Consider the following 44,504-nt stretch of genomic DNA (forward strand, 5'->3'; position numbering starts at 1 on the left):
TGCGATCCCGATATCCGCTTGTTTCAAGGCGGGTGCATCATTGACTCCATCTCCGGTCATGGCAGAGATCTTGCCTTTGTCTTGCCAAGCCCGCACGATACGGATTTTGTTTTCCGGCGAAACACGAGCATAAACCGTGATTTTGTCTAATTGATCCGCTAGTTCGGTTTCAGAAAGAGCATCCAATTCCGTACCAGTCAAGGCTAAGTCGCCCTCAGCTGAAATACCGATCTCTTGTGCGATCGCCACGGCTGTCGTTTTGTGGTCCCCTGTGATCATCACTGTTTTGATACCGGCAGATTTGGCATCTGCTACGGCTTGTTTGACTTCTTTACGAGGAGGATCGATCATTGCCATCAAACCAACCAAAATCAGCTCGTTTTCATCCTCAAGTGTCAATTCTCGTGATTGGGCATCGGTCAATGGACGGTAAGCAAACGCCAAGACCCGTAATGCCCGTTTTGAGAATTCTTCGTTTTGATGCTGCAATTTATTTCTGATTTCATCTGTTAAAGGAACGACTTGATCATCGATCAAGACTTTGGTACTGCGGCCAAAGACGATGTCTGGACCACCTTTGGTCAACAACAAATGTTCGCCATCGATCTCATGTAAGGTGGACATCAATTTACGATCAGAATCGAAAGGCAATTCTTGCAAACGAGGAAACTGTTGACGAATCGCCCGATATGGCTGATTTAGTTTCTCACTGTAATCCAGAAAAGCAATTTCAGTAGGGTCTCCTAGCTTCGCCCCATCTTCACTGATGGCAGCATCATTGGCCAAGACACTGATCTCTACTAAGCGTTTTTCAGGCAATGTCCAGGTAGTTGGCTCATCGGGGAACGTGCCCGTTTGCCCATTTGGTAAATAGTAGTCAACAACGGTCATTTTGTTTTGGGTCAAGGTCCCTGTCTTATCTGTACAAACGATACTCGTTGAACCCAATGTTTCAACCGCCGGTAGTTTTCGAATGATGGCATGACGCTTCGCCATTTGTTTTGTTCCGATCGAAAGGACGATCGTCACGATCGATTGCAATGCTTCTGGAATCGCTGCTACGGCTACGGCTACCGCAAACATAAAGGCGTTGACTAAGTCTTCCGTCATATCACCTGTTCCGTCACCTAAGAACAACCGTGCTACTTGAACCCCTAAAATAATCAATGAAAGGACCAAGATCGCCAAGCTCAGTTTTTTACTGAAGCTGTCCAATCCTCGTTGCAATGGCGTTTTGTGTTCAACCGTACTTTCCAATAAGCCAGCCACTTGACCGATTTCCGTCACATTACCAGTCGCGGTTACGATAAACCGACCACGCCCATAAGTGACGATCGTTCCACTGAAGACCATGTTGTCACGGTCGCCGATCGGTGCGGTACGATCGATCACACCTAATTCTTTTTCCGCTGGCGTTGATTCCCCAGTCAGCATTCCTTCATCGACCTTCAAAGAACCCTCTTCGATCAATCGACCATCTGCTGGTACATAGTCCCCAGCTTCTAAAATAACGATATCGCCGACAACCAATTCTTTCGCCAGCACACTTTGTTCTTTGCCATCCCGAATGACGTTAGCATCTGGTGCTGACAAGCTTTTCAAAGCGTCTAACGATCCTTCGGCTTTTTTCGTTTGTATCACACTGACGACGGAATTCAACAAGAGTACTGCGAAGATAACGATGGACTCAACGTGCGCACCCATAACCATTTGGATGATTGCCACGATCAACAAGACGATCACCATCGCATCTTTGAAGGTATCTAAGAATAAGGCAAAGCTTGATTTCTTAGGTGCTTCCTTCAGCTGGTTCAGGCCATTTTCTAACCGCTTGGCTGCCTCTTGCTGCGTCAACCCCTCTGGACTGCTCTGGACCTCTGCCATAATTTCCGAGATTTCTTTTTGATACATTTCTTTCGCCAATTTTTTTGCCCCTTTTAATTTTATTTTCCTTAGGCACTCTGCTAGAAAAAAAGAGACCTAAGACAAGTATACGCTTGTCTTAGGTCTCACCATTTCAAATAATACCAGAAAGCTGTCGCCAGCTTACTTACTGTTGATATTATCGCAGCTTGCGCCACCGGTTACTCCCCTAAGGAATAATAATAAGAATGTATCATTATCATAACGGAAACTGTTGTGCTTGGCAACTATAAAACATCAATTTGAAAATTTTTTGAAAACATTCTTTTTGTTCCCATTCCTTTTTTTCTGTTACACTAAAGAAGAAAGAAATTTGTACGTTACAGGAGGAAAAACGATGGATCTTTTTGATACTTTTACCCGCCACAGCTCTGTCAGAGATTTTCAACCCCGGCCACTATCAAAGGAACTCAAGCAAAAATTAGTGACGGTTGCCCAAAGTGGTTCCAGTTCGAACTTTGTTCAAGCTTATTCGATCATTGAGGTCAGTGATCCTGAAAAACTGGCTGCCATCGAAAAAATTGCCGGTGCCCCAAATTACATCACTCGAACGGGGGTCTTCTATCTTTTTGTCGCCGACTTACATAAGCATCAGCAGCTGCTGACTCAAGCAGGGGTGCCGGATACCCACTTAACCACGATGGAACCGTTTATTGTGTCTGTCGTTGATACGACGATCGCTGCCCAAAATATGGTAGCATATGCTGAAGCACAAGACTTAGGAATTTGCTACATCGGCGGCATCCGCAATGATTTGCCTCGTATCGCAGAACTTGTCGGCTTACCAAAATTGACGTTTCCGTTATTCGGCTTGACGATCGGTTATCCGCAACATAGAAATGAGCCGAAAGTCCGCTTGCCTCAAGAAGCGATCGTAAGTGTCGATCAGTATCAACCGCTGACGCAGGAGCAAACAGCCCAGTACAACCAAACGACGGAAGCCTATTATGCACAGCGCAGCAGCAATCAACAGCAAACCAATTGGCAAACGAAAATGACGGAATTTTTCCGTGAACCGCGACGTCCAGATGTCGCTGCCTTTATGAAGCAACAAGGCTTCTCAGACCACTTCGGCGAATGAGGACACTAATCACCACGGGAAAATAAAAAACGATCTTTGGCAAGGAATCTTGTCAGGATCGTTTTTTTGCTTGGTGTAAAAAATCAGGTTCAGGCGGCTCTTGTATCTTTGTCGCGCTAATTAACGTGCGGCTTCTTGTGCGGTTTCGTTGACGGCAACTGCCTGCTCACATTTTTCCATTAATTCTACGAATGCTTTATCTAACACGGCTGCATTTTCGGAGGCTCGCTGACTGATTTGCGTCATAGGTTGCGCCGCAAGATCCAGCAAATAGGTAGGGATTGCTTCTTTTTCAGAAAAAGTGCCCTTGATCAGCGGCTGGTAGACAGACTCGCCACAAGGTCCAGTTTTGATAAAGGCTAGTTCGAACTGCGCCTTCCCTGACAAGCGCAACCGATAGAACCCTTCATTGGTCAGCAGTTTTTCATCGGTAAAGCGTGCCTGTAATCGTGCAAAGCGTTCATAATCCATGGTATCTGCTCCTTTTTGATTCCTTCTTTCCTCTAGTGTAGCAAATTTCTTGTTAGCAAAACATCTTTTTCATAGAGAACGCACCCCCTTTTTCCTCGTCTGGCGATTTTCCACTTTACAAACGGAACAAACGTTCGTATAATTCAAGTGAGGTGAATGCGTATGCCAGCTGCAAAAATCGCTTATGCAAAACAAGAAACCTATGCATTTGAAAAACACTATTATGAATTGGTAAACTTTCCCACACCAGTGGCGCTTTTGTTTGATGAATTCGCATTGACGATGGAGCGCAATCAAAAATCATATATTGCGATCCCCGCGCGCTATTCCGTCTTAAAGGTTCCGCTCGTCTTTGTTTTTCGACTAGAGACTAAGGATGCGCCTGTTTATTATTATGAGCACGTACTTGCTGAAAATAAGATCATTCGCCGCTACAACCCCGAGCGTAACTATTTGCCCGGCGGAAGATAGACCAATGGTCCCCCCCCCCCCGATTACTGTACCAAGCGGCTGCTCTCTCCTCATGAAAATCACTGAGCAGCAGTTCGAATGTTTGTCATCAAAACAAAACCCCTCTATACTAAAAAGAAAGGGGTTTTTCACAATGACGAAAAAACCGCCGCAAACGTCTGAAGAAAAAGAAGCCGCTTCTAACAATATGGGATTGGGGATCGGTGTCGGAATGGCCTTAGGTGCTGCATTTGGGATGCTGTTTTTTGACAACCTGGCTTTAGGCATGGGTTTAGGCATCGCACTAGGTGTAGCGATCGGTGCCGGTATGGATCAAAAAAGCAACAAAGACAAGAAATAGCTGAAGCAAAGAGCTGTGTTTATCTGTCACAGCTTGCTGCCCAGTAAATACCCAAAAAGCCTAGGTTCTGCACTTGTTGTACAGGACCTAGGCTTTTTTGCTACTTCGAGCAATATTCTCGAAAACAGTTGCTTCACAGTTGGTTACAGCAGATTTCTTTTCGCCATTTCCGCGCGATACAGTTCATAGACCGCATCACTTTGCTTTGCATGGCTGCGGTAAAAGAGCCCATAAGAGAAAATCGCTTGGAAATTGCTTCCTTGATTTGCTCGTGCTACAGCGTGGTACAAATTCGCCAATTGCTGATCAGACATCTTCCCGCTTTTGATTCGTTTGGCAACTGCTTTTTGGGAAAGGGTAAATAAAACCGTCGTAAATATTTGATAAACCACCCAAATCGCCAGAATAACCAAAATAAATTTCACCAAATCAGGCATCACTTTTCAACTCCTTACAAAAAGTAAATCATTCGGATGATTTGATGTCAATAATAAAATAACCCAACGAAAATAAAATATTTATTTTCTAAAGTAATAAAATAACAGTACGACAATGATTAAAACAATCAGTCGTACTGCTATTCCTTTATTGCCTCTATTCATCTAAGTATCAATAAATCGACTCCGCTAAAAAAAGAATAGACGGTATCAATGTCTCTTTATTTCGCCAAACGGTAGATAGCATCTGCATAGATCACCGCTGCGTTGAATAGGTCATCCAAGCTCATGAATTCATTGGCTTGGTGCATGGTATCAACATAGCCTGGGAACATTGCGCCATAGGCAACGCCGCGTTTCAATAGACGGCCGTATGTGCCGCCGCCGATGATTTGTTCAAAGCCTTTTTCGCCGGTATGTTCTTCATAAACCGCCAATAAAGTTTCTACCAATGGATCATCTGCTGGCACGTAGTGAGGTTCCATGTTGCGGTCATTGCGAGTAACGGTGGCCCCTTCCATACCGACGGTGCGTTCCACACCGATTTCAAGTCCTTCCGCAGTTACCCCTTTAGGATAACGGAAGTTCAATGCGATAAAGTTGTCTGCTTGCGTTCCTGCTTGGTTCGCTTTAAAAGCAAACAAGCCAGCATTCATAGTCAATTTACCCATTTTTTCGTCTTCGTACGCCACACCTAATTTTTCACCGTAGAAATCTTCATGGACATAGGCTGCTGCTGCATGGATGAATTGTTTTGCGCCGCCGCCAAAGGCATAGTTATCTAAGAAGACTGCTAAGAAAGTCCCCGCATTGATTCCTGATTGTGGGCTGGCACCATGAGCACCTTTACCGACTAATTCGATCGTCACTTGTTCATTTTCTGTTTCAATCGTGCCCGTCACTGGATTGGCTTCGACGTAATCGAAAAAGGCTTTTTCGATCGCTAATGCTTCTTCTGTTGATGGAGCAATGAAGCTTGCCGTTGCCGTTCCTGGTACCATATTTTCCCGCAAGCCAGCAGTAAAGCTTTGTAGCGTGAAGTCTCCTTCATTGTTGCCTTGGAAATGGATCCCTAATGTCACATTCCCTTTTTCCCCATTGATGATTGGGAAATTGGCATCTGGCGAGAAGCCAAAATCAGGCTTTTCTTCATGCTCAAAGTAGTAATCCATATCTGCCCAGCCGCTTTCTTCATCAGAACCAACGACAAAACGGATTTTTTTCGATAATGGCAAGCCCAATTCTTTAATGATTTTCATCCCATAATAGGCGGCCATTGAAGGACCTTTATCATCAGAAGAACCACGAGCATAGATTTTGTTGTCATTGATGACTGGATCATAAGGATCGGTTGACCAGCCGTCACCTGCAGGAACAACATCCATGTGACCGAAGATCCCTAATGTTTCGTCTCCTTCACCAAATTCGATGTGACCAGCGTAATTATCGACGTTTTTGACTGTGAAGCCATCACGTTCACCATAAGCTAGCATGTGTAGCAACGCATCACGAGGTCCAGGACCAAATGGCGCGTCCGCAGTCACTTTATCATCTTCTCTTTCACTTTTCACTTTCAATAGATCAATCAAGTCGTTCAGCAAATCGTCTTTGCGGGCTTCGACCTCTTTTTTCCAATCGATTGTCATAGTGTTCCCTCCATTTCTGTTCTCGCTATTTATGATAACACTCTTAAACCAAAAAAGGAAAAAAAATTGCGCCTTTTTCCATGGGTCTTTTCTATGAAATTTCTAGGAAACAGGTATAATAAATATAACTCGATTTTGATTAACGAAAGGAGTCATTGCATGGTGCAACTTGATTCTGCGATTTTATCCAAAGTGATCCAACAGCGCCCGACAAAAAGCCACAAAGGTACCTTTGGCCGGGCCGTTTTAGTAGGGGGCAACCGCCAATTCGGTGGGGCGATCTTAATGGCGGCGCAAGCCTGTGTATATGGGGGAACTGGTTTGACCACTGTGATCTCCGATGGCGTCAACCGAACCGCCCTGCACGCCCGCTTGCCTGAAGCGATGTTTGTCGATTGGCAGCAAACAGAACTGATCGATACGGTCACCGAATCGGCGGACGTCCTACTGATTGGTCCCGGATTAGGAGAAGGAAAAAGCAATTTTGATCTGCTGCAGCGGATCGTTTCTGCCCAAAAAGAACACCAATGGTTGGTGATCGATGGTTCGGCGATCAATTTGGCTGCCAAATATCCGCTGATCATCCCCTTTCCTGAACAAGTCGTCTTCACGCCGCATCAGATGGAATGGCAACGGCTCAGCGGACTGGCAATTGCCGACCAGACCGAAGAAAACAATCAGCAAGCCCAACAAAAACTCGGAAGTCTGGTGGTCTTAAAAAGCCATCGCACGCAAATTTACGGTAGCAGCATCGCCCAAAATCCCCTCGGAACACCCGCAATGGCGACTGGTGGGATGGGTGATACGCTGGCAGGCATGATTACCAGCTTTTTGGCACAGTTTGAAAAAACAGAGGAAACGATCCACGCGGCTGTCTATCTCCATAGCCTGATTGGCGAAGCATTGGCAGAAGAGCACTATGTCGTGTTGCCGACACAAATCAGTGCCGCATTGCCTCAATGGATGAAAAAGCACCAAGCAGCCGATCCAGAATGATTTCTGATAAACCATTCATCAAAAAAACGTCCCTTTCTGCATTTGTCGAAAGGGACGTTTTTTCCAATGGTCAGCTAATTGTTAAAATAAACCACTCGCACTTCATACGGCGCCAAGGTTGCTGTTTGAGGGACTGCTTGATTGGTCTCTAAATCAACGACTTCTTTGATCAAGTGTAGTGTCTGCTCTTTCTCAGAAAAATTCATGATGAAAAAGTACGTTCGTTCTGGACTGATCCTGCCTTGGATCGAGACTGCAGGATTGGCATGCGCGATCCTTTCCTCTGCCAAGGACAGCTCACGGACCAAAGAGGCATAAAACTGTTCGAAAAAGTCATAGTTGGTGCGAGCCGCCAGATAGTAGGCGGTGCCTGCACCAAAGGTATGTTTGGTGATCGCAGGTGTTCCTTGGTAAAAATCCGCTTGATACACCCCTAGTACCTCCGCTGTTTCGGCTTCGATGATTGCAGAATAGTCCCGTGTTTCAAAGGGCTGTCCTTGAAAAACCACTTGATTGTGTTCAGTGTCAAAAAGAGTTTCCAGCTCCAGCACGTTGATGCCTAATAACCCTCGCAACGGCTGTGGCAAGCCCCCCAGATACAACAGGTCGGTTTCATTGACCATGCCGCTAAAGTAACTGGAAATCAAGGTACCACCAGCTTCCGTGTACTGGCAAAGTTTTGCCATCGTCTCCGAGGTCATCAAGTAAAGCATCGGAGCGATCACCAACCGATAGTCAGAAAAATCTTGCTCTGGCGTCAAAATATCGACAGCGATGTCTTGTTCCCAGAAATAACGATAATGCTCCTGCAACGTTTGCGGATACCGTCTGGTTGGTCGACCAAACCCGCCGCCTCGCTTCAATGCCCAGTTGCTTTCCCAGTCAAAAAGGATCGCCACTGCTTTTTTTCTTGTGGTTCCTTGAATCTCTTTGATTTTTTCCAAGCGCTTGCCGTAAGCCGCAACTTCTTTGAAGACCCGATTCTCCGTGGAATCATCATGTCCCACGACTGCCCCATGGAATTTTTCTGAATTGCCGCGGGATTGGCGCCATTGAAAATACAAGGTACTATCTGAGCCGTGAGCGATCTGCTGCATGGCACTCAACTGATGGACACCAGGCTTTTTCGCTTTATTAAAGGAATGCCAGTTAACAAAACTCGGCGTGCATTCCATCACTAAAAAGGGCTGTTTCTTCAAAGACCAGTACTGGTCATGCACATAGGCAGATTTCATTGCTGTCGCTGCCAAAGATTCAAAGTTGTTGTTCCAATCAGGGTAACTATCCCAGCTAACGATGTCCACATGACGAGCAAACTTGCTGTAGTCAATGCCTTCTAAAGGAATAAAATCTTGGGTAGCATGTCCTTCCGCCATAAAATTCGTCGTCACAGGAATGTCCGGTGTCAGTTGGCGAATCGGCGTACATTCATGCAAATAAAAATCGATCGTCCTATCTGTAACAAATCGTTTCCAATCAAGATCCATGCCATGCACTTTGTGTTCTCCTAGAGGCGAAGGCGGTAAAACCTGCGACCAATCGGAGTACGTACCACTCCAAAAAGAAGTCCACCAGGCATGATTCAACGTGGCTAAATCACCATATTTCTTTTGCAGCCAACTGCGCCAGTTTTCTTGACAATAGGAGCAAAAGCATTCCCCAGAGTACTCATTGGAGATATGCCACATGGCTAATGCCGGATGCTTGCCGTAACGTTTTGCCAACTGCTGATTGATTTGCGTCACCTTTTCCCGATAGATCGGTGAAGAGTAACAGTGATTGTGGCGAAACCCATGGGTATGTTTTTGCCCTTGGGCGTTGGTCCGATTGACTTCGGGATACTTTTGGCTCAGCCATTGAGGACGCCCACCGCTAGGAGTGGCCAAAATGACTTTGCCGCCGATGTCATGGATCTGATCAAACACACGATCCAACCAGTCAAACTGATAAACGCCTTCTTGCGGCTCTAAGGCACTCCAAGCAAACACCCCTAATGTGACGGTGTTGACATGGGCTTGCTGCATATAAGCAAGATCCTTTTGCAAGATTTCTGGATAAGCCAGCCATTGATCGGGGTTGTAATCCCCGCCATGCATAAACTGCTGATCAAACAATTGATTGCTCATCATTCTACTCCTTTTTTGGCTTGTAACTGGTAGACAAATGATTGAAAATCGCCAGTGACTTGCGCTGTTCCATGGTTGACGGCATTAAACTGATAAGGTTTACGCAACCCTAATTGCCTTAACAGCTGACCAGAGACAGTTTCGCCATTGACCCGATACACCTGTTGGCCATCGAGAAAGGGTGCGGGCAAAAAGTCTTCCGCCGTCGGATTGGCTTGTGCCAACACGCGAAAGAAAGCAACCAATGCTTCTTCATTTTGCGGATCATACACCGCCCAAGTTTTTTCATTGGCATGGTCCAACTGCTGCAGCTGATAAAAAGTACCAAAGGTCAGCAATTGCCGCTGCTTTTTATAAAAAACGATTTGGGATTTGATCGCCTGCTTTTCAGCTTCAGACAAGTGAAAGAGATCGAGTTCATACCCCAATGGCCCAAACATTGCGATGGTTTGCCGAAAGGCTAAAGAAGTTGCCCGGCCGACTTGGTGGTTTGGTACCGCCGACACGTGATTGCTGAAGGAGGACAACGGATACCCTAACAACGTTCCGCTTTGGATCGCTAAACGTTCCACTGCATCACTATCATCACTAGGCCAAATCTGCGGACTGTAAAACAAGATCCCCAAATCGTATCTGCCCCCGCCGCCAGCACAGCCTTCGATCAAAAGGGTCGGAAACGCCGCTAAGATTTTTTCATATAAGCGATAAAGGCCCAAAATATAACGATGATAAAACTCCGTCTGAGAAATTCCCTGTTCCGCTAAGTAAGGAGAGTAAGCTTCCGTGATATTGCGGTTCATATCCCATTTGATGTAATCCAGCTTGGTTTCAAGGATCACTTTTTGCATCGCTTCGAAAATTGCCTCGACCACTGCTGGATTGGCAAAATCCAACACGTATTGCCCGCGCCCCACAGAGATCCGCTCATAAGGATGCTTGACTACCCACTCAGGATGCTCTTGGTACAACTGACTATCTGGCGAAACCATTTCCGGTTCAAACCAAATCCCCAGCTGCAGCTGCATGGCATGAATTTTCTCAGCAAAAGAGCCGATTCCTTTTGGAAATTTGGCAGGGTCCGCCACCCAATCGCCTAATGAACTGCGGTCGTTATTGCGTTTTCCAAACCAACCATCATCCAGCACAAAGCACTCCATCCCTAACGCCTTGCTTTCTTGGGCTAAAGTCAACAGCTTCTCTTCATTAAAATCAAAATAAGTCGCTTCCCAGTTATTAAAGACGATCGGCCGCTGCCGCTTTTGCCAATAAGGGGCAATCACATGCTTTTCGATAAATTGGGCGGATTCTTGACTCAAACCATTCAGGCCAGCAGCGGTGAAGGTGAAGAGACATTCCGGCGCTTCAAAGGTTTCTCCTTGTGAAAGCTGCCAGCTGAAATGTTCAGGATGTATCCCCAACATCAATCGAACGTTGTCCCATTCATCCATTTCTGCTTGCGCCAAAAAGTTACCAGAATAAATCAGGTTGGCACCGTAGACGTGACCAGTGTCATTGGTGGCTTGCTGTTCTTTTAAGGCAACAAAAGGATTGTGCTGATGACCAGACGCTCCTTTTAACGAGCCGACACTGATCGTCCCTTGGGTCAAAGGAACCGTCTTGATATGTCGTTCTTTCAGCCAGGCGCCTGAAAGATGCAGCAGTTCAAAATCGCGATTTTTCAGCTCCAAGACACCACTCAAAAAGCGCTGGATGGTTCTAGGCTTGCTCCCCGTATTGGTCAGTGTTTGCTGCCGCGTGATGGTACCTGATCCTTTGAAGATCGTATAGGTGATCGCCAGTTCCAGCTGCCGCTCTTGATCTACCAATTCAAAGACGATGCTTTGGCTTTCATCGGCAGCCGCGAAGCTGGCTGGTTGCGCCAGCTTTCGTTCTTTGCCCTCAAAACAGTGAAAAGCCACAAGTTTAAAATCAACATAAAGTGGGGTTTCTTCCTCAAAAACCGACACTGCCCCTTCCCGAAAATCAGAAGTCCCATACGTTGGCAATTCTTGAAAACGGTCCGCCAAGGTAAAAAGATTGTCAGCTTCAAAAAATTTGACGGTTCCTGCCGATTTATTCTCTTTTTTCTCAAGGTACGCTTGATCAAACGGCGCCAGTGTGCCTAGAGATGGTCCAAAATAGACATGACCCAGTTGCTGATTTGGTAACACATTTATGATATAACTGATTTTTTCATTGTATAAGTGAAAGAGTTGTTCGTTCTTTATTTCTATCATTGCTATCCTCAATTTTCCCCATTTTTTTCATTTGTCCCTGCTCGTTGACAAGCTACTTCAAGATAACGCAAGCGTTTTTTGACGCCACGATTGAAAAAGAATTTGTAAAACAGCGCCGCCAACATAAAACTGTAGGTTGTTTTCTGCTGCGCAAAACGGCTTTGTTCCGAATACGTGACTTGCAGCTTCCCTTTTCGTCCTGGAGCAAAACTGTACCGTTGATCGATCACTCCTTCTTCATGGGTCGTACGAAGCCACAGCTCATCAGCGGCAATTTTTTTGACCGTCATAACGGCTGGTACCATCCGCGGAGCGGTTTTGGTTTGAATCATCATTTCAATACGGCAACCTTCCCCGAACGGTTCTTGGGCTTGTTTGGCTCGAAAGAATTTCTCTTGTTCCGCCAATAACACACGGGAAAAATCCGTAGATGTGGTATTCATTTGATAACTACAAGACAATGTATCGGTTCTCATCACAAATTCCTTTCTAAAGGGTGCGCGTATTGCATTTCTTTCCGTTTCTGGGCTTATCTTTCTTCTACCCTTTGATTGATCGTCTCAGATGTCGCTTGTTCATTTAATGCCGCTTCCGCTTTTTCTTCTTTCAAGTAGCCGCGATCCATTACGATCAAGAATGGCACCCAGATCAAGGTCATTACGGCAACCGTCACTAACTGTAAGATTGCGCCGGCAACAGAACCCGTGCCTAACCAACCAGATAAGAAAACAGGGGTCGTCCAAACAACCGTTGCTCCGATTGGTCTTGGCACTAAGCCTGCGGCAATCGCAAAGTAAGAGATCGTTGTACTGGCTAATGGGGCTAAGATCCATGGGACAAAAGCGATCGGGTTCAGGACGATCGGCAAACCAAAGGTCATCGGTTCAGATACGTTGAAAACAGATGGCGCGATCACCGTCTTCATTAATTTTTTCATCCGAATCGAACGAGCGATAAAGAAGGCCATTGTAATCGAGATCCCCAGCTGCATTCCTTGATTGACGAACACGCCCATAAACGTAGTGTTAATGATATGGGGCAGTTGTTCAGCCCCTGCTTTGTAGGCTTCATAGTTTTCAATAGCTAACGCATTCATGATTGGATCGATCACCGCATTGACCACTAGTGTTCCGTGAATCCCAAACCACCAGAAGAATTGGGTGAACAAGACGGCGATCAGTACTGCTGGCAACGTACCGCCTAAGCCCATTAATGGTTTTTGCAGAATCTCATAAACGAAATCAACGGCATTGCCCCATGAAGTAAAGGTGAACAAGTAGCGAATCAAATTGAAAAGGAACAACGGTGCCGCCCCAGGAATGATGGCGACAAATGATTCTGCGATCATTGGCGGAACCGAATCTGGCATTTTGATCGTCAGCCCAGCCGCACTGATTTTGCAATAGATCTGCGTAGCGATAATGGCCGTGATGATCCCGACAAACATTCCCTCAGCCCCTAATTTCGACAAGGGGATCACTGTACCTAACTCTTCGGATGAGCCAAAAGGCAGCAGCATCAAAAACGAAGACAGTGAGATGGCACCCGCAAATAATTTGGCTTGTCCATACTTGCCAGCCAATTGATAGCCGATCCCAAAAACAACGAAAATAGCGGTGATACTCATGGTCGCATTTCCGATAGGACCAAAAAAGTCGTTTAGAAACGTGATGAATCCCTCTGGAAGTTTTTCCGAGAGTCCGAAAGTAGCAGGCAGATTTTGAATAATAATCATAATTGACGCAAACATTGTTGCAGGAAAAGCGACCATAAACCCATCACGCAGACTTAACAAGTATTTGTTGTTGGCAATGATCTGAGCAAAAGGCACCATCTTTTCGGCTAATTTATCAATAAACTTCATTTCGTTTTCTCCTTTATTTTTAACTGTAAACGTTTACTACAATCAGTATAGTTGTTTAGTTAATGTTTACACAACCCCTAAAATAAAAAAGATCAGACGTCACTGATCTTTTTCGGCAATCGATTCTCTAATGATCAATTCACTGCCACAAACGACGCGAACCGGCATCGTCCGCACCCCTAGGATTTTATTTTTCGCTAATTCGACACTCATCTGCCCCATCTCTTCGGCTTTCATCTTGACGGAGGACAGTGCGGGCGTCATAAATTGCGCCATTTCGATATCATCAAAACTAACGACTGACACATCTTTAGGAATCGATAGCCCCGCTTCAGCGAGTGCCTTGTAAACCCCGACTGCCATAGGATCGCTGGCAACGACGATCGCTGTGGGGCGAGGATTCATTTGCGCAATCTGCTGACCAAAATGCAAACCGGTCTCCGGTGACCACTTCCCCTGCAGCACGGTTGTGAACTTTTCCAATTTATTGAGCAGCATCCATTGGCGGTAGTTTTCTGCTCGAATCTCTTGTTCATCGTAAACGACTTCGCCAGAAATCGTCACTCGGCTGGCAACACCACCCACAAAGGCGATATGCTCATGACCCTTCTCTTTTAACATCGTGAGGATCTGGTGGGTCTTTTGGGCAAAATCGGTTTGGATGCAATCGTAGCTGGGTGCTTCACTATAATTATCCACCAGGATAATATTGGCATTTTGCTGACTGATCTCTGCCAAAGCATCGCTGGTCATCTCTCCAATAATAATGACTGCGCCATACTTCGCCAATTGCGCCAAATCTTTTTGAGGCTCCCGCATGGAAAAGGCCCGAATCGTTTTTAAGCGCCACTTCGCCGCTTCTTTTTCGATCCCATTGCGGATCATCATAAAGTACGGATCGTTTCTTTCCGACTCTCGATCGTGGCGGGTAATGATGGCAATCGTGTTTTGGTCGCCGACTTCACGGGAATGGGGTTGATTTTTTTCTTTTGAATAGTTCATTTGGTTGGCGATCTCAATGACTCGTTGCCGCGTGTGTTCATTGATACTGAAGGTTTCATCATTGTTAAGGATTCTAGAAACACTTGCTACCGACACCCCGGCTAATTTCGCGATATCTCTCATACTTGCCATAGCTGCACCTCATCTGTTTACTGTTTACTAAATTCACCTTCAGCATAGGCATAATTTTTGGCCCTGTCAACCTTCTTTTCACAAAAAAACCGAAACTCCTTAGCTTTTCACTAAGGAAGTTTCGGGATACCCGTTTGTTTTCTATTTGAACGCTTTGTCACAGAGCACGACATTGACCAAATACAAGGTGCTGATTCCTAAGACCAATAAGTAGACAGGACCAAACAGCAAAAAGGTCAAGACAAGTGTCACTGTTACTAAAAGATGCGCCAGTACTCTTTTTGGTGAACGCGCAAACTGATAAAAACTATAAAACAATGAGATGGGCTGCTGCGGATAGGTGTGAAGCAGCCTCGTTTGATAAAGTAAGACCAAGCAAAACAAGCCAAAGGTGAGCGCTAACGCGTAACTAGCGATCTGAAACAGCGGGTGCTGCAGACGGCGAAAGACAAAACTGTCCACTAAAAGCAGCAGAAAGAATAGACTGAGCAAACGATCTTGCCCTTTTCTCGTTGCCCACTGTTGATGAAACACCTGCTGAAAACGAGCTTTGCTACTTGCTTCCAAGCCATCGTTCCGCAGTTCCACCAAAGTCCCGATCAATGCTCGACTAGCAGTGGTACTGGTAATCAAAGGCAAGGAATACAACAGCCACATGCCTTGTAAAACCAGCAAATGCGGGAGCCAATTGATGCCAGTCAGCAGCCCTTGGTTCAAGCGTTGCGGCGTGACTTTTGTTCTCATCCTTTGGAACCTCCCGTCAGATCCATTCCTTCAATAAAGTAGCGTTGTGCGAGGAAGAACAGCAAGATCGTCGGCAATAACACAAGCGTTGCTCCTGCCATCAAGTAGTTCCACTGGGTCGTTGATTGGTTTTGGAAGACTTGCAAGCCAATCTGCAGCGTGTACTTTTCTTGGTTTTGAATATACAGTAACGGCCCTAAGAAATCATTCCACGCCCCATTGAAGGAGTTGATGGCGATGGTGATCAGTGCGGGTTTCGTCAATGGGATCATTAGATGGCTCCAAATATAAAGATGATTGGCGCCATCGATCTTAGCGGCTTCGATCAATTCATTGTTGACGGACAAGTAAAACTGCCGCATCAAGAAAATGTTAAAGGCGTTGCCGAAAAACGCTGGAACGATCAGCGGCAGATAGGTGCCGACCCAGCCGATTTTGGAAAACAAAACATACTGCGGGATCATCGTCACAAAGCCAGGAATCATCATGGTAGACAAGACGAGGGCAAAGATCAGATTTTTTCCTGGAAAGGCCAATTTTGCAAACCCATAAGCAATGAAGGAATTTGATAAGACATTCCCGAAGACCACTAAGACAGTAATGAATAACGTATTTTTTGCATACTGCCAAAAAGGAAAGGCGTTGATGGTCTCCAAATAATTGCCAAGATTGATTTCTTCTGGGAAAAAGGTCGGCGGGTAACGCACGATCTCCTCCATCGGTTTCAATGACGTAAAGACCATCCACAGCAACGGAATCAGCAGCACGATCCCGATGATCGACATCACCACATAGCTGATGATTTTCTTGACTCGCTGTTGGCTTGATTTGCTTCGCGTTTTTGTCGTCATTTCCATTAGCTGCCACCTCCGGTATAGTGAACCCAGCGTGGTGCCAGCTTGAGATTGATAAAGGTCAAGACTAGGACGATCAAGAACAAGATCATCGACATTGCCATCGCATAACCCATATCAAAGGCAACAAATGCTTTGTTCCACATATGCAAATTATAGAATAGCAACGAATTCGCCGGACCGCCGGTACCATTTTTGGTCATCACGTATGCTTCTTGGAAAATTTGAAAAGAACCGATCGTTGAAGTAATCACATCATAGAAGATGATCGGCGTGATCAAAGGAATCGTAATATTTTTGAATTTCGCCCAAACCCCCGCTCCATCGATCTCAGCCGATTCGTACAGCGTCGGCGAAATATTTTGCAAGGTAGCTAGATACAAGAGCATCGCGCCCCCTGAACTCCAAATCTTCATCAAAATCAACGCTGGTTTCGTCCATTCTGGATCAAACAGCCATGCCGGACCTTTGATATTGAACCAGCTCAAGAAGGTATTGATCAATCCTGCGGAAGGAGATAATAATTGCATCCATAAGACGTAGACGGCAACCCCTGAAAGGATCGCTGGTAAGTAAAAGGTCGTTCGGAAAAAACTGATTCCGCGGATTTTTTGATTCAGTAAAGTGGCTAGAAAAACACTGAATAACGTGGTTAAGGGAACATTGAAGAGTACAAAATACGCCGTGTTATAAAGAGATTTCCAAAACAGGGTATCTTGCGTGAACATGCGGGTAAAGTTCTTAAAGCCGATAAAATTCATTTTTGAAGTCAGATTGTAATCGGTAAAGCTTCCTACGAAGGAAAACAGCATGGGCCCTAACATAAAGATCACGAACCCAAGCAAAAATGGTGCTACGAAGAAGTAGCCCCAAAGAGCTTCTTGCCGTTTACTTTTTGAACGCTTCTTTGGCATTCCTTCCACTCCATTCTATTTTTACTCATTGTTTATTCAAGAAAACACGTCCGCTTCGCAAAGCAGAAAGCAAAGCCCAGTCCGCTAACCGACTGGACTTTCCTTCTTTTTTAAAAACGCTCGTTTTGAAATTTATTTGTTTTGCTCAACGAGATCTTCGACCGCTTTTTGCGCATCTGCCAACCCTTCAGCCGGTGTTTTGCTGCCCAGCATGATTTGGTCGATCTGTTCATTGACAAGACTGCTGAAATCAGGAGCTGTCAATGGTACAGGTGTGATCACCGTATTGGCAAAGTTTTCATCTGCCATTTGGTAGATCATTTGGCCGTTTTCATCTAGATTGTCGTTGTTGACCAAGTTTTCGTTGGCTGTTCGATTCGCCATGATATCAAAGCTTTTCTCACCAAATTTCTCTTGAACTTCTGGTGTCGACAAGTATTTGATAAACTCATAGGACGCTTCAGGATCTTTGGCTCCGTATGGCACTTCTAAGACGAACCCGCCACCCCATGACCAGTGACCAGAACCACTTTCTTTTTCAGGAATTTGAATGACCCCAAATTCAAAGTCATCCGGTGCATTTTCCGCTAAACTTGAGTAGTAGTTGATGTTTTGCGCACGCATCGCCACTAATCCAGAAATGAATGGATCGGCAACACCTGAACCAAATTCAGCTTCTAACCGATTGATGGTATCTTGACCATAATACTCTTGCCAGTCTAAGATCCATTCCAACGCTTCCACTTTGTTGTCTGTATCGATTTTGACGTTCTCATCCTTGTCAAACCAGCTGACGCCATCGTCGGCATTCAAGGCCCACACATCGGCGCCTAAATTCCACAATGGGTAAAAACCGATCCGCTCAAAGTCATCACCGTTTTTGACATCTAATTTACGAGCAACTGTTTCTAACTCCTCCCACGTTTGGGGCAGTTGCTCTTCACTGATACCTGCCTCTTTAAAGAGTGTCTTGTTGTAGAAAATCACTTGCGTATCTGTATTGAAAGGAACAGCATACGCATCCCCTTCATACTCCACCGTATCCCATAATTGCGGATAAAATTCATCAGAAAAGCCTTCTTCGATATACTCGCTTAAATTTGTTGCTTGCTGCGCTTCTGCCCGCTGAGCAACAGAATTAATATCTTGTACAATAACATCAGGCGGATTACCAGCAGTGATCGACGACAGTGATTTTGTCCAAATATCGCCCCAAGGCTGGTAGCTGTATTTGACCTCGATTTTATCTTGTGACGCATTAAAATCATCAATAATTTCTTCAATTACTTCTTGTCTTGCACCAGACCCCCAGAAGGACCAAAAATCCAACGTCGTTTTGCCATCTGCTGACTCATTCCCCGAGGAATCAGCGGTTTCGCTATTGCCACATCCTGCCGCCAGTACACCAACTGAAAAAAGCAAAGTCCCCATATAAAATAACTTTCTCATTTAACCTAACCTACTTTCATTTATTTTTAATGTACTATTTAAAAGCTATCACTACTTCTTCTTTTCAGCAAACAAAAAGCATCGTTATTCGAATAAAAAAATAACATTTTTACCGTTTCACGATAAGAAGAGCGTTTTCTTTGAAAATTTAAAAAAAGTGGGGCATCATAGAAATAGCACCTATTTTTCAACCTCTCGTTAGATCATTTGAAAAACGATGTTTATAGAAAGGGAGTAACCACATGCTAGTCATTGTCGATATGCAAAACCAAATTCTCGATGAAGCGAACGAAGCGTATGTGCCAGATAGCGCCGCTCTCGTCAAACGAATCGCCAAGCGCCTAGAACAAGCGCGGGTGAATGGGGAGTACATCTTACACACCCGCGACATCCCAATCGAAGTCAAAGGAACGCCTGATGAAGAAGCCGCTGCCCTGCAGCTTATCCCAGAACTTAAGCCTCTCGAAAATGAAAAAGTCGTCAAGAAATACTATTACAGTATTCCACCTGAAGTCTTGATCGACATCAAGAAAAATCTATTTAAGCCTGAAGAAGAAAAGAAAATCGAAATCACCGGTGTTGAAACCAACATCTGCGTCCTTTCCAATACGATCGAGATCCAAAGCGCCTTTCCTGACGCTGATTTCACCATCAATAAAACATTAGTCGCCGGTAAAAATCACGAGTCGCAAGGACTCGACATCTTACGAGACTTCAATGTCCAAATCATTGATGGAACAAAATAAACCAATGACCAATAAATAACGAAAGCTCCCTGTTCAAGGAACAGAGAGCTTTTTCAATTTAATTATTCATTCAATTCATTGAGCCATCTAATAGCTCGGTCGGAATTTCAATCCGAACCTCATTTTCTGTCTGACAGTTTGGACATACGAAGGTTCCTTCGATGGCTTCCTTCACTTCCCCGTAAGTATAATGAATAGCGATTTCATCTTCTGCCAATTCATTCGTTTCCAACGGTGGTACCATGGTTAATTGCCCCTCGCTGTCTTCTTGTAAATGAACGACTAGCTTCCCATCAAAGTTTTCATTGCAATTGGTGCAGGAAGCTTTTCCTCGAATCGTTAGATCCATGATCATCCCTCCTCATTTCTTGTCACTGGTTGATGCAGGTTCCAGTAGATACTCGTAACACATGCATGCTTCACTTTAATAGTGTCACGCTTTCACTTTTTTAGCAAATCATCTGTTTTTCTTTTTTTAAACCATTGATGAAGAAAAATCCTAATCAACCGTTTTGAGCGTTTTCGTTGTCAAATCGTTAAAATCCTTGCAGAATTAACTTATCTGTTACTGAAAAGTAAAAACATGTTGTTGGAAAAATTAGTGATTGTCCGAACTTATCTGAACAAACAAGGAGGAAAAATGATGCAAGCAGTAACCTGGCAAGGAAATCAAAAAATGGACGTTCGCCGTGTAGAAGATCCAACGATTTTAGAACCGACGGATGCGATCATCCGAATCACCGCAACTGCAATCTGCGGCTCTGATCTCCACCTTTACCACCATGGCGGCTCGGTTTTGGAAGAAGGCTATGTCGTTGGTCACGAACCAATGGGTATTGTCGAAGAAGTCGGCAGTCAAATACAGAAACTAAAAAAAGGCGACCGCGTCGTCATCCCTTTCAATATCGGTTGCGGTCACTGCCACTTTTGCCAAAATGAGATGGAAAGTCAATGCGACAATTCTTCAGAAGATACATTGTATGGCGGCTTATTCGGTTTTGGAAAAATGAACGGCAACCACTGGGGCGGTCAAGCCGAATTCTTGCGCGTACCGTTCGCAGATTTCACCTCGTTTATCGTACCTGAATCAACGATCCCTGATGAAAAAGTATTGTTTTTATCTGACATCTTACCTACAGCATATTGGAGCGTCCAAAATGCCGGCGTCAAAAAAGATGATACCGTGATCGTCTTAGGCTCAGGACCAGTTGGCTTGTTTGCGCAAAAATTTGCTGTGATGGCAGGCGCTAAGCGGGTGATTGCCGTGGACCCTGTTGCTCATCGCCTAGAAAAAGCCAGCAGCTACAATCAAGTCGAAACATTCCAATTGGATGATCTGGCTACTAGTGCCGATGAATTGTATGAGCTGACCAAAGGTGGCGCTGATGTGATCATCGACTGTGTTGGGATGGATGGTTTAGAACCCGTCAAAGAAAAAGCCAAAAATCTAGTCAGCTTGCAAAGTGGAACAATCTCACCGATCCAGATGGCCGCCAAGGCAGTCAAAAAATTTGGTACCGTCCAAATCACTGGCGTTTACATGACACCTGCTTCTTCTTATCCATTGCAAGAATTCTTTATGCGCAACATTGATGTCAAACACGGGCAAGCACCTGTGATCCATTTGATGCCAAAAATTTATGATATGATCGCGGACGGTTTGTTTGACCCGTCACAGATCATCACCCACACGATGCCTTTAGCAGATGCTGCCAAAGCGTATGAGATTTTTGACAAAAAAGAAGACAAGAACATCAAAGTTGTCTTGAAACCTTAGCACAAATAAAGGAGCAGTGATGGCACCTATGCCAAAAATCAAACGGAGTGAACATCAATTCGATCCTGGAAAAGAAGAAGATGTGATCATCAAGGCAAGTCGCTTTCGCATCTACTTTCAAAATCGCTACATGTTGATCTCACTTACGAATGATATTTTGACGGGCTTGTTTTATATTTTCGGGAGTATCGTTTCATTAACTAGCTTACCTGCGATTTACGGAACGATCGCCTATTTGATCGGCGGTGTCTTTTTGACCATTCGCCCGCTGATTAAAATCGTTCGCCATGTCTATATCTATAATGATCGCAATCAAGAAGGCGAGAAAGAAAAAGATGTCACCATCACCGACGATGAAAGTTGATGGGGCGACAACTAGAGAGGAGTTTCCTATGTTAAAAAAATTTGATGGGATCGCACTGACACTATTGATCATCGGTGGGATCAATTGGCTGCTGGTCGGCGCCTTCGAGTTTGACCTTGTCGCAGCGATCACCGGCGGCAGCACGTCGATCATTGCCCGCGTCATTTATATTCTAGTTGGGATCAGCGCATTGTATAGCCTAAAATTCTTTCCAGCTATCGCCCGCCAACAAACACTCGACTAAATGAAAATAAAGCCTGCATCTGCGGTGTGCTGACCCCAAAAAAGTTAGATTTTTGGTCTAACTTTTTGAGGTCGCATCTGTGGATGTAGTTTTTTTGTCTACAATCATTGAAAAAAAACACCAGTTGTACTACTCTTGTATTTAACCTACTATTTTCGAAAATATAAAAAGGACGTGACTCATGACCCCACCTACTAGACCCTCGCTGATACGTCGGATACTCGGTCGGATGCTTTTGCTATTGATTTTCTTATTTATTCTAGGTATTATTGGCGGAATTATTGTTTTAAATAACCTCACCATCGCGGAAAATTGGTTTGGTCTGAATGAATACCAAGTCGTTGAAACCAGGCATCAGATCATTCGTTTGTTCCCCTACTTTTGGGTAGCAGGGATCCTGCTGGTCTTTTTGATCGGTCTGATCATCGGCCTCAAAAAACACAAAAAGTCGCCATTTTACTGGTTATTCTCATTGCTCTTGCTGCCAGCGATTCTCTTTTGTATTGGCGTAGTTTCCACCTTTTTACCTGTAGACCGCCAACTCTTTCGAGAAGAAACCAGTGCCAAAGAAATTATGGCGGCGCTGCCAAATCAATCTTCATTCAAGGACAAAGAGCTGCAACTGGTCAGCTATAGTTTTCACATCCGCAATGTCCCGCTAAAAAGCGGCATTTATGCAGTTGCGCGAGTGATCAATCCAAACACAGGCCTACAAGACGAGTATTGGTATTACCCAGAAAATCTGTTGACCAAATGGAAAAAAGACGACGATACGATCGAGCTTTCGATGGAAGATACCATTGCCTTTGATGCCATCGACTGGGGCGTCATTCCCAAGATCATCAAGGATTCTGAGGCGCGAGCAGCTCAGCTAGATCACTATGTTCCTGGCGTCAGCATCGTCATTTTAAACGGCTTCCAAGGTGAATGGACTTGGACCGTTGGTTTAAATGGGATTCGTAATCGAACCGAGATCAATTATGTCTATGATCTCAAAGGAAATTATCAATCCGAATGGCAATAAAACAAGCGGCACCTATCCCCGTGAATAGGTGCCGCTTTTGCTTTTATCAGTTTACTGATCCAAGTCTTTGACACACCGAAACCCTAAATTATTGGCTGCCGACATCCCAGAATTACCATTTCTAGCGGCAATTCGGTATCGTTTGCAATAGGATTCATGGCACAAAAATGAACCGCCGCGAGTCGCATACAGTTGATCATCTTGTGTTTGATTCCTTATCCAAAAGGTTTGTCCCGTCTGTTGTTGAAACTGCGTCAACGGGATGCGGGCAGGATTGACGCACCATTCCCAGACGTTGCCGATCACTTGATAGAGACCAAAGCCATTGGGCTCATACCATTTCGCAGGCGCTGTATTGGCGAAGCCGTCTGCTCGCGTGTTGCTTTTTGGAAACTCGCCTTGCCAAATATTGCAATGATAGGTATTTTCTGCCAAAAATTCCCTTCCCCAAGGATATTTTTCAAAAGTTGTCCCGCCTTTTGCAGCGATCTCCCACTCTGCTTCTGTCGGGAGGCGTTTTTTTGCCCATTGGCAATAGGCGATCGCATCGTTGCGAGACACCTGAACCACTGGGTGATCCATCCGCTGGGCAATCGTTGAATCAGGTCCTTCAGGATGACGCCAATCTGCGCCACTAACTGTGTACCACCAAGCCATATTCGGTATCTTTTGACTGCGGTGTTTCGTTTGCTCACTTAAAAAATAGTGAAAAACGAACGACCAGCCAAAGCGCTCGGCTTCTGTGACATATCCTGTTGCTTCCACAAAAACTTGGAAAGCTTGGTTCGTCACCGTCGTGGCATCAATGGCAAATCCTGGGCTGTCGAGGCTGATTTGCGGTCCCTCAAGATCCTCGGCAAAGCCGTCCATCGTATTCGTGCCGATTCGATAAGTTCCTGCTGGAATCGTGGGCATCTGTTTGCCTCCTTTTTACAATAATTGATAGCCATTGTACAGATTGATCAGTAACACCAGCACGATCACGGTTTGGAATACCAGTGTCACTCGCTGCGGTGACAGGACGTTGCTGGCCTTGGCGCCTAATAGTCCTCCCACGATCGCGGCTGGAATAACAAACCACAAAATTTGCAGATCATACGCACCAAAACCTGTCGAAAAAGCGATCGTCAAAATTTTTGCCAGCTGCGAGAAAAAAATCGTACAAATTGAATAAATCGTCGCCTCTTTGATCGGCATGGCAAACAGCAACATCAATAAAGAAACATTGATGGGTCCGCCGCCGATCCCCAGCAAACTGGCTAGAAAACCGAGAATCAAACCGCAAGCTGCATACCAGCCGACTTTTTCCAACGCAAACCCGCGCCAGTTATATTTTGTATACAAAAAAGCAAACAATAGTGTCAGCACGGTCACAAGGATTTGGATCAGCTGAACCATCTTGTCGTCTCGAAAAACCAGCAATAGCTGTTCAAAGGCAACATTGCCTAAAACACCGCCTAACACAGCACCACCAGAAACCCACAAGGCAATCGACCAATTGATTTTCCGTCCACTGGCTAATTGTCTAGCTGTCGAAACGATAGACATCGTGAAGACAGCTGTCGCCGAGTAAAAAGAGATCGCAGCAACAGAATGGGCGCCGATAAAATCGAAAATCGGTTTGATCAGCACGCCGCCCCCCATGCCGGAAACTGCCCCTACGGCATTTGCTAAGACGATCACGAGAAAATAAATCAGTCCGATCATTGTCTCACCCCTTGCAACAGCCCCAATATCTCATTGATTCTGGGTGTGAAGTCTTTTAACAGCTCCTGATAGCCGCAAAACCCCTCACTATCCACGTACATTGCATCTTTCATTCGTTTACAGCCTCCTCGGCACATTTTTTGGAAAGGACATTGCGTACACTTCGAAGGCATGTCTTTTTTCTGGCACAAAAACTGCTGCGAACAGTCTTGAGAAAACAATTCCCGCAACGTTTGCTCTTGGATATAGCCCATGCGAAACTCATCTAATACATAGAAGTCACAAGGATAGACACTGCCGTCGGCTTCGATCACATACTGCACTTGGCAGTTGCCTAGAATCCCACAGGCAGTTACTTGCTGCCGCACCAATAGATTTAGTAAATCATCGAACAGCTTAATACTTAGGTAGCGCCCTTGTGTCAATTCCTGCAGCCAAAACGCCAACAGCTGCTGATAAAAGTGCGCAAAGCTTCTTGGTGTCAAGGCATAGTCGTTCGTTGACGTGGCATCCAAATCAGCCAAACAAGGAATGAACTGCACAAAGGCAATCTGCTCTTCCTTGAGAAAATCAAACACACGCTGGGCTTCCTTTGCTAATGGATTTGTCAACACGCACAAGACATTGTACTCGATCTGATAGGCGTCCAATAACCGCTTGGTCTGCAAAACCCGCGCAAAGGTCCCCCGCCCTTTGGCGTCTAATCGATGCCGATCGTGCGCAAGCGGATGCCCATCGATCGACAGCCCGACTAAAAAGCGATACTCTTTCAAAAAACGACACCATTTATCATTGATCACCATGCCGTTGGTCTGGATCGCATAGTGTACTGTCACTCGCTTTTTTTGCGCCGCAACATAAGCCGTTAGTTTTCTAAAATAACTCAGCCCTGCCATCGTCGGCTCTCCGCCTTGAAATGCCAACGTCAAATGATCGCCAGCTTCTAAGTCTGCATAGATGTTTGCAATCATCTTTTCCATTACATCCTCTTTCATTTTGCCAAAGGAACGCACTTCGCGCAAGGAACTGACGTTGGCATAAAAGCAATAGGTGCAGCGCAGATTGCAAAGAGAGGATGCTGGCTTGATCAATACGGAGATGTGTTTCATGTGGAGGCCTCGATTCTTTTTTTACTTTTTTAGCGTTTGTCGCGTTTCATCGGAACAAAATCAGTCGTTTCCATATAAAAACGAGTAACGCGTTGTTTCATTTTCTCGACAATTTCGGCGTATGCTTTTTCTAGCGCCAAATTCTTGATTTCCATCGGGTCTTTTTCCAAATCATATAGTTCGTCATGCTCATAAAGACGCATCACATATTTATAGTTTCCCATCTTGCACATAACTGCTTTTGTATGTTCCGGACCTTCGCTATACTGTGTCGCAAGCCGCGGCCAATACGGAGATTTCGGTCCATGCCCCAGCTCCATCGCTTGTGTCTCCCCATGAGTGCGTCCGCCTTCGCAAAAAACAGCATCTTTGTGCTCTTCGGCTCCTTTGATCACAGGAACCAAGGATTTTCCAAATTGTGTATAGGAAAGATCAAACTCAGCCATTTCGGCGATCGTTGCTGGTAAATCTAGCAGTTCCGCTTGTGCTTTGGTGATTCGCGACACACTTTCAATCGTTTTAGCAGGTTTGATGACCAATGGGACATTCGTGATCGGCTCTTCAAAACAGTTTTGGACTTTTTCAGTGATCGTGTAGTCACCAGTATAGTCCCCATGATCACTGAAAACAATGAGGTTTGTCTCATCATAAAAGCCTGTTTCACGCAGCTTCTCTTTGATCATGCCCAGTTGATGATCAAAGCGCGAAACCATTGCTAAATAGGTGGCACGTAATTCATCAAAGCGCTCTTCTGTCCAACCGTTCAAATTCTGTTTCTCATTGATGCCATACAGCATTGAGGCTTTGTTAGGAATATCTTTGATGTTCGGTCGGCGTTTCGGCAGTTTCTGACGATCAATACTCGAATACCATGGATCTTCGCAAGCATAGGGTGGATGTGGGAATGAGATCGTACAATAAACGAAAAATGGTTTGTCTGTCTTTTCCTGACTGCGACGTTCAAGATAGTCCAACGCCTTTTTCACACAATTCCAATCCGTTTTGCCATAACCCTCACTATCTGGTAATTTTCCCATATAAAATGAATAATACGTATCTCCTGAAAGCATCTGGTCGTATAGCTGTTTACTGGCTTCGTTCATATCGGCGGAATGATTGACTTCACTGTTTTGTGCATCCCGAGTGTTTTCGTCTACCACACCGTCATAATATTCATCACAATAGTCTGTTTTTGGTTTATCTCCCGGAACCACATCATTTCTGCCGATCCAGATGACTTCATAGCCTTGATTCTTCATTTCTTTCAAAATATTGGGTTCATCTTCTCTTTGCAAATAGTGCATCGTTCGATGCCCATTGACATGTGGATAAAAACCCGTCAGAAAACTATTTCTAGAAGGCACACAGACGGGGTTTTGGCAGTAGGCATTTTCAAATGAAACCCCTTCTTCTGCCAGTTCATCAAAGTTAGGGGTGATTGATGCGGGATTCCCCATATGTGCGAGTGCGTCATTTCTCATCTGATCTGCTACGAATAAAAAGATATTTTTTTTCAACTTGTCTTTCCTCCTAACCGATGACCGTTAATAAGGTATCTTGTTTTTCAACATCTTGTTTGTCTGTTTCAACAATATCTAGGTAATCCGCCGTGTTTGAAATAATAATCGGTGTCACGATGGAATAGCCTTCTTTTTCCAATGCGTCTTTATCAAAACTCAAAAGTAATTGTCCCTTCGTTACTGAGTCTCCTTGGGCAACTGCTGGCTGGAAATACTGTCCTTTCAAATTCACTGTATCCATCCCTACATGAATCAGAACTTCAACGCCATCTGCGGTCGTGATTCCCACTGCATGATTTGTCGGAAAAAGTGTTGAAACGATCCCATCTGCTGGTGCGTAGACCTTTCCTTCTGACGGAATGACAGCTAATCCTTTCCCTAACAATCCGCTGGAAAACGCTTCGTCTTTTACTTCTTTTAGTGGGATGATCGTTCCTCTAACTGGTGTTGCTAAATCATAGAGAACAGTTTGTCCAAGTTCATGATTCAGTGTCGATGGCTCCACATTTTTTTCCTGGGTGCCTTCACTAGCTGGTTCGTCATCACTTTTAGGATTATAAGCATAAAAGAACGTGATCAAAAATCCTAATCCAAAGGCAACGGCACTAGCTAAGGCAAACCCGATAAAGCTGTTATCAATACCATTTTCTGGGTGAATAAATCGTGGTAAAGCGAAAATACCTGTCCCACCATTGATATAGACTCTCGTTTTGAACAATCCCATGATTCCTCCTGCAACAGCGACTGCGATGGAGGTAGTATAAAATGCTTTTTTCCTTGGTAAGGTTACCCCATACAGTGCCGGCTCCGTGATACCAAAGATTGCCGAAAGAAAAGCAGGGAAGGCAATTTCTTTTAATTTTTTGTTTCTAGTTTTCAAAAAGATTGCGAGGGTGACTCCCGCCATCGCCACGGGAGTTGCCAGACCAGCCATCATCACGACATCGTACCCTAGTGTGGCATAGTTGTTCAAAGCGATCGGCACAAAACCCCAATGCAGGCCAAACATAATGAAGACTTGCCAAAATCCCCCAATAACAATACCAGCGATAATCGGACTAAACTCGTAAGCAGCTGACAATGCTTGCCCTAATAGTAATCCTGCCCAAGTAGTAATCGGTCCAACGATTAGAAAGACTAATGGAACTGTGATGATCAAGGTCAGAAAAGAAACAAAGAAACTCCGCACTGCTCGTGGAATCAATAAAGAAAAGAAAGCTTCTAGTTTTGATGCCAAATAAGTAGCTGCAATAATCGGAATCACACTTGAAGTATAGCTCATCAATATAACAGGGATTCCAAGAAAAGTAATATAGATTGGAGATTCTAAGACAGAACCTGCAAATAAGGTATACATCGCTTCGCTTCCGCCATTTGCTGCTACGATCGTCGGATAAACCAATGCTGCCCCGATCGCCATTCCGATAAAGGGTTTACCCCCAAATTTTTTCGAAGCAGTGTACCCTAGAAAGAGTGGGAAGAAATAAAACAATCCATCCCCTGTCGCATTTAAAATCAAATACGTTCCTGATGCTTTATCCAGCACTTCAAATGTTGTCAATAAAGCAAGTAACCCTTTGATCATCCCTGCTGCCATCAAGACATTGATGATCGGCGTAAAAATACCAGCGACAATATCGATAAACCGATTTAGAATCCCTTTGGGTTCTTCCTCTTGCCCAGAAGTTTCTTCCGTATTCATATCGATCATGTCCGTAAATTCTTTGTAAACTTCTGCTACGTGATTTCCGATAACTACTTGATATTGTCCCCCACTTTGGACGACGGTGACAACCCCCGGCAAGTTTTTGATCGTTTGGGTCTGGGCTTTTGATTCATCTTTAAGTTTAAACCGAAGACGGGTAATACAATGCGTCAATCCAGCAATGTTTTCTTTTCCGCCGATATTCTTTAAAATTTGTTCATTGAATTCTTGGTATTGCATCTCATTCATTCCTTTCTCTACTATACAACCAATAAAAAAGGCAAGACCAAACAACACTACATTTCTTGTAGCCTTGTCAAGTCTTGCCTGCTTTACCAGTAACACCTTGAATTATTGATCGATCAATTTTTGTACATGAAGCGTTAAATACAATTGTTCATCGTCATATAATGTTTTATTTAAATATTCGCCAATCAAACGGGTGGTTTCATAGGCTTTAGGATATTTATCAATCACGTGGACTAACAGAGGATTCCCGACGCCTTCAACGATTTCCTTGTTTTCAATCCGTTTAAAAAAGAATCTCAAATGGGTGACGAAGCGATCGAAAGCTAAACTATTCTCATCAATGTGCACACGATTGTGAATACGAATAAGTGAAATAATGTCTTTGATTTTTTGTGTCAGCAATTCGATATCTTCCATCTTCTCTGAATCGTCATTGATTTGCGCATTAATAAAATGCATGGCGATATTACTGATCTCTGCCTCATTTAGGGAGAATTGCGTTTTGCTTTCAATCAATCGAACCGCATGCTCTCCTACTCCATACTCGTTGGGATAGAAACGCTTGATTTCCCAAGTCAAGCGATTGTTGATGCTGATCCCTTCTTCTTTCAAGCGAATCAAATTATAGATGTGATCCGTCAAAGAGATGTAAATGGAATCACTTAATTGGTAGGAAATGACTTGCTTTCCATAACGGATAATATCATCCGCAAGAGACGCATATTGGATTGGAATGTTCTCTAGCAATTCCATCAAACGATCAGAGGATTTCTTATGAAGCACAAACACTTTTTCAATTTTTGATTCATCGGCGGTTTGTCCTGGTTTCATTTTGAAGCCAAGGCCGGTACCGATCCAGATAAAATCTTTGCCATCTTGTCCGACCAAAACTGCATTGTTGTTTAAGATTTTTTTGATCTTCAAGACGCTTCTCACCTCCTTAAAATGAAAAAAGGCGATACCTTAATACATGTGTAGGATCCATACACACGTAAAAAGGTATAGCCTGCATTATCAGTAACTACCCATTTGATTGCCTTTACTATACTATTTTTCTAGAAACGTTGCAAGCGTTTTATTGATTTTTCTTTTTTTCGCTTCGTTTTGAATAGACGCAGATCAGCCTTTCTCCAAACTGTTCACTGATCCAGCAAACGGCTTTGCCCTTCGATTTTTTGGATCTCCGTAATGTCTTGCGTGACTTCTAGACAACCTAAATAGATGCCTGCTTCGTTTTTTAATGCAAAATAGCGAATATAGATTTTACGGCCTCGCATATCGATCCAAAATTCAGCAGTCTCCCGTGTGCCCGCTCGAAAATCATCCAAAATCTGCTGCACGAGATGCATGCTTTTCGGTGGATGGCAGTTGACGACTTCACGGCCTAAAACCGAATTCGTTCGTGGAAAGACGCGACTCTTGCCTTCTGAATAAAAGCGCACCCGCTCTTCACTATCTACAAAGGTCAAGTCCACTGGCAACGTTTGAAAAATCGCCACCAATTGTTCAAATTGCAGATTACCAGTAGGCAATGAAACGGTCGGCTGTTCAGCAATTTGCGGCGAATTTTCCGTTTCTATGACTTGAAATTCATCGAATCCTAAACCGGCTGCGATGGCGGCGGTTGTTTCTTGGGCTTCTTTGATCGCCGCTTGCCTTGCAGGTTCTGCCGCCTGTTCCTTTTCAAGAGCTTCTTGGCTCGGTTTCCAAGGAAGCGGTTCTGGAATAAAGGCAAAGCCGATGTCAAAACTGTCAGCCGCAATTTGTTCCCAATCTTTAAGACTGAAGACATCCAGCGTCATGGGCACCATGATTTCTTCTTCTTTGAAAATCATCTCTTCGATCTCGTTTTTGACCGCTTCCCATTGGACAGCAATCGGATTATAGGCAGTTTTTTCGGAATCCAAAAGCTCATTGAGCGCTTTGATCATGACCCGAATATTATCATCGACACCCCACATCACTTTTGGCGGTGCAGTGATGCCGTACTTCTCCATGTAAGAAAAAATCAACGTTTCTTTTCGCGCATAATGTTTGTCGATCTGCATTAAATCATTGCAGGCAGCTTTTAGACGCTTTTTAGGCGTCCAATCACCGGTTTTTATTTTAGCTAAGAGGCTATCGATCTCATCGGTCAACAAGGATTGCAGGACTTGGTTCTCCAATTTCAGAGTATGCACAGGATGGCCTGGTTGCCCATATTCTTCATTGGAGTGATGGATCTCATTGATCGATCCTTTAAAAACAGCAGCATGAATATTGCACAAACGCTGAATCTCAGAAGGGTCCAACCCCGTTTGGATCAAAGCTTTTTCAGCAGCAGTGATCTCCGTCACATCCACACCATCAAATTCTTCGTTAAACAAGCGTTTAGCTTCTTCAAAGGAACCGCCTTGGTGAAGCAAACTCAGTATTTCGACGATCCGTTCTTGTCTTTGACTGTTAGTTTTCATTTCGTCGCTCCTTTCACAAGAAACCCTTGTTTTTCGAAAGCGAGACAAACCCTTTCCAAGGGGATCTTCTTCATCTGAGCCCCTTTGGGAATCGTCATGTAACGTCCAGCAGTTTGTAGCATCCCTGGTTGATTGATCGCCGTAAACCCTATTTTACTCATGATTTCTTGTATTTCAGGGTATTGTGCCACAAGTTCATAGAGCGTTTTTGACAGATCGATTTCTTTCATAGTAAGGTCTTCCTTTCAGTGAGAATGATTCTCAATAAGATATCCTTAGTATAAATCATTTTGTTCAAAAATACACGAACTGCCGCAAACATTTATCAATCGATCATTCTTTTCTAAGATTGTCGGTAACGGCACACCACTTTTTCCAACCAATCGATACTGGCAAAAAGCAGATAGCCCATCAAAGCAATCAGGAGGATACCCGAAAGCATTTGTGGGTAGTCCATTTTTGACCACGCACTTAAGATCAGATAGCCGACACCATACGTCGTGTTATAGTTTTCGGCAAAAAAGAGGGAAGCCAACGCGATCCCGATACTGACCCGCACACTGGCAAAAAGTGCTGGCATGAGCGCGGGCAAAATAACGAAGCGCAAGACATGGTGCCATTGGTTGGTATAATTTTTCATGACCTGAAAATACGCTGGTGGGATCTTCGTGACTGCATCACGAATCGAGACGATCACTTGAATGACGATCACCGCAAAAATCAAGAGAATTTTTGAGAGATTGCCTAAGCCAAAGAAAATCATAAAGACAGGTAAAAACGCAACTTTAGGAATCGGATATAAAAAGTAAAGCAGTGGACCAAGCAGCCGATCCACTCTTTGGGATCGCCCAATCAAGATTCCTAACGGCACCCCGACTAGCAACGCCCCACTCAACGCCGCAAATACCCGCAGCAAACTGGCACCTGTGTGGATCAGTAAGACTTCTCGCAGTGCCCAAAAACGTTCGGCCGTTTCTAAAGGATTAGGCAGTGAGCGATTGTTGGTCACCCAGCTTACGCCCCACCAAACCACGACAAACGAACAGAAGCCCCAAGCAAAAGATTTGATGGGTTTCATTGCCTCGCCTCCCTCATTTGTTCTTTCAACTGCAAGACGACTTCATAAAAAGCCAACGAGTCTCGTTCCAGCTGGCTGCCGTAAAATGGATTACTGATCGGCGTAACGTCCTGATCTTTTAGCAACAAAATCGTCTGCCCCAAAAACACTGCCTCTTCTGGATCGTGGGTCACCACAATCAAGCTGTTTTGTCTACGCTGCTGTTGGGCAGCGATCAGGGCTTGTGCGTTTGCTTTGGTTTCTTGGTCTAGTGAAGCAGTCGGCTCATCCAATAATAAAACATCGGGCTGTGTGATCAGTCCCCGGCCCATGGCGGCCCGCTGTTTTTGACCGCCGCTAAGCTGATGCGGATAGCGGTCCTGCACCTGCGTCAATCCCAACTCAGCCAAACAGCTGGCGACCCGTTTTTTACGGCGCTCACTGGGCGTTTGATTGATAATCAGCGGCATTTCCAGGGCTTGGTAGACTGTTTGCCAAGGAAACAAATGCAGTTCTTGGAAAACGACCTCGATGTTATCAGGGGAACAGCCTTGGTAAGTGATCGTGCCCGATTGCGGTCGCTGCAACCCTTTGATCAAGGATAAAAGCGTGCTTTTGCCAATCCCCGATTCTCCCAGCAGCACATAAGTCGCGCCTTGTTCAAAACAAAACGAAAGGTTTTTAAAAATGGCGGTGTCTCCATAGGTAAAGGAAACGGCATCGAATAGAATACTCATCAGAGAATAAACTTCTTTCTTCAAATTATTTGTGTTGGTTTTCACATTTTGTGCTATACTATTTTTTGCGTGATTGACAAGAAAGGATGGTTTATGATGTTTCAGACCCTCGTATTTCATGAAATACGTCCCGAAGCAGAACTTTATGATCAGGTGCGCCCGATCAAAGTCGCAGACGGCTATCAAGATGCCTTGCCTCTGCCCTTATTCAATAGCACTTCTCATTTTAAACAACAAATCGACTTTTTGAAAGCAGAAAATTACCATACGTTGACCCTTGCAGAAGTCAAAGATTTTTATTTCCGGCAGCAGCCGCTACCAGAAAAATCCGTGTTGCTGACCTTTGACGACTGTTATCAATCAATGAAAGAATATGCCTACCCACTGTTGAAGGAAGCTGGTTTCAAGGCCACTGCCTTTGTCGTGACCGGCTGGCTTTTTGATGCCCCTCAGCCTTACGAACCAGAAGTTTCGCGGACATTGAGCAGTGCCGAATTAGCCGAAATGAGCGATGTCTTCGAATATGCCAATCATACCGCTCATTTTCACGAACGCAAGAACCAGCAAGGGCGGTCAATGTGGGAAACACCGGCAGCCTTTGCGCAAGACTTACGAAGCTGCAATCAGCACGTGGCCATCAAGGATGTTTTTGCCTATCCCTTTGGCTTTTATGATCAGCAGACGATCGCAACACTAGAAAAGGAAGGCTTTGTTCTGGCATTTACAACCAAACCAGGCATCAATACGACAAAAACCAAGCCAATGGAACTCCATCGGGCAGTCATCCCGTTCTCACTACCAATGGCTGCTTTTGAACAACGATTTAGAAACGAGGAAATGAACCAATGAAAAAAACGATTTTAGCAAGTATCCTAGCACTATTCGCAGTTGGCGCTGCCGCATGCGGCAACACTGGCGAAACAGCAAGTACCAGCAATTCCAGCACTAGCAGTACAGAAGCTGCGGTAACGGATCAAACATTGACGATCGGGGTGTTACCAGCAGAATCAGCGATTCCGATCATTCTAGCAAAAGAAGAAGGCTTTTTCGAAAAGCAAGGATTGACTGTGGAACTCAAATCCTTCACTTCCCCGAATGACCGCAATGTGGCGGTGCAGGCAGGCGAGCTGGATGGTACCATCAGCGATGTCATGACAGAAGCGACCTTCAAGCAAAACGGCATCGATATGACGATCACTTCTGATATTTTGGAAAACTTCAAGATTCTCGCTTCACCGAATTCAGGGATTACTGAGATGAAAGGGTTAGCGGATAAAAAAATCACCCTTGTACCGAATTTCATTTTAGAATACATCATGGATCAATTTGCACAAGAAAATGATTTTACTTATGACATCGTGGATATCGCTTCTTTTTCTGCCCGTTCCGAAGCATTGCTCAATGACCAAGTCGAAGGCGCTGTTTACACGGAACCACAAGCCAGCATGTTGGCTGCCCAAGGGGCGATTGTTTTAGGCAGCTCTAAAGATGCTGGCATCAAAGGCGGGACGCTGCAATTTATGGACGAAGTCATCCAAAATCGACCGCAAGACCTAAAAGCATTCTACACTGCTTACAACGAAGCCATTGATTACATGAATGCTCATTCAGCAAAAGACTATGCCGACATCTTGGCAGACTATCAATTCCCAGATGCTATGAGTACTTACTTAGACAGCCAGGAAGACTATCCTTATGCCCAAGCTGTACCGCAAGAGCAATACGACGCGATCATTGCTTGGACGAAAGACAAAGGACAAATCGACCAAGCATATTCCTACAACGAGTTGACCAATTTCGATTTTTTACCCGCTGACGAATAAGAAACAACAAAAAAGACGCATTTGCGTCTTTTTTTGTCTTTTCACTTCTTTTTGACACTCTTTTTTGCTCGTGGCAAGAAATTCAGGTATACTTTTGACAAATCAGCTGCCATGAAAGGATTTGATTTAATGCCAACGATCGCTGTTTATGCCGACCAGAAAGAAGATACTTGGGAAGCACACTTGACTCACCAGTTAAAAATAAATGAAGAAAGGACCCAGGCTCATCAAACATTCCATAACGAACCTTTAACGATCGACGAATACTTCTTTACAGAAGATCCTGCCCCTTTTCATACGAATCAAGCCGTCAAGCAGCAATTAGCAAGCAATGGCCGCAGCTGTCTGCCACTCGTTTATGTCGACGATCAGCTATTTTGCCAAGGTCGCTTGCCAACGATCCGTGAATGGGAACAATTGACGAAATCTGGGATCACTGTGCAATTTGATGAGTAGCAGCCACTGTTTTCTTTGCCAGACAAAACAACGCACCACGTGCCAATCATAAGCGTTTAGTTCTCCCCCTTCGCGGCAACTGCGTCGGTAACGCCTTTTTCTTCTTACGTTAAACTTCGTTCGCTGATTTTAAAGAATGGATAGTAGATCGCCACACTAATCAGTAAGGAAGCGATACTCCAAAGAACAGCAGGGATATTGCCGCCGGTTGCAAGGTAAGTATTGATAAAGGGCGGTGTGGTCCACGGTGGATTGAACATGATTCGCCCAATGACATTGGTGACCGACAAGAAATACGTTCCGACACATAATACAAGGGGTGTCAGGATGAAAGGAATCATCATAATAGGGTTCATCACGATCGGAAACCCAAAAATGATTGGCTCATTGATACAAAAAATAGCAGAGGGCAAAGCCATCTTCCCTAGGGAACGATAGGCTTTTTTCTTTGAAACTAACATGTTGATGATCAGCCCCAGTGTTGAACCAGTGCCTCCATAGCACAAAAATATGATATAAAACCCGCCTGCAAAAATGTTCGGTAACGGTTCTCCTGCAGTGTAGGCATCGGTATTGGCTGCTAATAAAGCTAGAAAAATCGGATCGCCGATACTCCCCATCACATTGCTGCCATGAATCCCTAAACACCAAAGCAACAAAATCAAAAAGGTATACAACAGCATCCCAGGCAATGTGTTTAGACCAACTGCCAGCGGTGAAAAGATGGCTTGCACGAATTGATTGACATTAAATTCCAACAAGACCCGAATCACCCAGGCACCAGTGATGATGGCAGCTCCGGGAAGCAAGACCGAAAAACTCTTGGCAACTGCGGGCGGCACTTCTGCTGGCATCCGAATCACTAAGCGGTGCTTGAGAAAAAAGCGATGGATCACTACTGTCGCAATCGCTGTAACGATTCCTGTAAACAGACCAGACGCCCCCAAAGAAGCTGGATCGATCGTCCATTCTTCCCCCGCCTGCAGCAGCAAAAACGCGCAGACTGCCAACACGACAGAACCGATCCGATCGATCTCATACGAAGCCGCCAAATAGTAGGCGATCCCGATACAAGCGGCCAGTCCCAAAATCCCAAATGTAAAATTGCTGGCGGCGCCTAGTTTGACGCCAAACTCCCCGACAAACTCGGTCCAGCCGGGAAAAGGCAGATTGGCTAAAATCAAAAAGAGACTGCCGATAATCGTCAGCGGCATCGTAACGGCGACTCCGTTGCGCACGGCAACTAAAAACCGATTTTCACTGATCCTAACCAATTTTGGTGCAAAATTTTCCTGAAACCCTTCAATCAACCGATTCATCCTGTCTCCTCCTACTAAACATCTCGCTTTTTTAATAAGAGTAGCATAAAAAACGCTTTCTGCATTTTTAAAACACTCGACGCCTTCCCGACTCCAAGAATACTGCTGGCTAACTGTTTCTTTGCCAAATGGGTAAAGCCCCTGCCAAATCACGTTCCTTCGACCAAGCGATGGCACCTGACAGCAAAAAGAAACTAATGACCGTCCCTTCCCTCACCGCTAGCGGTAAGCCCAAACTGATTGCTAGCAAGAGCGCCCCCGAAATACAGACTGCATCAACGCCATAACGGTACTGCTTAAATGTCCAACGACTGCGTTGCGCCAGCAAATGACACCAGTGCTCGATTGGAAATTTCAAGACCTGCAACCGTAGGACTTGTCCCGTCGCCGTTCCAGAAATCAAGATCCCACCGATCAAAGCAGCTAGTTGGCTCCAATAATTCGTCAAGTGCAGCGATGCCAAGAAGTAGTAAACAAAGCCATTGATCAAATAGCCGAAAGCCAGCAAAGCGAAAAACATAATCAAGTACTCACTGCCTTTTTGTTTGAGGGACGTCTGCCGCCGATCCAATAGCCAACAGGCAGCTAAAAAGCCCAAATTGATGGCTGTTGTGATGGTGCCGACTTTGATTCCTGACATCGTTGCCAGCGTAACATTCAAGGCATTAAAACTACTGACCCCAACGCTTGCTTTAATGGTCAAGCTGATCCCGAATGCACTCAGCCCATAAAAAATCCCTGATCCTATCCATTGCTTTTCATTCATTTTTTCTCCCACACTTTCGTTATTGCTTTTCTAAGTATGTGCTATACTGACTAAAAACAAATAGGAGATTTCTCCTAGTTTGGAGGAAAAAAGTGAAAAAAACCGCTTATGCCTTGGCAATAAAGCAGGTACCAATCAAAGAAAGCTGCCCCTTGCCGATTCCTGAGGAGATTTTACAAAAAAGTGCCCTCTGGACCTTTGATCATCGAGAAGCGATCCAAAAAGAAACGGTGCCGATGTCGGTCTTTTTTGTCCTATTGACTGGCAAAGCCAAGATCATTCAAACGCAAGAAAACGGCAAACGTGCCTTGCTGCAGTTTCTCCATCCTGGTGATTGCATTGGCGATCTCACGTTGATTGGCGCCGAAACAGTACCGAAAACCGTGGTTGCGATCGGTGAAACAACATGTCTGGGCATTCCGATGCAAGCAGCAGCTCACGGGCTCATGCAAGACCTGGCTTTCGTACAAACACTAGGCAAAACTATCGGTGAAAAATTGCTGCTGCGTATGGATCATTTTTCCGTCAATCAAACCTATCCCTTAGCTTGGCGCCTTGCTCATCTACTGTTGGAAGCTTCGATCGATGATCTTTTTCAAGAAAAATTGACGGAGACCGCCGAATACTTAGGCGTGAGCTATCGCCATTTGACGTATACCTTAAAAGATTTCAAAACGCAAAAACTAGTCACAAAAACTGAAGACGGCTATCGGATCGATGCGCCTGCGCTGCAGACCTTTATCCAAAACCAACAAAAGCAGTAACAAGCAAATAACGACAGCGAAATAGTTGGTATGATGCCCCCCTAAAAGCCAGAGAAAAAGCTGACTCTTGGGGGTGCAACAAGAAAAACCAACTGTTTGCTGTCGTTTTCGGATCGTTGCTTTATTTTTTCGCCAATGCCCAAGCATTGACAGTAACCGTGCCGGTTCCGCTGAGAGCGATCGCCTCGGTCCGTTTTGGATACACGCGAGAGGTCAAACAATATTGCCCGCCATTTAGGAAGATCTCAATCGAAGACGTATCGACAAAAATCTGCAGCTGCGTCAGTTCATCGACCTTGACACTGCGCTGTTTACGACCGTAGCCAGAAACGCCATGATGGATCGTGAAGACACCAGCTTCATAAGCCAAAGTCGTATCTTGCAAAAGTCCAAGCTGGAACTGCTGCAATGGGGCTTCCGCCGTAACTTGCAACTCATATGCCAATTCATCGAAAGACAAGTGCTGCGGTTTCTCTGAAAGCACAATTTTTTGGCTGACTTGCTTGTCTCGCAATTTTTGGAATTCTGGCAAAGGTTCTTGATACAACTGGTCATTTTTGACCGAAAGCTGTCTTGGCAGCGTTGCGGCATGCTGCCAGCCACGAGGGATCGTAGGATTGCTGTACTCAGGACTGGTATCCCCTAGCCCCATCCAGCCCCATAAGATGCGGCGTTTCTGCTCATCTTCAAAGGTTTGCGGGGCATAGAAGTCAAACCCATAATCAAGTTCGCGAAACGCAGAAGTTTCTTTAAACGTCAGAGTCTCCCAATCCACCTCACCAATCAGATACCCTGATTGATGGATATTTTGACAGGCATGTTCTTTGGCAGCCAAGCCTTGCGGTGAGAAGACCAACACATCTTTGCCATCTAAATGGAAGTAATCTGGGCATTCCCACATGTAGCCTAGAGCATAGTCCTCACCGAAAAAGATTCCTCGATAGGTCCATTCATTTAAATTCGTCGATTCATAAATCAAAATTTTGCCTTCGTTTTCCAACGTACGCGCGCCTAGCAGCATGAAGTATTTGTCTTCGTGGGCAAAAACTTTTGGGTCACGAATATGATCGGTAAATCCTTCAGGGTAGTCCTCATGAGGAATCACGACTTCTTGCTTTTCGACGGTATAGCCGTCTTTGCTGATTACATGGACCGTGTTTTGTTCTCTTCCACTAAAGGTATAGTCATGATCACCAGGATGTTTGACATTCCCAGTATAGAAGAAATGGATCGCGTCATTCTCGATAAAGGCAGAGCCCGAGTAGACCCCGTCTTTGTCATAGTCGTGTTCGGGAGAAAGAAACAGCGCTTCTTCTTGAAACGTGACATAATCCGTCGACGTTTTGTGTCCCCAGTGAGGTGGTTCCCCGCCATGGGGCGTTTGCGGTACATATTGATGGTAAAAATGAACCACGCCTTTGAATTGGCAAAGACCATTCGGGTCGTTCATCCATCCTGTTTCTGGCATCAAATGATAGTTCAAGCGCCACGCATCAGCACTGATTTTTTCTGCTAATTCGTTTTGTGTTTGGGCAAGCTGTGCCCAGTATTCCTTCGTTAACAATGCGGTACCTCTTTTCTCTTGCCGATGAACAGCAAGGGATTATTTATTGATTCAACTCTTTGGCTAGCGGTTTGCGCTGCAATTGGACACCAGCAAAACCGACTGCAAAGGCAATCAAAATCACGACAACGTATTTCAGCATGGCACCGAAATCTCCAGTATACAACAACAGTCCTGGTATAAAAGTGATGCCCATCCCAGTGGCAGCTAATTGGAAGACATACGTCGCAAACCCGCCGACTGCGCCCCCCAGCATGCCTGCGCCAAAAATCCGCATCGAGCGTAAGTTGACCCCAAATAGTAAAGGTTCAGTGATCCCAAATAAGGTTGGAACCGCCGCACTGATGGCATTTGAGCGTTTGACTTTGTTTTTATAAATAAATGCCGCAGCAATCGCAGCCCCGAATTGTCCCGCCATACTTGCTGTACCTAAGACTTGTAGGACGTTTTCGCCTGTCGTATTCAATAACCCTAACTCAATAATACTTAACGAATGGTGCAATCCAGTGATCACGATCACTTGCTGAACCCCTCCGTAAATGATATAACCGATGCCCAATGGCGCTTGCACCAAGTAGACGATACTGTTGATGACTGCTCTTTCAGCTACTTGCAAGATTGGTCCTAACGCAAACAAAATCAAGCCTAAAGTAATGACGATCGTTAAGAATGGTGTCACGATCAAATCCATCATTTGCGGAACAAATTTACGGAACCATTTTTCTAGCTTAGAAACTAAGATCCCGACAATAATTGCTGGAAAAATCGACCCTTGATACCCAGAGATCGATAAACCGAATAAGTGCAATGGCTCTGCATCCCCGCTGGCAACTGCCCAAGCGTTCGGCAATTGCGGTGCCACCATCATTAACCCTACCACGATCCCGATGATCGGATTACCGCCGAATTTTTTCGTCGCACTATAGGCGATCAAAACAGGTAAAAAGGCAAAGGCTGTATCCGTTAACATTTCAAACATGGCTAACCAGTCAGCACTATAGGTGACCCCCAACTCGGTCAATAACCCCCGAATCCCCATCAAGAGCCCCGTCGTTACCAAAGCTGGAATCAATGGCACCAAGACATCTGACAACGTGCGGACAACTTTTTGGACGGGTGACAGATTCGAATAAACATCATCTTTGAAGCCAGCTTTTTCAGCGGAGGCGTCATTGCCCATTTCTGCTGCGAAGGCTTGATAAACTTCATTGACTTTTCCTGTTCCAAAAATGAACTGATGCTGTCCCGTGTTGAAAAAATAGCCCTTGCTGCCCTCAACTGCTTCCGCTTTGTCTTTATCTACTAACTGATCGTCTTTCAAAATCAAGCGCAAACGTGTGGCACAGTGTTCAAAGTTTTTGACATTTTCTTTGCCGCCAATAGCTTCTAACACTTGGTCGATCGTTTTTTGTTCCTTCATTTTTCCCACTCCTTTGATCGTCGGTTCATTTGTGGAACCGGTTCTACATCTGTAGATTAACAGAAACCGTTTGCAATTGCAAGCAAAGAAAATAAAAAAACAGAACGCCGCAAATGGTCGTCCTGTTTTCTCTAAAAATATTTGCTTTATTTCTCCTGCTTTTCACGCTTGGCAGTCGACTGTTTGACCACTAATCGATTCGGCAATTCGATCACTTCAGGAACCTCTTCCCCTTGCGTCAGTTTTTGGATTGTTAAGACGGCATCGATGCCTAATTGGACATAGGGATATTGGGTCGTTGTGATGGTCGGATAGACATAATCCGTCGAATCATAGCCGCCAAAGCCGTTCAAGGAAAAGTCTTGCGGCACTTGATACCCTAGTTCATGGGCGGCTTTCAATACAGCAACAGCAATATTGTCGGTAGCACAGGCGATGTACGTTGCCGGTTGATCTTTCAAGAACACAAGAGCTTTTTGGTATGTTTCTCTTCTTGAAAAAGACGTTTCGATAAAGTCGACTTTGACGTTGGGCGTTTGTGCCAAGACATCAAGAAATCCTTTTTTTCGCAAGACACCTACCGCATAATCATTTTCGCTGACACCAACAAATAAATAACGTCGGTGGCCAGCGCTGACTGCATATTCTGCCATGGTTTTGCCCGCTTGATAATCTTCATGGACGATGGAATGAATGCCAGCTAACTGTTGACCTAACAATAAAACAGGCATAGGAACCTCTGCCAGCACCGCTTGCAGCTGCGGCGTGATTTTGCGCGCAAACAGGATCATCCCTGCTACTTTTTGTTTGACCAGCATTTCGATATTTTCTAATTCCCGTTCATCGCTTTGATCAGAGTTGGTGATCAGCATTTGATAGCCGTTTTCCCTTGCCGTCGTATCGATCCCTTTCAACACATCATTTGTCGATGGTGAATTCAGTCTAGGAATGATCACGCCCAGCAATTTCGTGTCTTGGGCTTTCAGCGAACGAGCAAATGTATTGGGGCGATAGCCAGTTTCAGCAATGATCTGATCAATTTTTTTGCGCTTTTCTTCACTGATATAACCATTGTTCAGATAGCGGGAAACCGTACTTTTCGCTACTCCCGCCTTTTCAGCAATGTCCTTGATCGTTGTCATGATTTCCCACCTTTGCATTTTCTTTTATTATAACAATAACTGAAAGAAAAGCGCAGGTTTTGCGTAAAAAACAAATAGGAGGGAAAGATCAAGTATTTTTTTCATCTCCTAATGCTAAGTGCTGATAAAAATAATTGCAGACAAAGTATTGATTCAGATATCTTCTTTTTTACAAGTACTAAGATCAATAAAAAAGAGTGTCTTCAGCAGACATTAAAAACGATTGAGTTTTTCGTTTCCATACTAAGATCATACCCACACAATTCTTTAAAATAATTTTTATAGTCGCTCTCAATAATTCTTATGATGTCGTTGTCTGAAAACTCCTCATACTTAGATAAATCAACTAAAAGGCCCAATTTTGCATCAATCCCAAGAATTTGTGGAATGACCTCCCAAAAGGTTTCTTTCGAAATTGCTTCAATTAGTTGATTTAATCGTTCTACTTGTTTTTCTAAATAGTCTTCCAGCGTGTCTTTCTCTCTTGGCAAACGATCTATCTCTTTTTGAAAATAATTGACATACTCTTTTTTCGTCGCAAACAACATTTTCTTATACTCCTCTCCGCTCTTACTGATTATTCTCACATACCATAAAAGGACTACGCATCCCTTTTCATTTATTGAATACTCTATTTTGTAACTAGTTTTAGATTTGAGAAAACAGCAAAACCTTCATGGGCTTTGCTGCTTTTTTTAATATTGACTAATGTAAGTCTTACCTGTCTTTATTTTTCTTTTTGTCAAAGATAATGATTAAGGTAATTAATAATAGTAGTGATCCAACAATGAGCATGATTCGTTGCCCCGCCATCATTTCCCCAGTATTGGGAAGTTTTGGATCTGCAGGATCTCTTTTGTCATTTTCTGGATTCTCTTTTTCAGGCGAAGTTTGTCCACCATTGTTTCCTTCTTTTTGATAGACATAAATCACTTTTTGGAGGTCATTCGTAAACGTTCCAGAGGCGTTGGTTGGTATTTCCATCACGGTCCAACCAGAAATTTCTTTTGGCTTGCTTTCATATGGCATGTCGACTTTCCCAGTTAGAATCGTTGGCTTCGATAGTTGATTTCCTTCGGTATCCTCATACTTAACTATCACTGGTGCCGCATCAGAGCGATCATAAACGTAGATCACTTCCTGTGGGGCTTCACCAAAAATCCCATGGGCATTGCTTGGTGCCTCTGGCACATACCAACCTGGAATTTCTTTTGGTTCGCTTTCGTAGGGCAGACCAACTTTCCCGCTTAAGATTGTCGGTTCCGACAGTTGATTTCCTTCGGTATCTTCATACTTGACCGTCACTGGTGCCGCATCAGAGCGATCATAAACGTAGATCACTTCCTGTGGGGCTTCACCAAAAATCCCATGAGCATTGCTTGGTGTCTCAGGCACATACCAGCCTGGAATTTCTTTAGGTTCGCTCTCGTAGGGCAGACCAACTTTTCCACTTAAAATCGTTGATTCAGATAGTTGATTTCCTTCAGTATCCTCATACTTGACCGTCACTGGTTCCGCATCCGATCGATCATAAACGTAGATCACTTCCTGTGGGGCTTCGCCAAAAATCCCATGGGCATTGCTTGGTGCCTCTGGCACATACCAACCTGGAATTTCTTTTGGTTCGCTTTCATATGGCAGACCAACTTTCCCGCTTAAGATCGTTGGTTCTGACAGTTGATCTCCTTCGGTATCTTCATACTTGACCGTCACTGGTTCCGCATCCGATCGATCATAAACGTAGATCACTTCCTGTGGGTCTTCGCCAAAAATCCCATGAGCATTACTCGGAGTTTCTGGCACATACCAACCTGGAATTTCTTTGGGCTCGCTCTCGTAGGGCAGACCAACTTTCCCGCTTAGAATCGTTG

General features: G+C 44.6%; 44 protein-coding genes (1 of these 44 only partly in view). 13 read left to right on the plus strand and 31 right to left on the minus strand.

All coding sequences use genetic code 11. The features are described from left to right. On the minus strand, positions 1-1,911 hold the 5' portion of the coding sequence (locus tag ACIPK1_RS00520; protein WP_016613591.1) for a cation-translocating P-type ATPase. Its footprint begins 741 nt before the window's first position; the window shows 1,911 of its 2,652 coding nt (coding positions 1-1,911); its start codon is at positions 1,909-1,911; its stop codon lies off the left edge, out of view. A 349-nt stretch (positions 1,912-2,260) separates the two neighbouring features. Between ACIPK1_RS00520 and ACIPK1_RS00525 the strand changes: the two genes are divergently transcribed. Then, positions 2,261-3,004 (plus strand): NADPH-dependent oxidoreductase, encoded by a 744-nt coding sequence (locus ACIPK1_RS00525; protein WP_034872315.1) that lies wholly within the window; start codon positions 2,261-2,263, stop codon positions 3,002-3,004. 120 nt (positions 3,005-3,124) lie between these two features. On the opposite strand, the gene ACIPK1_RS00530 is transcribed toward ACIPK1_RS00525, so the two are convergent. Then, positions 3,125-3,475 carry a hypothetical protein gene (locus tag ACIPK1_RS00530; protein ID WP_086332571.1) on the minus strand — a complete coding sequence of 117 codons (351 nt, stop codon included), beginning with the start codon at positions 3,473-3,475 and terminating at the stop codon, positions 3,125-3,127. 162 nt (positions 3,476-3,637) lie between these two features. Here ACIPK1_RS00530 and ACIPK1_RS00535 point away from each other — a divergent pair, with 162 nt between their 5' ends. Together ACIPK1_RS00535 and ACIPK1_RS00540 are read left to right on the plus strand one after the other, a co-directional pair. Next, the gene (locus tag ACIPK1_RS00535) at positions 3,638-3,946 is read left to right on the plus strand and encodes a DUF5960 family protein (protein ID WP_008378984.1); all 309 of its coding nucleotides are present in this window, start codon (positions 3,638-3,640) and stop codon (positions 3,944-3,946) included. A gap of 133 nt (positions 3,947-4,079) precedes the next feature. Next, a complete protein-coding gene (locus ACIPK1_RS00540) occupies positions 4,080-4,286 on the plus strand; it encodes a hypothetical protein (protein WP_008378986.1) in 207 nt (68 codons plus the stop codon). A 143-nt stretch (positions 4,287-4,429) separates the two neighbouring features. Here the strand turns inward: ACIPK1_RS00540 and ACIPK1_RS00545 are convergent, their stop codons facing one another. Together ACIPK1_RS00545 and pepV are read right to left on the minus strand one after the other, a co-directional pair. Next, on the minus strand, positions 4,430-4,723 hold the full coding sequence (locus ACIPK1_RS00545) for a hypothetical protein (RefSeq protein ID WP_016613595.1): 294 nt from the start codon (positions 4,721-4,723) through the stop codon (positions 4,430-4,432). A gap of 221 nt (positions 4,724-4,944) precedes the next feature. Next, a complete protein-coding gene (gene pepV / locus ACIPK1_RS00550) occupies positions 4,945-6,369 on the minus strand; it encodes a dipeptidase PepV (protein ID WP_008378990.1) in 1,425 nt (474 codons plus the stop codon). A gap of 159 nt (positions 6,370-6,528) precedes the next feature. Here pepV and ACIPK1_RS00555 point away from each other — a divergent pair, with 159 nt between their 5' ends. After that, complete coding sequence (locus ACIPK1_RS00555; RefSeq protein WP_034872317.1) at positions 6,529-7,365, plus strand: NAD(P)H-hydrate dehydratase; 837 nt, start codon at positions 6,529-6,531, stop codon at positions 7,363-7,365. A 74-nt stretch (positions 7,366-7,439) separates the two neighbouring features. On the opposite strand, the gene ACIPK1_RS00560 is transcribed toward ACIPK1_RS00555, so the two are convergent. The 9 genes from ACIPK1_RS00560 to ACIPK1_RS00600 form a co-directional block, all read right to left on the minus strand. Then, a complete protein-coding gene (locus ACIPK1_RS00560; protein ID WP_400449681.1) occupies positions 7,440-9,494 on the minus strand; it encodes a beta-galactosidase in 2,055 nt (684 codons plus the stop codon). Then, a complete protein-coding gene (locus ACIPK1_RS00565) occupies positions 9,491-11,728 on the minus strand; it encodes an alpha-galactosidase (RefSeq protein ID WP_400449683.1) in 2,238 nt (745 codons plus the stop codon). Before ACIPK1_RS00565 ends, ACIPK1_RS00560 begins: the two co-directional genes overlap by 4 nt. 8 nt (positions 11,729-11,736) lie before the next feature. Beyond that, on the minus strand, positions 11,737-12,204 hold the full coding sequence (locus ACIPK1_RS00570; protein ID WP_400449685.1) for a hypothetical protein: 468 nt from the start codon (positions 12,202-12,204) through the stop codon (positions 11,737-11,739). Between the two features lie 53 nt (positions 12,205-12,257). After that, the gene (locus tag ACIPK1_RS00575) at positions 12,258-13,592 is read right to left on the minus strand and encodes a PTS sugar transporter subunit IIC (RefSeq protein WP_015509292.1); all 1,335 of its coding nucleotides are present in this window, start codon (positions 13,590-13,592) and stop codon (positions 12,258-12,260) included. 99 nt (positions 13,593-13,691) lie between these two features. Next, positions 13,692-14,726, minus strand: coding sequence for a LacI family DNA-binding transcriptional regulator (locus ACIPK1_RS00580; protein ID WP_016613602.1), 1,035 nt, complete (start codon positions 14,724-14,726; stop codon positions 13,692-13,694). 141 nt (positions 14,727-14,867) lie between these two features. Beyond that, positions 14,868-15,470 (minus strand): DUF624 domain-containing protein, encoded by a 603-nt coding sequence (locus tag ACIPK1_RS00585; protein WP_086316398.1) that lies wholly within the window; start codon positions 15,468-15,470, stop codon positions 14,868-14,870. Then, positions 15,467-16,327: a carbohydrate ABC transporter permease gene (locus tag ACIPK1_RS00590; RefSeq protein WP_005225484.1), complete on the minus strand. Its 861-nt coding sequence runs from the start codon at positions 16,325-16,327 to the stop codon at positions 15,467-15,469. Before ACIPK1_RS00590 ends, ACIPK1_RS00585 begins: the two co-directional genes overlap by 4 nt. Next, on the minus strand, positions 16,327-17,238 hold the full coding sequence (locus tag ACIPK1_RS00595; protein ID WP_008379008.1) for a carbohydrate ABC transporter permease: 912 nt from the start codon (positions 17,236-17,238) through the stop codon (positions 16,327-16,329). Before ACIPK1_RS00595 ends, ACIPK1_RS00590 begins: the two co-directional genes overlap by 1 nt. 132 nt (positions 17,239-17,370) lie before the next feature. Beyond that, a complete protein-coding gene (locus ACIPK1_RS00600) occupies positions 17,371-18,687 on the minus strand; it encodes an ABC transporter substrate-binding protein (RefSeq protein WP_008379010.1) in 1,317 nt (438 codons plus the stop codon). A gap of 242 nt (positions 18,688-18,929) precedes the next feature. Between ACIPK1_RS00600 and ACIPK1_RS00605 the strand changes: the two genes are divergently transcribed. Beyond that, positions 18,930-19,433: an isochorismatase family cysteine hydrolase gene (locus ACIPK1_RS00605; RefSeq protein ID WP_086332574.1), complete on the plus strand. Its 504-nt coding sequence runs from the start codon at positions 18,930-18,932 to the stop codon at positions 19,431-19,433. 70 nt (positions 19,434-19,503) lie between these two features. On the opposite strand, the gene ACIPK1_RS00610 is transcribed toward ACIPK1_RS00605, so the two are convergent. Then, positions 19,504-19,788: a hypothetical protein gene (locus ACIPK1_RS00610; protein WP_005234711.1), complete on the minus strand. Its 285-nt coding sequence runs from the start codon at positions 19,786-19,788 to the stop codon at positions 19,504-19,506. Positions 19,789-20,076: 288 nt separating this feature from the next. Here ACIPK1_RS00610 and ACIPK1_RS00615 point away from each other — a divergent pair, with 288 nt between their 5' ends. From ACIPK1_RS00615 to ACIPK1_RS00630, 4 genes are all read left to right on the plus strand, one after another. Beyond that, entirely contained in the window at positions 20,077-21,210 is a 1,134-nt protein-coding gene (locus ACIPK1_RS00615; protein WP_086299276.1) for an alcohol dehydrogenase catalytic domain-containing protein, read from the plus strand. Between the two features lie 19 nt (positions 21,211-21,229). Continuing rightward, complete coding sequence (locus ACIPK1_RS00620; RefSeq protein ID WP_008379018.1) at positions 21,230-21,574, plus strand: YrhK family protein; 345 nt, start codon at positions 21,230-21,232, stop codon at positions 21,572-21,574. Positions 21,575-21,602: 28 nt separating this feature from the next. Beyond that, the gene (locus ACIPK1_RS00625; RefSeq protein WP_400449690.1) at positions 21,603-21,818 is read left to right on the plus strand and encodes a DUF378 domain-containing protein; all 216 of its coding nucleotides are present in this window, start codon (positions 21,603-21,605) and stop codon (positions 21,816-21,818) included. 181 nt (positions 21,819-21,999) lie between these two features. Continuing rightward, entirely contained in the window at positions 22,000-22,842 is an 843-nt protein-coding gene (locus ACIPK1_RS00630; RefSeq protein ID WP_008379024.1) for a hypothetical protein, read from the plus strand. A gap of 51 nt (positions 22,843-22,893) precedes the next feature. Here ACIPK1_RS00630 and ACIPK1_RS00635 read toward each other — a convergent pair whose 3' ends face one another. From ACIPK1_RS00635 to ACIPK1_RS00680, 10 genes are all read right to left on the minus strand, one after another. Next, entirely contained in the window at positions 22,894-23,757 is an 864-nt protein-coding gene (locus ACIPK1_RS00635) for a formylglycine-generating enzyme family protein (protein ID WP_301389287.1), read from the minus strand. Between the two features lie 15 nt (positions 23,758-23,772). Further along, on the minus strand, positions 23,773-24,549 hold the full coding sequence (locus tag ACIPK1_RS00640) for a sulfite exporter TauE/SafE family protein (RefSeq protein WP_008379028.1): 777 nt from the start codon (positions 24,547-24,549) through the stop codon (positions 23,773-23,775). Next, a complete protein-coding gene (locus tag ACIPK1_RS00645) occupies positions 24,546-25,658 on the minus strand; it encodes a radical SAM/SPASM domain-containing protein (protein WP_087664967.1) in 1,113 nt (370 codons plus the stop codon). The genes ACIPK1_RS00640 and ACIPK1_RS00645 overlap by 4 nt, the downstream gene beginning before the upstream one ends. A gap of 29 nt (positions 25,659-25,687) precedes the next feature. Continuing rightward, positions 25,688-27,175: a sulfatase-like hydrolase/transferase gene (locus ACIPK1_RS00650; protein ID WP_400449693.1), complete on the minus strand. Its 1,488-nt coding sequence runs from the start codon at positions 27,173-27,175 to the stop codon at positions 25,688-25,690. A gap of 13 nt (positions 27,176-27,188) precedes the next feature. Next, positions 27,189-29,123, minus strand: a complete 1,935-nt coding sequence (locus ACIPK1_RS00655) for a beta-glucoside-specific PTS transporter subunit IIABC (RefSeq protein ID WP_400449982.1) — start codon at positions 29,121-29,123, stop codon at positions 27,189-27,191. 111 nt (positions 29,124-29,234) lie between these two features. Then, the gene (locus ACIPK1_RS00660) at positions 29,235-30,056 is read right to left on the minus strand and encodes a PRD domain-containing protein (RefSeq protein ID WP_400449695.1); all 822 of its coding nucleotides are present in this window, start codon (positions 30,054-30,056) and stop codon (positions 29,235-29,237) included. Between the two features lie 215 nt (positions 30,057-30,271). Beyond that, complete coding sequence (locus ACIPK1_RS00665) at positions 30,272-31,585, minus strand: DUF438 domain-containing protein (RefSeq protein WP_400449697.1); 1,314 nt, start codon at positions 31,583-31,585, stop codon at positions 30,272-30,274. Continuing rightward, entirely contained in the window at positions 31,582-31,815 is a 234-nt protein-coding gene (locus tag ACIPK1_RS00670) for a DUF1858 domain-containing protein (protein WP_008379040.1), read from the minus strand. Before ACIPK1_RS00670 ends, ACIPK1_RS00665 begins: the two co-directional genes overlap by 4 nt. A gap of 113 nt (positions 31,816-31,928) precedes the next feature. Next, a complete protein-coding gene (locus ACIPK1_RS00675; protein WP_008379042.1) occupies positions 31,929-32,663 on the minus strand; it encodes an ABC transporter permease in 735 nt (244 codons plus the stop codon). Further along, on the minus strand, positions 32,660-33,379 hold the full coding sequence (locus ACIPK1_RS00680; RefSeq protein WP_400449700.1) for an ABC transporter ATP-binding protein: 720 nt from the start codon (positions 33,377-33,379) through the stop codon (positions 32,660-32,662). The genes ACIPK1_RS00675 and ACIPK1_RS00680 overlap by 4 nt, the downstream gene beginning before the upstream one ends. Before the next feature lie 96 nt (positions 33,380-33,475). Between ACIPK1_RS00680 and ACIPK1_RS00685 the strand changes: the two genes are divergently transcribed. Genes ACIPK1_RS00685 through ACIPK1_RS00695 form a run of 3 tightly spaced genes read left to right on the plus strand, consistent with a single transcriptional unit; the run spans position 33,476 to position 35,658 of the window. Beyond that, positions 33,476-34,228 carry a polysaccharide deacetylase family protein gene (locus tag ACIPK1_RS00685; RefSeq protein WP_218193384.1) on the plus strand — a complete coding sequence of 251 codons (753 nt, stop codon included), beginning with the start codon at positions 33,476-33,478 and terminating at the stop codon, positions 34,226-34,228. Next, entirely contained in the window at positions 34,225-35,202 is a 978-nt protein-coding gene (locus tag ACIPK1_RS00690) for an ABC transporter substrate-binding protein (RefSeq protein ID WP_301389294.1), read from the plus strand. The genes ACIPK1_RS00685 and ACIPK1_RS00690 overlap by 4 nt, the downstream gene beginning before the upstream one ends. 51 nt (positions 35,203-35,253) lie before the next feature. Continuing rightward, entirely contained in the window at positions 35,254-35,658 is a 405-nt protein-coding gene (locus ACIPK1_RS00695; protein ID WP_086317419.1) for an arsenic metallochaperone ArsD family protein, read from the plus strand. Between the two features lie 104 nt (positions 35,659-35,762). On the opposite strand, the gene ACIPK1_RS00700 is transcribed toward ACIPK1_RS00695, so the two are convergent. Then, on the minus strand, positions 35,763-36,977 hold the full coding sequence (locus ACIPK1_RS00700; RefSeq protein WP_400449703.1) for a PTS sugar transporter subunit IIC: 1,215 nt from the start codon (positions 36,975-36,977) through the stop codon (positions 35,763-35,765). A 109-nt stretch (positions 36,978-37,086) separates the two neighbouring features. Then, positions 37,087-37,743, minus strand: coding sequence for a YitT family protein (locus tag ACIPK1_RS00705; RefSeq protein ID WP_042890341.1), 657 nt, complete (start codon positions 37,741-37,743; stop codon positions 37,087-37,089). 92 nt (positions 37,744-37,835) lie between these two features. Between ACIPK1_RS00705 and ACIPK1_RS00710 the strand changes: the two genes are divergently transcribed. Further along, complete coding sequence (locus tag ACIPK1_RS00710; protein WP_301389296.1) at positions 37,836-38,507, plus strand: cyclic nucleotide-binding domain-containing protein; 672 nt, start codon at positions 37,836-37,838, stop codon at positions 38,505-38,507. Positions 38,508-38,628: 121 nt separating this feature from the next. Here the strand turns inward: ACIPK1_RS00710 and ACIPK1_RS00715 are convergent, their stop codons facing one another. From ACIPK1_RS00715 to ACIPK1_RS00735, 5 genes are all read right to left on the minus strand, one after another. Then, the gene (locus ACIPK1_RS00715; RefSeq protein WP_301389297.1) at positions 38,629-40,071 is read right to left on the minus strand and encodes a glycoside hydrolase family 32 protein; all 1,443 of its coding nucleotides are present in this window, start codon (positions 40,069-40,071) and stop codon (positions 38,629-38,631) included. Positions 40,072-40,114: 43 nt separating this feature from the next. Next, positions 40,115-41,491, minus strand: a complete 1,377-nt coding sequence (locus ACIPK1_RS00720; protein WP_016613622.1) for a PTS transporter subunit EIIC — start codon at positions 41,489-41,491, stop codon at positions 40,115-40,117. A 146-nt stretch (positions 41,492-41,637) separates the two neighbouring features. Then, positions 41,638-42,633 (minus strand): LacI family DNA-binding transcriptional regulator, encoded by a 996-nt coding sequence (locus ACIPK1_RS00725; protein WP_008379063.1) that lies wholly within the window; start codon positions 42,631-42,633, stop codon positions 41,638-41,640. A gap of 203 nt (positions 42,634-42,836) precedes the next feature. After that, entirely contained in the window at positions 42,837-43,181 is a 345-nt protein-coding gene (locus ACIPK1_RS00730) for a DUF7006 family protein (RefSeq protein WP_061054418.1), read from the minus strand. A 169-nt stretch (positions 43,182-43,350) separates the two neighbouring features. Next, positions 43,351-44,504: MucBP domain-containing protein (locus ACIPK1_RS00735; protein WP_400449706.1), on the minus strand; the 1,154-nt coding region annotated here is incomplete at its 5' end.

Origin of the sequence: Enterococcus sp. NPDC086594, assembly GCF_044746145.1 — a bacterium.
GTDB classification, from domain to species: domain Bacteria; phylum Bacillota; class Bacilli; order Lactobacillales; family Enterococcaceae; genus Enterococcus_D; species Enterococcus_D entomosocium.

What these genes read in the sequence shown, in the direction of transcription:
- ACIPK1_RS00525 (WP_034872315.1), top strand. Translation starts at nt 2,261, where the DNA reads ATGGATCTTTTTGATACTTTTACCCGCCACAGCTCTGTCAGAGATTTT.
- ACIPK1_RS00530 (WP_086332571.1), bottom strand. Translation starts at nt 3,475, where the DNA reads ATGGATTATGAACGCTTTGCACGATTACAGGCACGCTTTACCGATGAA.
- ACIPK1_RS00535 (WP_008378984.1), top strand. Translation starts at nt 3,638, where the DNA reads ATGCCAGCTGCAAAAATCGCTTATGCAAAACAAGAAACCTATGCATTT.
- ACIPK1_RS00540 (WP_008378986.1), top strand. Translation starts at nt 4,080, where the DNA reads ATGACGAAAAAACCGCCGCAAACGTCTGAAGAAAAAGAAGCCGCTTCT.
- ACIPK1_RS00545 (WP_016613595.1), bottom strand. Translation starts at nt 4,723, where the DNA reads ATGCCTGATTTGGTGAAATTTATTTTGGTTATTCTGGCGATTTGGGTG.
- pepV (WP_008378990.1), bottom strand. Translation starts at nt 6,369, where the DNA reads ATGACAATCGATTGGAAAAAAGAGGTCGAAGCCCGCAAAGACGATTTG.
- ACIPK1_RS00555 (WP_034872317.1), top strand. Translation starts at nt 6,529, where the DNA reads ATGGTGCAACTTGATTCTGCGATTTTATCCAAAGTGATCCAACAGCGC.
- ACIPK1_RS00560 (WP_400449681.1), bottom strand. Translation starts at nt 9,494, where the DNA reads ATGATGAGCAATCAATTGTTTGATCAGCAGTTTATGCATGGCGGGGAT.
- ACIPK1_RS00565 (WP_400449683.1), bottom strand. Translation starts at nt 11,728, where the DNA reads ATGATAGAAATAAAGAACGAACAACTCTTTCACTTATACAATGAAAAA.
- ACIPK1_RS00570 (WP_400449685.1), bottom strand. Translation starts at nt 12,204, where the DNA reads ATGAGAACCGATACATTGTCTTGTAGTTATCAAATGAATACCACATCT.
- ACIPK1_RS00575 (WP_015509292.1), bottom strand. Translation starts at nt 13,592, where the DNA reads ATGAAGTTTATTGATAAATTAGCCGAAAAGATGGTGCCTTTTGCTCAG.
- ACIPK1_RS00580 (WP_016613602.1), bottom strand. Translation starts at nt 14,726, where the DNA reads ATGGCAAGTATGAGAGATATCGCGAAATTAGCCGGGGTGTCGGTAGCA.
- ACIPK1_RS00585 (WP_086316398.1), bottom strand. Translation starts at nt 15,470, where the DNA reads ATGAGAACAAAAGTCACGCCGCAACGCTTGAACCAAGGGCTGCTGACT.
- ACIPK1_RS00590 (WP_005225484.1), bottom strand. Translation starts at nt 16,327, where the DNA reads ATGGAAATGACGACAAAAACGCGAAGCAAATCAAGCCAACAGCGAGTC.
- ACIPK1_RS00595 (WP_008379008.1), bottom strand. Translation starts at nt 17,238, where the DNA reads ATGCCAAAGAAGCGTTCAAAAAGTAAACGGCAAGAAGCTCTTTGGGGC.
- ACIPK1_RS00600 (WP_008379010.1), bottom strand. Translation starts at nt 18,687, where the DNA reads ATGAGAAAGTTATTTTATATGGGGACTTTGCTTTTTTCAGTTGGTGTA.
- ACIPK1_RS00605 (WP_086332574.1), top strand. Translation starts at nt 18,930, where the DNA reads ATGCTAGTCATTGTCGATATGCAAAACCAAATTCTCGATGAAGCGAAC.
- ACIPK1_RS00610 (WP_005234711.1), bottom strand. Translation starts at nt 19,788, where the DNA reads ATGATCATGGATCTAACGATTCGAGGAAAAGCTTCCTGCACCAATTGC.
- ACIPK1_RS00615 (WP_086299276.1), top strand. Translation starts at nt 20,077, where the DNA reads ATGCAAGCAGTAACCTGGCAAGGAAATCAAAAAATGGACGTTCGCCGT.
- ACIPK1_RS00620 (WP_008379018.1), top strand. Translation starts at nt 21,230, where the DNA reads ATGGCACCTATGCCAAAAATCAAACGGAGTGAACATCAATTCGATCCT.
- ACIPK1_RS00625 (WP_400449690.1), top strand. Translation starts at nt 21,603, where the DNA reads ATGTTAAAAAAATTTGATGGGATCGCACTGACACTATTGATCATCGGT.
- ACIPK1_RS00630 (WP_008379024.1), top strand. Translation starts at nt 22,000, where the DNA reads ATGACCCCACCTACTAGACCCTCGCTGATACGTCGGATACTCGGTCGG.
- ACIPK1_RS00635 (WP_301389287.1), bottom strand. Translation starts at nt 23,757, where the DNA reads ATGCCCACGATTCCAGCAGGAACTTATCGAATCGGCACGAATACGATG.
- ACIPK1_RS00640 (WP_008379028.1), bottom strand. Translation starts at nt 24,549, where the DNA reads ATGATCGGACTGATTTATTTTCTCGTGATCGTCTTAGCAAATGCCGTA.
- ACIPK1_RS00645 (WP_087664967.1), bottom strand. Translation starts at nt 25,658, where the DNA reads ATGAAACACATCTCCGTATTGATCAAGCCAGCATCCTCTCTTTGCAAT.
- ACIPK1_RS00655 (WP_400449982.1), bottom strand. Translation starts at nt 29,123, where the DNA reads ATGCAATACCAAGAATTCAATGAACAAATTTTAAAGAATATCGGCGGA.
- ACIPK1_RS00665 (WP_400449697.1), bottom strand. Translation starts at nt 31,585, where the DNA reads ATGAAAACTAACAGTCAAAGACAAGAACGGATCGTCGAAATACTGAGT.
- ACIPK1_RS00670 (WP_008379040.1), bottom strand. Translation starts at nt 31,815, where the DNA reads ATGAAAGAAATCGATCTGTCAAAAACGCTCTATGAACTTGTGGCACAA.
- ACIPK1_RS00675 (WP_008379042.1), bottom strand. Translation starts at nt 32,663, where the DNA reads ATGAAACCCATCAAATCTTTTGCTTGGGGCTTCTGTTCGTTTGTCGTG.
- ACIPK1_RS00680 (WP_400449700.1), bottom strand. Translation starts at nt 33,379, where the DNA reads ATGAGTATTCTATTCGATGCCGTTTCCTTTACCTATGGAGACACCGCC.
- ACIPK1_RS00685 (WP_218193384.1), top strand. Translation starts at nt 33,476, where the DNA reads ATGTTTCAGACCCTCGTATTTCATGAAATACGTCCCGAAGCAGAACTT.
- ACIPK1_RS00690 (WP_301389294.1), top strand. Translation starts at nt 34,225, where the DNA reads ATGAAAAAAACGATTTTAGCAAGTATCCTAGCACTATTCGCAGTTGGC.
- ACIPK1_RS00700 (WP_400449703.1), bottom strand. Translation starts at nt 36,977, where the DNA reads ATGAATCGGTTGATTGAAGGGTTTCAGGAAAATTTTGCACCAAAATTG.
- ACIPK1_RS00705 (WP_042890341.1), bottom strand. Translation starts at nt 37,743, where the DNA reads ATGAATGAAAAGCAATGGATAGGATCAGGGATTTTTTATGGGCTGAGT.
- ACIPK1_RS00720 (WP_016613622.1), bottom strand. Translation starts at nt 41,491, where the DNA reads ATGAAGGAACAAAAAACGATCGACCAAGTGTTAGAAGCTATTGGCGGC.
- ACIPK1_RS00725 (WP_008379063.1), bottom strand. Translation starts at nt 42,633, where the DNA reads ATGACAACGATCAAGGACATTGCTGAAAAGGCGGGAGTAGCGAAAAGT.
- ACIPK1_RS00730 (WP_061054418.1), bottom strand. Translation starts at nt 43,181, where the DNA reads ATGTTGTTTGCGACGAAAAAAGAGTATGTCAATTATTTTCAAAAAGAG.